The sequence below is a fragment of the Microbacterium sp. PI-SA-G genome (genome assembly GCF_057215335.1).
Genome location: NZ_CM170103.1, coordinates 1,071,094 through 1,126,869 on the forward strand (window position 1 = coordinate 1,071,094; position 55,776 = coordinate 1,126,869).

Genomic DNA, 55,776 nt, shown 5'->3' on the forward strand with positions numbered 1-55,776 from the left:
GATCTCCACCTCCTCTGGTCCAGCATCGGTCCACACGAAGCAGATCCGCCACTGGTCATTGATTCTGATGCTGTATTGACCCGCTCTGTCGCCTTTGAGCGCCTCGAGCCTATTGCCGGGCGGGACTCGTAGATCGTCCAAGGACTCCGCAGCTCCCACCTGGCGCAGCTTCCGAAGTGCGATACGAAGGATCCGCGGATCAATCGAGGGCACGCGCTCACGTCGCCAGAGTCGCTCGGTATTCCTGCTGCCGAACGATCTGATCACACCCCAACCGTATAACGCGTCACGTTATTAACGCAAACCGGTATACCGCAGCGCGGGCGGCCCCGGATCACGGCCAGGGAACGAAGTTCGTCCGGCCCTCCCAGGAGCCGTGTTCGGACAGCGCGCGGAAGCGCAGCGTCGTGAACTCATGATGGAAGTCGCGGCGGTCCCGCTCCCCCATCGCATCGGTGTGTCGCCGTGCGGCAGCGCCGTCGTCACGCCCGAACACCATCCCGGTCATCGCGGAGGTATTGGTCCAGATCGAGAACGTCGACACCGTGCGCGGCATCCGGATGGCCGCCATCGCGAGCGTCGTCGCGGGGTGGTCGCGCACCTGACTCTCCACCGGGCGCCCCCAGTGGATGAAGCGCGGAATCTCGGGCAGTCGCATGCGGGCGAGGGTCACGGCCACGACCGGCTCGTCGCGTTCCAGGCGTCCGGCGGTGTCGGGCAACGACGCGAATTCGCGCACCGATCCCCATCGCCGCACGAACTCGAGCCGCACGTGCCAGCCCGCCTCGAGCTTCCGCCCGAACGGATGCTGCGTCAGGAAGCCCTGCAACGCCGCCTCGTCGTCCCATTCCGCGAACACCGCCACGCGATGCAGCTGCATGCGGTGCAGCGACACCACCGGCGCGCCGAGACGCATCCCGGCGAGGACCTCCATGTGCCGCAGGCCGGGGGCTTTCGGCGCCCGGAAGAGCGCCGTGACGGTGCGCAGGACCGGCAGGGGCGCGAGGTGGAACGAGAAGACACTCACGCGGCGACGTCAGAACGGCGCCAAAGATACGGCGTCGTCGTCGAGACCTTGATCAGGCCGGACTGCTCGAGGATCGGGCGTGAGAATTCCGTGGAGTCGCTGTGCATGAGCGACTTTCCGCGCGCCAACGCAGAACGCGCTCTCGCCGATGTCAGCGCACGATAGATGCCCTTGCCCCGCCACTCGTCCAGCGTCGCGCCGCCCCAGATTCCCGCGAAATCGGTCCCCGCGACCGGCTCGAGACGTCCTGCAGCGACGAAGACGCCATCGGCTTCGGCAACCCACAGCTCCATTCCGTCGTCGCGCGCGAGCCGGCGCAGGATCGCCTCGGCATAGTGCTCTGAGGCATCATCGCCGAACGCCCGGTCCTGCATCGCGCACATCGCGCGGACATCGTGCTCGTCGTGCACCTGCCGGATCGTCACACCATCGGGCAGCGGAATATCAGCGACGAGCGATCCAGCCTCGCCGATCATGATGGATTCCGGTTCCCCCGGTACGAAGCCGAAGGCGACAAGCGCGTCATGAAGCCCCGGAGCGTCATCGTGCCCGCGCGTCTTCCACTCGACCCGGGTGATCGAGGGATCCGCCTCGAAGAAGCCCCGCGTCGCACCGACGAGACGACGGACCTGCTCGGCATCGGCGCCTCCAAGGTCGCGATAGGTCACGAAGCCGCGCCCGCCCGCGAAGTCCACAAGTCGAAGCGGACCGAGAGAGGTTTCGGTGATCGCGCTCGGCGTCTCGGCATCGGTTCGCAGCTGTTCGTCGTAGGCACGCAGCAGTGCGGTCGCATCAATCGTCGTCACATGTGCTCTTCCAGGTCGGGTTTCGCGCGGAGGACGTCGGCGATCTCCTCCTCCGGGCGAGGCGCGATGGTCTCATCGAGTTCGAGTTCCGGGACCGACGGCTCGTCCTGGGCGGGTATGTGTTCGTTGTGGTCAGACACGGCGGATCCTTCGGTCGGCAACACGCACAGCGTACGCCGCTGTCGTGGCCACCGGGGGCCGAGACGGTGCTCGGACGCTGGGCGGCGCGTTATATGTCCCGTTTCAGCCCGACGTGGGCAGTCTGATATCCAAGCCGGGCATAGAAGGCGCGAGTCCGATCCCGTGCTTCGTCCGTGGCCACCTGTGCCAGTCGCGCCCCCCGCGCACGACCGAATTCGTGTGCCCACTCGAGCATCGCCGTGCCCAGACCCTGTGAGCGTTCCACGGTCGAAACTCGCAGTCCCTCGATCTGCAGTCGGGTGGAACCACCGCGCGAGAGGCCCGGGATGACGGTCAGTTGCATCGTGGCGACCACATGGTCCGCGTCGTCGCGGACGACCCCCAGATAGTGGGAACTGTCGCGAGCGACCGCACTGAACGCCGCCTCGTATCGCTCGAGTTCGGCGTTCTCGCGGTCCGAGCCGAATGGATCATCGAACAGCAGCGCTGCGATGGCCTCGATGTCATCTCGGTTCGCGCGCTCGAGCCGAAAGGTCCGGCCCGCCACCTGCAGGCGTCCCCGCACAGAAGACCGCGCGTCCGCCTGCAATCTGGCGACGAGCAGGTCAAGCCATCCACCGACGTTGGTTCGAGCCTCAGCCGTGTCGGGATAGCGGCATCTCAGGTGCAGACCCGACTCGTCCAGGATGAACCAGAGCATGACGCCGTCGGTGTCGGTCGCCGCGCTGACGTATTGGGCGTCGAGTCCGACGGAGTCGATTCGCACAGGCAGCCTGCGCAGATCCAGCCACGAGATCGCGAACATCCCGGGGGCTACCGGCATGCCGCCCCACGGGGCGAGCACATCCGCGAGCGGCCAGGCGCCGAGTTGCACCGCCTCTTTGACCGCCGCCGCCGCCGCGTGCGGTTCGGCGACGTCCGACTCGAGGACGGAGTTGGTGATGAACCAGCCGACGGAGTCATGCCAGTGGTCCTCGAAGCGGCTGTGCACGGGAAACACGGCTCGTAGCGGGCTACCCGCCAGCTCGCGGGTCACGGCGGTCATCGCCACCACTGCGCGGGCGAGAGTCGAGACCCCGTCGTCTCGGGCCTGCGCAGCGAATGCGGCGGCATCATCGACATCGAACACATCGCGCACTTCCACGCGCTCGTGATGCGGCTCGGGCGTGCCCAGGGGCAACGGAAACTGGGGCAGCACGCCACCGCTGCCTTCGATGATGTCTTCCCATCGCTGACGCACGCGGTCGGGCGCAGCATCCCGATCCAGCAGCGCTCGCGTGTGTTCGACGAACGCCGGCGCCGGCGCCGGAAGCGGTGTCGCGCCTGCCCTCCCCGCGTCGAGCGCAGACAGCAGATCGCGCGCGATCACCAACATCGACCACATGTCGACGTGCGCGTGGTCCGCTGCGATCACGACGGTGAGCCCTGCAGCAGTCTCCAACACACACAGCCGGTGCGAAGGATTCCGGTACGGCGAACACGCCTCATCGAGAATGCTCCGCAACGCGTCGTTGACCGCCTGTCCCGGGGCCACCTCATGCTCGACCCAGCTTCCTGGACCGATCTCGATCTCGTGAAGCACGGGATCGCCATCTGCACCGGGCGCGAATGCCGTCCGCAGCGTGCCGTGGCGCGCGACGACAGCCAGCCAGGCATCGGCGATCGACTCACGACGCGTCGGTGCAGGCAGGCGGAAGGACAGCGCCATCCAGGAGCCGGGGCGATCGCCAGCACCGACATGGAGTCGCTGATCGAACGACACGGGGAGGCGGCGTCCGAGCGCAGACGCACTGACGTCGTAACCCCAGAGCCGTCCGAACGGGAGGCGGAGGTGCGTGACGTTGGTCAGTCGCATGGGCAGTACCTTATCGCCCCGATAATCTGAAGACTCGACACGACTGCCGAGCCGATGCGATCAGTCACCGATCGAGGAGCCTGATGCCCACTTTCGAGGTAGCCGGAGCCGGGCTGGCTGTCGCCCTGAGCGATGAAGGCGGACACCCGGTCGTCCAGTTGCATGGCCTCACATCGAGCCGAGCCCGCGATCGGGTGCTCAATCTCGACCTCGGTCGATGGCTCAGCGGAACTCGGCTGCTGCGGTACGACGCGCGGGGCCATGGCCTGTCGACCGGACGGCAGGTCCCCGAGGACTACCGCTGGCAGAACCTCGCCGACGACCTTCTGCGACTGGTCGATCACTGGTTCCCGGGCGAACGCGTTCACGGGGTCGGCCCCTCCATGGGTGCGGCGACTCTCCTGCACGCTGCGTCGATCGAACCCGACCGCTTCACCGGGCTCACACTCATGGTGCCGCCCACCGCGTGGAAGACCAGACCCGATCAAGCCGAGATCTACCGATCAGCGGCTGCGCTCATCGAATCCGACGGCGTGGGAGCATTCCTCGCCGCTTCGCGCGGGTCGACACCGCCCCCGGCCACCGTCGGTACGCCCGAGACCTGGCCCGACGTCGCCGATGCTCTCCTGCCGTCGTTGCTTCGCGGCGCGGCGCTCAGCGACCTACCTGCCCCGGAGACCGTCGCGCGAATCGATGTGCCGACGACGATCCTGGCGTGGGTGGGTGATCCCGGACACCCGCTCTCGACCGCCGAATCCCTCGCCGCGCTTCTCCCGCACGCGACCCTGACGGTCGCCCACACGCCGGAAGATGTCGAAGCCTGGCCCGAGATCTTGAGCCAGGACGTCGACCGTCGGGGATAGACGTCACACCGCCCACGGGTTGATCAGGGCGACTCCGGTGTGCAGGAAGTCGCTGGTGTTGCGAGTGGCGCACGTCGCTTCATGCGCGAGGCAGATGGCAGCGATCTGCGCGTCCGATGCACTGATCGGAAGCCCCGCGGATTCTCGCGCGAGCAGAACTTCTGCATAGTGAGAAGCGGCATCGTCGTCGAAGGCCACAATCGAACGACTGCCGCGGAAGGGCTCGATCGCCTCTGCGATGCGAGCGGCCAACTCGTCCTTTCGTCGACCATCAGGGAGTCGGGCCACGCCTGCCAGCAGCTCCGCCAGCGTCACCGCGGTGATTGCGACGTCGCCGACCAGTGCTTCGAGCCACGCCATGACCCGGCCGTTCGGGGTCGACCGAAAGACCTCGGAGATGACGTTCGTATCGAGGACGATCACTCGAAGACCACCGCTCGCGCGCTATCGCTGCGCTCCGAGATCGTGAGATCATCGGCGCCACCCGCCTGTCGAGCAGCCCGCGCGAGTGCCAAGCCGATGTGCGGTCCGGTCGCTGCCTTGGTGAGAATGTCACGAACCTCCGCCTCCATAGAACGCCCGTGGCTCCGTGCCTGCGCAGCGAGTCGTTCCTTGACCGAGTCGTCGAGTCCGCGGACGATGATGGACGCCATGCGCTGATCACCTCCTCGCTTGATATCAAGCACGATATCACGCGATCGTCGATGCATCAGGGTCAGCCGATCATGTAGACGAAGCCCCGATGAGACGCCGCCAGCCCAGTGACGAACTCCACCGCGCGCTTCACGAAGTCGACCGCCTGCCGCGCGGGAAGCACCCCGACACTCCAAACGTCCACCTTTGTGGAAGCGGCTCCGAAAACCCGGGCAGTGCAGATTGAGTGCGGACGGAGTCTCCCGCGCGAGCTCAGTTGTTGAAGCGGAACTCCACCCAGGTACGTTGTCGAACAACATATGATCGAGGTATGGCCACGAGACGAGCAGCCCTCTACCTGAGACAGTCCAAGACCGACGACCTGGGTATCGACCGGCAGATCGAGCGCACTACCGCCCTGGCTACGGCTCGCGGCTGGGTGGTCGCCGGGACGTTCATTGACGATGACGTGACGGCATCGAAGCCTCGCGGGGCGAAGACGGCATGGGGTCAGATGCTCGCCAGCTCCGACGAGATCGACGTGGTCATCGGCGTGGATCTGGACCGCGTGGTTCGATCAACTCGGGACCTGAACACGCTCATCGACCACGGCATGATGCTGGTCACCCTGGATGGCGAGATCGATCTCGCCACGGCGGACGGCGAGTTCCGAGCCACGATGCTCGCATCCATTGCTCGCTTCGAGGTGCGCCGGAAGGGCGAGCGTCAGTCCCGAGCAAACATCCAGCGCGCAACCAACGGCGGAGTCCCGAAGGGCACGCGGCTGACCGGCTACGACACCAATGGCAAGATCCAGAAGCACGAGGCCAAGATCGTCCGTCGCCTCTTCGATGAGTTCCACCGCGGCAAGGCTCTGACGCACATCGCCGACCGCCTGAACGCCGACGCCATCGACACCCGCACTGGTAGCCCGTGGCACCCATCCAGCGTCCGTACGATTCTCCTCAACCCTCGCTATGCCGGACGTCGGGTGTACAAGGGTGCCGTCGTCGCTGGCCCCGAGGAGACCTCGTGGAAGCCCTTGGTGACCGAGCCGATCTTCGACGCCGTGCAGGCTCGACTGACCGACGACCGACGCAAGACGAATCGCACCGGCACCGCGCGTAAGTACCTGGGCTCCGGCCTCTACCTGTGCTTCGAGTGCAAGGTCCACGTGACCTCTAACGGCAAGCGATACTCGTGCCCGAAGTGCAAGCGCATCCGCACGATGGAGCCCATCGACAATGTAGTGATCGACTCGATCACCCAGCGGCTCCGTCAGCCCGACGTCGAGAATCTCCTGGCCAAGCCCGCCGATCCCTCCGAGGCCGAGCGGCTGGAGCAGGAGATCAAAGACGCCCGAGCCCGCATCGTCGTCGTGGAGCACGACTATGACAACGAACTGATCGACGGGGCCAGGTACCAGATCGCGAGGACCAAGGCCCAGGATCGGCTCACGAGCGCTCTACGGGATCGTGCTGCACTGGCAGGCCCCGATCACCTCACGCCCATTCTGATCTCCCCTGACCCGGCCCAGGCCTTCCTGGATGCCGACTTCGACACCAAGCGCTCCGTCATCGACGCATGCATGTGGGTGCAGATCCGCCCAGGGAAGCAGGGCCAGCGAGGCTTCGATCCAGACAGTGTGGTCCGAGCTTGGCGGCGCACCATCGTGGGTGAGCACCTGTCCCCTGTGGTGCCCGAAGCAGTTCGCGAAGCACTGGTGTAATTCCACACCCTGTGGATGGATCGGTGGAAAGTCATTTCTCGAATCGAGAATGCGTTAGAGAATGACGCGAACTAATTCCGCATCGACATTGGTAGTCCGCGTTCTATGGGTCCACGTCGTACAATGGTGACGAGCACTCCACACTCGAATCGAAGGCCCTCAGACGTCCAGGTCTGAGGGCCTTCACCTTGTCCTGACAGGGAAGGCAGCCCGCGTTGTAGGAATCGCTAATTAATTCGCATTCGCACTAAGGTCAACCTTGGACTTTGCTGGGAATTGCTTGTAGATATGCATCCATGGGTGCCCCGAAGGGGTACGTTAAACATGTTCGAGGTAGTTCATGAAGTTATTCGTTTCATGGTTATCTCGTACAGGCTTGGTTCCGTTGGATTCGGAACCGCTCGGTTCGCCGAGAGGGTCGTCATCAGGTCAGCTCTGATGAGGGTAGCTACACGCTGGAGGCCTGTGGAGGCTCCCGATGGCTACCGCCAAGCAAGTTGCACTCATCGTCAATCTCGCCATCAAGACGGGGAAGCTCCGACCTGATCAGGCCGTGGAAGCTTCCCGTTCCTACCTGAACTCGACGCCGGAAGAGGCTCGGCAGGCCATCGACAAGCTGAACGCTCTCTTGGGTTTCGACCGTGGGCGCTCTCCTGCGACGACTCGGCAGCGGTCGTTCATCCTCGACCTGGAGCAGCGAGTCCTGGGCAAGTCGGAGACCACGCACTCGATCAAGCTGAGCTACTCCGACGCCGACGAGCGCATCCAGTACTTGAAGAAGCTGGAGGCCGCTCAGAATGCCCGCCCTGCCGTTTCCGGCGAGGTCATCGACATCTTCAGTCGGAGGTTGGGCTGAGATGTCTCCCGCGCCGCAGAGCAACGTCACCTTGTACGGCAGATCGTGCACCGTGTGCAGCCACCAGCACGTCGGAGACATCGACGCTGGTCTCGTGGCGCACCTGCCAATTGCGCAATTGGCGCGACAGTTCGAGGTCTCGCGCGATTCGATCTATCGGCATCTGAAATGGCATCTTCGGCCTGCGTTGCAGGAGGTCCTTGCCTCAACTCCGGAGACTAGGCCGGTCGCCCTCGTGGAGCGACTCGCAGAGATCGCTAACGATGCTCGTGCCGCCCGAGCGACGGCGTACGCCGCTGGCAACCCCCAGTTGGGAGCCCGACTCGGCGAAGCCGAACGGCGTGCCCTCGATTCGCTGGCCGACCGATTCCACATCAACCACGACAGCGTCGCAGCCGACCGCACCAAAATCTCGCAGCTCGCGAGAGCCCTCGACACCTCGCTCGATGAGTCTCCGGAGCTGGCCTCTCTCGTTGCTGATGCCCTCGAAGCTGAGGGCCTCCGCGAGATGGCAGAGGACATGCGCGCCGACCTTCCCTCAAACCCAGAAACGAAAGGGCTCCCCTCATGACCAACAACATCGACAAGGCTGCACGACTGGCCGAGCTGACCGACGAGCTGGATGGAGCAGCCGCGCCTGAGCCGGTGGGGGTTCGCCGTCTCCGCGAAGCGCGAGAAGCCGCAGCGGCGCGCGAGGTATCCCAGATCCCCGAAGTGGAGGGCGTGCCCCTGGTGAAGGCCGGTGACGTCGTGCACGCCACGGCGACCGGCATGCACCTCCCGCGCACGACATCGCTGTGGGGTGGAGCTCCGGCCCTGGCTCTCACCAAAGGCGACCGCATCGTCGTGACCGAGGACATGGTTGCCGCCGACGTGGACCGCAATGGCAACCCCGGCTGGACGGCGCTGGTGCACGATCCGGATCGACAGATTGCGCGGTGGGGTCGAGTGCACATCGCCCCGGGCGAACCTCCTGCGGGAATGCAGCCCTGGGATCGCGGGGACTCGGAGTGGTCAGAACAGAGGGAGATCGCCCGGAAGGCGGCGTGGGCAGAGACTGACCCGCAGCGTCGAGCCGCCGCCCTCCAGCGCGTCAACGACGTCTACGGGCCGCCGCCGACCACGAGCACGATCACGGCCACGTACAAGATGGATCGGGCCTACGAAGAACAGGAGGCGCGCATCGCGGGGAACGCCGCAGCGGGCACTCCGAACCTCGGGCCAAGCCAGGGTGCATGATGACCGGCAGAAATCGAAATCTGACGGACGCGCTCCGGTTCCGCGCGGCCACGGCGCTTTACCTCGCGATCAATGGTCATGACGATGCCGAGGCCCGACCGATGCATCGGCGGATCTCGGATGGCATTGGGGAAAGCGCTTCTGACGTACGCGGCATCTCGGGCTGGCACCTCTCGACCTCCAGCAGGCCAACCTTTCGGATCGGCGGCGACCTCGACAGCGCGCACGCCAAGGCAGATGACGATCAGCTCGTCGCTCTCGTGCAGCACCGCCGCGAGCGCCCTCTCGGCGAGAGCTTGGTGTGCATGACCCTTTCCGCCTTTGCCGCGATCACGGCTTCACCGACACCGTGACTACCGCGCGCCGGTAGGTCACCTCACGGAGATCTTGGCGCACGGTACCGTCCCTCATCGCCCTCTTGGAGCAGACATGAAATCGTCACACGCTCGCATCATCCACCCCTTCCGAAGCTCCGGCCTCAACCCCAGACCGCAGCCTCGGGAGGCCCTTCAGCCACCCTCGGACGGCTGGGACGCGCCACAGGTACGAACGATGTCCTTTCCGCCGCGGAAGCCGACCCCGCGGATGCAGGCGCATCTGTCCAACATGCAAGGCGTAACTCTGGGAGAGCCTCCGCGTGTACCGGCATCCACCACCACGATCTCCGTGTTCATCGACGGTACGCGAGTGCGCCTCCCCTCGGACTGGATTATCGCCTTCAGCTCGTCGAAGGGGAAGGACACACTGTACGTGGTTGACTCCGAGAAGCGTTTGCACGTCCTGACGCTCAGCGCTGACGGAGAGCTTCGTGAGCTACACGGGGTCTCCGCCGACCTCGTCTCGGACATCGTGACGTGGCGGTTCCCAGGGAGCCGACGATGAGCGCCTTCGCGGAGCCCTCGGTCAACGGCATCCGTATCGTCGGCGTTGGAGAGCTGATGACGCATGGCGTGCCTCTCGATGCCAACGTGTTGGTGCTGGAGGATCACACCTTGGTGTTGACGAGGCAGGGCACCGTCCATCGACTGATCGAGAACGACGGTCGTGTCGTAGAGGCTCCGATGACGAGCATGCAGCGCTCACACGCAATCGCCCTCTTCGGGATCGACGAATGACTACCGCACGCGGCCCCGGCAAGCCTCGGACGCTGACTCCAGAGCGGGAGAGCATGGTGGCGACCCTTCGTCAGGCGGGCTACGGGGTCGCCGCAATCGCTGCCGTCTTCGGTGTCTCTCCTCGCACCCTGCACGCGATCCTCAGACGCGAGGGAGTCGAGACGTCTCGTGGTCGCCGCCGTCTCACCGTCGGACAGGAAACGGAGTTGATCGAGATGTGGCGAGCCGGTTGGACTCATCACGCCATCGCAGAGCATTTCTCGATCTCGCGCAGCACGGTCCATGAGGAGATCCGGGCGGCGATCCGTGCGGCGGCGACGACGTGAGCATCACGCCCCTGAGCTGTCCATCAACGGTACCGGCCGACTCGGAGCGGGCCGCAGCACGGTGTCTACAATCCAAGCTCGGTTTGCCACGACCACGGAATACAGCGACCGGACGCGACCTTCAACTCCCGCGTGCTTGCCCGCGCGATGTTGACTCGTTCGCAGCCGCTGTTGCACGCAAGACATCGAACAGCGCTGGGCAGATGGGCCAGCCTCATACCTGAATCCGGCGGAGCATGTTGCTCAGGAGAATGATGGCGTCAGCGGCCAATCCGGCTTCCAGCCTCGTCACGGTCTCACGTCGATGTTTGACTGCCTGGGCGAGTTCAACCGAAGCGCGCGCAAGTTTGCGGAGTTCCGCATTTGTCCTACCGGGTAAGGCCACCTCGATGTAGCGATCTAAGCGGGTCTTCGTATTGGCGACGGGCGGCTCTGGCTCGTCGGCGTTCCCGTGAAGCGCATGATCGTAGACCGTGGCGCTGAGAGCCTCCAGGACGGCGACGACGTCGTTGCCGACGTTCGAGTAGTCCTGTCTGGTGGACGCTGCCTCGAAGTGTCTGCGCAGTTCGGACAGCTCCTCGTCTACCCGTGGCCAGCCAGTCACCTTGTGCGGCGAGATCGCAGTGGCGAGGTTTGATTCGATGGACCCCGCCTCGCGTTCGTCCAGCAGTTTGTGTAGCGGCTCGAAGTCGGCGTCCAGGAGATCGCGGCGGGCCTGCCAGCTTCCGCTTGCGCCCTGAGTTTTCCAGTATTTGGTGAACGAGTTGAAGTCGCGGTAGGGAGGATCGAAGGTGCCGACGCCCAGTCGGCGAAGCACGCTCTTCAGGGCGCGAAAAACTAGCACAGACCCGTCCTGGGAAAGGTCTTGGTTCCCGTGAGTTCCGCAGCCTTCGAACTCCTCGTGAGCGAACCGAGCGAGCGCCACGGCAACCTCGATGTCTGAATGGCCCGGGATTGGTCCAGCGAGGATGGATTCCAGCAACTCCTCGTTCAGGGAGGTGAGCGTGGTGGTGGATTCGACTCCCCAGGCGTCGTGGACCTCTTCTTCAACCCAAAAATCCCAGCTTCGCATGGCTCAACCGAGGTAGGAGGAGATCAGTTCGGAGAGCTGCGTCGCCGCCACATCTGCGGTCATTCCGGTGCCGATGGCGAAGGCCCCGTCTCCCACCTTCGTCAAGAAGGTTTTGACTCTGCTCGGGCGGCTCGCCTCGTCGGAGAGGACTGTTCGAGCTAGTTCATCCCGCCCTTCTGTATCGAGGCCAGCTTCCTCAGCCGCTCGAAGCAGCCCAGCAAGGTCTCCCTTGACGATCTTGGACCGCTGGCGGATGTTCTCTCCGTGGGCAAGCTGCGCTCCGTCGCCGTAGATGTTGTTCGTGACATGCCAGACCGCTTGCGCGACGGGAGCATCAGAGATGGTTGGGCCGTTGACGGAGCCCGCGTCGGGATTCGCGGTTTGTAGCACGAGGGCAAAGTCGAGGGCGGTGTTCCTGACCCCGTCGATCACGCCTAGCAGCACCCCTCTCGTCAGGATCTGATGCGCGTTCACCAGACTCGCATCTTCGTAGGTCGTAACTAGCCCTCGCTTTGCGGCCTGCATATAGGCGACCACGAGGTGACCGGGCCACGGGATCATCGCATCATTGTCGCCGCCTGAAAGTTGCTCTAGTTCGGCAAGGCTCTGCCGAAGGTCAGCCCTGAAACCGAGGTCCCGAAAGTCGTCCGGCAGGTCCCCGACACTGAGGTGTTCCTTCACCTGCCATGACAGGGTCATCCATTGTCCGAGAACTGACGTCCTGATCGACGACCGGTACTCGGGCAACACATCCTTGTGGTCGTAGCCACGAAGCTCCCGAGCGGCCCACGCTTTGATCTCATCGGCCCCGAGATGATGCGCGACGATCTGTACTCGACGGAGCAGATTAGAGGTCGTCACGGAATCGTCCGTCGCGCCGATGATGATCTCGTCAAGTTGCCCCATGCGCTCAGATTACTAGCGCCTATCGACGTCACCGCGGATGCTGGAACGGGATGCGCGACGCCGTCTCAAAGCCAAGGATTCGAGACGATTCGAACCACGGCCATGGAATGCCTCAGACCAGCTCAGAAAACTGACCGAAAACTGTCTCTGCTACTTGTCTCAGATACCCCGTGCGGTTTACAGTTGAGACATGACAATCTCGAAGAGCTTCGGATACGCCCGCGTCTCGACGACCTCGCAGACGAACGACCGTCAACTCGACCGCCTGACCGAAGCGGGCATCGACGGTGCCGACATCTTCCAGGACAAGATCAGCGGCGCACGTCAGTCTCGCCCGGGCCTGGATGACCTCCTCTCCCGAGTCCGGCCCGGCGACACAATCACTGTCGCGAGCATGGATCGGCTGGGCCGATCCGCGCTCCATGTGTTATCCACCCTGGCCGACCTAGAAGAGCGCGACATCGTCGTCAAGAGCCTGAAGCCGGGTGAAGATTTCACCGGCCCGACCGGCAAGCTCGTGCGGGCTGTGATGACGCACGTAGCCGAGTGGGAGCGCTCGATGAACGCCGAGCGCGTTGCGGAGGCTCGTGTAGCTCGTGCGGCTCGCGCGAAGGACGGCGAGCAGATCGCGGGCAGACCGATCACCGCCATGACCGCCGAGAACATCAAGAAGGTCCGTCAGCACAAAGCCAAGGGCCGCACGGTTGCCGAGATCGTAAAGCTCACCGGCATCAGCCGCGCATCGGTGTACCGAGCCCTCGCGGACTAGCGGTCCCACTAGCGCGTCACCATAGCGCCAACGATCACGGTGCAGGCTGCGTAGTGCGGGTGGATCGTCGATCACCTTCTGCGCGACGGGGCTCTCAGAAAGGAGGTCTCTGTGTCCCCGTTCGTCGCGAGCGAAACGGTCAAGACGCCGCGCCCCGGGCTATGTAGCCGGGAGTAGATCGTCAAGACCTCGTGCTCGGGATACCTCTCGTGCAAGGTCAGCGTTCGCCTCAAAGCCGGGCTGTGCCACTGCGAGCTTGAACACCAGCTCGGCATACCTCCCGGTGTCGCCGTCGCGGATTCCTCCGCTCGCGTTGTAGACCTGGTCGTTATCCCGAATTGCCGTAAGCAGCCCTGCCACTTCTGCCGCACCCAGATCGGTTGCAGCGTGCAGGCGCTCCCACACGCGATCAGTGCGATTGAAGCTCCACGAGGACTTCAGAGCGTCCACCAACGAGGCGTTCAACCGCGAGGTTAACACGGGCTTCGTGGCAAGCCAATCGAGGATTGCATCTCCCACCTGCTCAGCAGTCATCCCATCCCTAACGGTGTATGCCTGCTTCTTACCCAGGGGGCCGTAGGGGTCCTCCCCCTGAAACTTCAAGGCGTAACAGGGCACCTCGCGACCAAGCAGCCAGCCGACCTCCTGATCGCACCAACGACTGTTGATGAAATTGGGGAAGAGGAACACGACACCCGCGTCAGCGGTGCGCAGCGCCCGCTCAATCTCGGAGTGCCACTCCTGGTCGGGCTCGATGGAATCGTGTGCGACGAATAGCTTGATTCCCCAGCCGTCAAGGTGCTCTCTGACGTCACCAACAAGAGCTTTCTGAGACACAAGATGGGAAGCGAAGAGGAAGAGAGGCGCGACCTCCTCCTCTGCTTGAACCTCTATCGACACTTCGAAGAGTTGTCGAACAGCGAGCGCAAGTTCATCCACTTGTTCGCGCGGTAAATCTCGAATCAGAGCGAGCACGGCTCTGGCGCGATCTGCGTTCGTCACCTCGTAGTGGTCGTCGTCCCACGCGCCCCAGAGCACCTCCTCGATGCCCGCTTCGTGGAGCAGCAGATTCACCTCGCCAAACTCTCTCTCAGAAAGGGCATCGGCAATCGAGCGCAGGAGTCCGAGCTTTTCTACATCGATGGGCATGAGGTTCCTAGAGAGCCGTTTCGGGGTCGTCGTCTTGTGCAGTGTCGCCCTCGGAGTACAGAGGCGGTTCCGAGTTCGCGCCTTCGTCTGCGCGCTCGCCACCGCTCGCGGCCTCGGTCTTCGCCTCGGCATCCGAGACCTTCAGCACGTCGGGCAAGTACTCCGCGTGCTTGACCTTCAGATACTCCAGGCCCGCCTCCGTCGAGGGGTCGTATCCGAGAGTCTCGCGGACAAACTGAAGTCGATGCTTCGCGTCGCGGATGACCTGAGCCCAAGTGACTGCCCGCACAACGAGACGAGGCGAGTCGCTCTGGAGGGTCACGCCCGGTTCTCGGTTCGTCTGACGCGTTCGGAGTTTAGCGTTGGGGGCGATCTGATCCCCCACAATCCAGAACTGCCAGCTCGTGTCGGTCTCCGCGAATCGGCCATCAGCAGCGACGGTCTCGGCGTAGTTCTCGATCTGCTGGATCTCCTTCTGCCCGATGTGCTGGCTCGGCCTTTTGAGCTCGATCACGATGTGCTCTCGCTCCTTCTGGCGTGACTGGATCACCGCGCTCAGCATCAGGTCGATCACTCGGACATGCCCATCCGGATCAGTAATCTCCGTCGCATCAACACTCTCGACCGTGGCCACCTCGCTGCCGAGGACGTCGAGGTTGTTCCGCAGTACTGTCCGAAGCGTCTGATCGTCCCCCACTAGTGCGTACTCCTCGCGGAAGACCCAGGTCTCGTTCGCGAGGATTCGGTGGAGTTGCGAGCGCTCCTTGACCACCTTCTTCAGGTCGGGCTCATTGATGATCGCTTCAAGAGAGGAAAGAAACTCCAGGCGGTCCGAGATGGTCTTGGCGGACGAGATCACTCCAGTGAGGGACGTCTTCTCGATTAGCGCTTTCAGGTCCGCGGCATCTTGGTGGGAGAGGTTGACGACCTCTTCGAGAAGGGCGGTCACCGTGTCTGGGCTGTTCTCAACTGCCTCTTTGAGGAGTCGAAGAGAGAGCTTCCTGGAGGCGAGGTCAGTCTTCTCCACTGCGGGCGCTGCCGCGATGGCGACGATGTCAAACAGCTCTCGAGTGGCCGTGTCTACGACGCCAGCGTCACCATCAGAGAACGGGTACGACTTCTCCGCCTTCCAAGATTCGATCATCCTGCTGTAGCGCTCGTCGCGCCGCGTCTTGAAATGCTTCCGCAGTGCCTCTTGGGCCGCATCGATGATGGATGACACCGGCTCTCCAGTCGAGCCCTCCAGCAACAGGTCATGAGCCCGCTCCGAGAAACCGGCCCACTTCACGTACGCAGAGAAATGGTGTCCCGGCGCTTGGATGCCCGGCTTCATCTCATGGAGCGCCACACCCCGTTCATCGCACAGGTACAGTCCGCGGTCGTAGTTCACCGACCATTCGATGATCGACATCGGTATCGACACCTTCGATCCGTCGATCTCCACTTCGATTGCGAGCGGGGTCTGCGACTCGATCAGGTCTTCTGGGCGAATCTCGCGGTCGTGGATGAAGACCTTCGGCTGGTACTGCGTGATGTACACAGCGAGAGCCTTGGTGAGATCTTCGAGCGGGCGATCAGAGTCAAGATACTTCACTGCGGCGTCGGTCAGGGAGGCGACGGTGACGACCGTCCCAGTGTCGGTCGCGTCTGAATCTTCGCTCGCCACATCGAACTCGTGGGCAGTACCACGGGATCCCCGAATGGTGACCTTCTTGCGTCCAGCGGTCGCATCATTCACCGACTCCCACTTGACGTCTTCACCGATGCCGTACGCAGCGAACCTGCCTCCGCCAAGGCGACCGTGGAGAGCCCGCCCCTTCTCCGTGGTCTGCGTCAGCCGCTTCCACGAACCGCCGAGCGCGCCAAACTCATGTTCGGCGCGGTCCGCGCTTACACCCACACCAGTGTCGGAGATGGTCAGTGCGGCGATGCCGCCGATGCCGCCTTCTGTCTTCTCGATGTGTACCTCGTCGGCATCCGCGTCAAGCGCATTCCACACGAGTTCGAGCAGCCCTGCTCGGGGTGATGTGATGAACCGATCAAGGTGGTCCGCCGCTGCCTTTACTTCAATCCGCCCCATACGCGAATTGTGTCACAGGCCACCCTTACCGCGTCCGCACTGACAGTCTTCGTTGGCCTCTTCAGCGCAAAGACGCTCACGCGTCACGTCCGCGAGCCGCATCGCCGCTTGTAGTGGTGGTTCAGATCGATCCCGTTGTCGAGGACACCCTGCGCCGCGGCGTTCGATCCGCGCCGTGGCGACGGTCAGGTTGCGGGATTAGGCCAGTCAGTAGTCACCGGCCAGATCCGACTCGTAGAGCGCTTTGGCGCTCTGGGCATCGAAGATCGCTTCACGCACGCGAGGAGTGGTCAGGTCGAGCACGCGCAGTACACCACCTGTCTCGGCCACAGACTCGATCCGGCGGAAGTCGTTCGCAAAGCGCTCGGCGAAGTGGGCGAGGCCACGCAATTTCGGCAATGCATCCGAAAGGTGATGGCGGTGCGGGTCTACGAGGTCCACGACAGTGCTGCCGTCGTGGTTGGTGCCGAAGAAGAGGAAATCTGGGCGCAACGCCTCCCAGTCCCCCACCTCATCCTTGAAGGCCACGGCGAGGGACTCCTTCGCGGCGCGGTCGGGGTTGCGGTACCACCCCTGGAAGCCGGGTTGCGCGGCTTCAGAGTCGAGGACCTTGCGTTCCCACTCATTCAGCGTGATCGGGACCGTCCCGTCCTCCGATGCCAGCAGGTGCATCTCGCGGGTCGGCAGGGACTTCTCGGTGCCGTGCGGGTGGCGCACTTTGGTATCGGCCTGGCCGTTCCTCGGGACTGTGAGGTCGATCGGTTCGGGGGTGGTGGACATCGACTCCAGCCCGTCATACTCGGCCTGGCGTTCATCGCTCAGTCCCTTACGAGCGACGCGCGAGCGCGTGAGCCATTCACGGGACTGAGCATCGGCCTCCTGCTCCACGGCCTGAGCGATCTCCGGCACGCGCCCAAGCGCGGCAACGGCGATGTTCGCTTCGAGGAGGTCATCCTCGTCTTCATCCGGCCCGACTAGATGATCAACGTAAGAAGCACACAGCGCCGGGCTCAGCACGCGAGCGGCTGCACGGTAGTAGTCCTCGATGGCGCGCGGATCAGCGCTGACCGAGAACGCGCGGTAGGAGAATCCTCCACCGATCACCTCACGAGAGCTTCGCCCCACCGGGCAACTGAACCTCATTATCCCTGCGTGGACCACATTGCGAGGCTGGAAGGATGTGAGCCGCCTGAGCGATTGCCCGTGGCCGCCCCTTCTCGGCGAGGAAACCGGTGACCCGCAAGCATGCGGGATTCGAGCAGACGTACATCGCCTTCCGTGCCACGTTCTTCCGGACGTCATCGACGAGTTCAACACGTTGGCTGGGCGCTTTACGTTCGCCGCTCATGGCTTCACGTCCGCCCCGTGGAATCCAACATTCGTAGCGGCTTGATCAAGCATCGTTGCTACCTTCACTTCCAAGCAAAGTCTCGCTGTGGAGAGTCTCAAGCTCATCTTCGATTTCCCAGAACTCTTGGGCGAGCCAACGAAGAGCACCCGCGGTGAACGCTTTCACCTCTCGTTCCGGTGCGTCAGTGCGCCAGCTTCGCTTCATTGATACGAAGTCGTAGGTCTTGCCGGAAGTCGGATGCTTCACGAAACTTCCGTCAACGAAGAACCCATGCACCACGAAATGGCGTAGCTTCAGCGCAGTGTCCAGACGCTCGATCAACTCCTTCGAGACAACTGTCTTGAGTGCCCTCAAGAGGCTTGAACTCGTGTCGTCGTAGCCTGTTGCCCGGACCTCCCAGCTGCCAGCCAAGGCTTGTAGCAAGGTTCCGGCAGCGTCCTCCGCCCAAGCCGCAGCAATGACCACCTCGCCAATGAGTTGCGGCAGCTCCGGGGAAACGGTCTTACGATCCAACTTTCCCCGCGCCGGATCGGGTCTTGTCGTTTGCTCAGCCACCGCCGCCTCGAGCCGGTTCAACAGAGACTTAGCTTGTGCGATCTGCTGCGAACTGGAGAGGTCTGAGAAGTTCTCCGGGATCAAGTAGGAAAGTATCTCTTCAGAGAGCTCACCGTTCTGCTCAGCCATCTACTTCGATCCGCCAGGTGCGTTTCCGATACGGATCTCCACCGCGTCGCCGTCCAGCGCCTCGTATGCACGCCTCATCTCCTGCGCCACATCAACACCCAACTTCTCGACTTGTCGCAACGTCGGTTGTCGCCCGTTGGTGTGTGCACTATATCCAGACACGACTTCGACGTCGTTCGCCGTGACCTCCCGGGCGAGCACGAGGTCGAAAGTGCACGCCTCAAAAACCAAGAACACGGCTGCGTCGAAGTCAAAACTTCGGAACGAGCTGAACTTCGCTGATCGTCCGACCGCCCTGCCTCCCATCGCCTTTACTTGAAGTCGGCGGCCCGCTGGATCGACGACATCATGGGACTTCGCGGAGTTTGGTTCGAGGTATCCGCCCCGAGCCTTCAAAACGACTTGTTCGGCGATGTCACCCAGCGGTTTGTTGTTAGTACGCACCAGGCCACGATGGCGAAGCTCAGCTACAACCGCGGCATCCAGCTGGAGCAAGTCCTTCACCTTCAGATCCGACAGGCCATGTCTGCTCATCGAGGACTACTTCGACCCGCCAGATGTGTTTCCGATACGGAACTCCACCACGCGCCGTCCTTCCCGCCCTCACAGGTACGCCTCACGGCGATGCCACCCATCCAAGTTCAGTTGCATAGGACTTGAGCTTGGTCAGGATGTACTGCGCGATGGCGGAACGGTTCGCTGACACCAAGTACTCCCCCGACCGCCAGTGGAACTCGACGCATGTGACGTGCTCGTCCGTACCGAGGCTAACGTCGGGAATGAGCGGAATCCCATCAGCCTTTTTTCTCGACGACGACATCCCCCAACGACGACTGAGCTTGCGTCAAGAAGTCTCCGAAGGCACGATTCAGCTTCTTGTCTTGGCCCGAGCCAAACCCAACATCTGCGGCTAGCTGACGAAAGGCTACGGCGGCATCGGCAGCAGGGTTGCCCCGAATCTCAGAAGTCGCAGATGATGTCCCATGGAGCAGTCGCCCAAGGTCTGACCGTTCGAAGTAGGTCGAGATCTCACTAGGTGGCTTCGGAGCGATACCGAGGTCTTTGAATACCTCCTTCGCCTCATCCGTCCCGAACCGGTTCACCACGGGGACAGACAGGGATGGGCCCACGAAGGTTACGCGTGCATCTAGACGAACGATGGATTGCACGAGCAAGCCCATGCGAGCCGCCCACCACTTGCCGATCACGCTTCCGGGTGTGGCGGCAACCAGCTTGTCCGCATCCACCAGTCCGTACCGGTAACCGCTTGACAACTCGCTGAGAACTCCAGCTTTACCGCTGGCGCTTGCGAACACTACTACGAGCCGAACCGGCTTACGAGTGGACTCCAGGAGCTTGTCAAGCAAGTCAACGAAGTCGTTGCTGATCTCGTCGAGGAAGTCACCCACCGTCGGGAAGGCATCTTTGTCGTATGCGTCTGGATCGACACCTAGTGCCTCAAGATGATCAACCGAGTTGACTAGCTTCAGAGTAGCTAAGGCCAAGCCAGCCCAAGTTTCCCGGGCGGGGCCAGCTACTTCCGCCGGGATAGTGACTGGTGATTTTCCCGCCCGCTGCACGTACGCCGCCGACATCGCTTCGGCGTTCACGCGGGAGGTTTCGGGCCAGACGACTAGCGTGCGCGCTCCAAGGCCCGCCTCGCCCTGGCCAGCCTCACGCACGAACGACTTGATCTGTGAGAGTTCCTTATCGGTGGGAGGATCGCTTTCACGGTCATCGACGTTAACGACCAGGACCCTCTTGTCGTTCGCGGCTAGATGATGCTCTTGCACCACCGACGCGACGGCCTGTCGAAGACGGGCGGCGGAGACCTCTCCACCCGCGAGTCTCGCCGTGGGGCAGTACTCGCCAGGAATCCAGCCCGACAAGTTGCTCACCAGTGTTGTCTTGCCGGTTCCAGACTCCGCGTAGACCGGTAGAAACAAACCGCGACCGCGACTGCCAATGTGCAAAGCCGCCCGGCGGAAGATCGCCAGGGTCTCATCGCTGGGCTCGACGAGGAGCCGAGCAACGTCACTTCCTACAACTGCTACAAGCGACTCGTACCTCGACGGCAGCTTGAGTTGCTTCAGCAGGTGCGTCGGCGATTCGCTTTGCGCTCCCCGCTTGACTGCCGTATCCGGCTCACCGTTCGTCCTCATTGACATGGTCCCCCTTGTACGCGGCGTCGCCGTGTTACTTCGATCCGCCAGATGTGTTTCCGATACGAAACTCCACCACGTCGCCATCCTGCATGACGTAGTCCTTGCCCTCGAGACGCGCCTTGCCCTTCGCGCGGGCCTCGACGACCGAGCCGGTCTCGACGAGGTCATCGAACGAGACGATCTCCGCCTTGATGAAGCCCTTCTCGAAGTCCGTGTGTATGACCCCGGCGGCCTGCGGCGCCTTCGACCCCTGAGGGATCGTCCACGCACGCGCTTCCTTCGGTCCCGCGGTCAGGTACGTCTGCAGTCCGAGCGTGGCGAAGCCGATGCGCGCCAGCTGGTCGAGACCCGACTCGTCCTGCCCCGTGGAGGCCAGCAGCTCCGCCGCATCCTCCGGGTCGAGGTCGATGAGCTCGGACTCGATCTTCGCGTCGAGGAAGATGGCCTTCGCGGGTGCGACGAGAGCGGCGAGCTCCGCCTTGCGTGCGTCATCGGTCAGCACAGCCTCGTCGACGTTGAAGACGAAGATGACCGGCTTGGCGGTGAGCAGCCCGAGCTCGCGGATCGGTGTCAGGTCGATACCTGCGACCGAGAGCAGCACGCCGCGCTCGAGCGCATCCTTCGCCTCTTTCGCGGTCTCGAGGACGACGGGCTCGATCTTCTTGCCGCGTACTTCCTTCTCGTAGCGCGTGATCGCCTTGTCGACGGTCTCGAGATCAGCGAGCATGAGCTCGGCGTTGATCGTCTCCATGTCGGATGCCGGGTTCACCGCACCGTCCACGTGCACGACGTCGTCATCGGCGAATCCGCGGACGACCTGGGCGATAGCGTCGGCCTCGCGGATGTTGGCGAGGAACTTGTTGCCGAGCCCCTCCCCCTCGCTCGCGCCACGCACGATGCCGGCGATGTCGACGAACGACACCGCAGCGGGCAGGATGCGCTCGCTGCCGAAGATCTCGGCGAGCGTGTCGAGCCGAGGATCGGGCAGGTTCACCACGCCGACGTTCGGCTCGATCGTCGCGAACGGATAGTTCGCCGCGAGCACGTCGTTCTTTGTGAGTGCGTTGAAGAGGGTGGACTTGCCGACGTTGGGCAGGCCGACGATGCCGATAGTGAGAGCCACGGGGCACGAGTCTACCGGTCGCCGCCACCGCCGACGCGGAGAGGGCTCTCAGTCGCGTACGGTGCGGAAGGCCCGCGTCACGTACGGCAGGTCGATCGCTGCATCTCCCTCGAGCCCGAGCTCATCGAACAGGGCGTCCATCTCGCGACGGATCCGTGCTCTCTCGTCCCCGGATGCCGTGATCACGAAGCTCCGCGACGCCGCCATGCTGTGCAACTGCGCACGGGTGATCGGGCGCACCCATTCCCACAGCTCCTGCTCGAGCACTCCGAACGGCGCGAACACCTGCGGATCCCCTGCCGCCAGCATCTCCTCCGCCGCGCTGCCGTGCATGATCTCGGTCAGCCGGCGCACCCACTCCTGTCGCTCGTCTCGGATATTCCAGATCAGTCCGAGCACTCCCCCGGACCGCACGACGCGACCGATCTCGGCCGAGGCCGCCGACGGATCGACCCAGTGCCATGCCTGACCGAGCACGACGGCGTCGACGCTCGCATCGGGCAGCGGCATCCGCTCTGCCGTGCCGACGAATGTCGGGACACCGGGTACTGCGTCGCGCAGGGCGGCGAGCATCTCGCGATCCGGGTCGATCGCCACGACCTCCGCGCCGGGCGCGGCCTGTAGCGCACGAGTGAGTTTGCCCGTGCCGGCTCCAACGTCGGCGATCCGGCGGGAGCCCGCGGGCATCGACTCCAGCATCCAGGCGACCGCCGCGAACGGATATTCCGGTCGGCCCTGCTCGTAGCTTCCAGCCTGTGCACCGAAGGACGTCGCCCGCTCATCTGCCATGTCGCCAGCCTACGGCGAGTCCTCCGCGCCGCGCAGAGGCGTCGGGAGAGAGTGGTTGACGTGCCCCTGGACTTCACCGCTATCGACTTCGAGACGGCGAATTCCAGCCCCGCCTCGGCCTGCTCCGTCGGACTCGTCCGCGTCCGCGACGGCGAGGTCGTCGCGATGAACGGCTGGCTGATCCAGCCTCCGGCGGGTCACGACGAGTTCCAGGAGTGGAACGTGCGGATCCATGGGATCCAGGCGGCGGATGTGCGTTCGGCGGCGACGTGGACCGAGCAGTTCTCGCTGCTGTGCGAGTTCGTGGGAGACGATGTGCTCGTCGCCCACAACGCCGGTTTCGACCTCAACGTGCTGCGTCGCGCCTCGGAGGCCACCGGCGGCGACTGCCCGCCGTTCCGTTCGCTGTGCAGCCTGCAGGTCGCGCGCAAGACGTACCAGCTCGATTCGTACCGGCTGCCGATGGCGGCCGCAGCGGCGGGATTCGCCGAGTTCTCCCACCACGACGCCCTCGCGGATGCTCGCGCCTGCGCCCAGATCGTGATCGACGCGGCGCGACGCGTGGGCGCCGGTGACGTGCATGAGCTCGCGTCCGCACTCGGGCTGCGGGTCACTCCGGCACCCGTCCGCCAGCCGGAACGCGCCGTCGCCTGATCGCCGCTCCGCGCGGTCTCCGCGCGATGTCGGACCCCTGCGGCACCATGAGGACATGGATGCCCCACTGATCGTTCTTCTCGTGCTCGCCGCGCTCGTCTCCGGCGGTGTGCTGGGCTGGCTGCTGCAGGCCGGGCGAGGCGCGGCGGCTCTCGCTCGCGCCGAGGCGGAGCTTGCGGCTGCCCGCGACGACCGCGATCGGCAGTACGACCTGTACCGCGATGCCGTGGAGCACTCACGCACCGAGCAGCGGGCCGAGGCACTGCGAGTGCAGCAGCAGAACGCGGTGCTGACCGCTCTGGCACCGGTCCGCGAGAGTCTGCAGCAGATGCAGTCCAAGGTCGCCGCGATCGAGCAGGAGCGGCAGGAGCAGTTCGGCAGTCTCACCGAGCAACTGCGGCGCGCGCAGGAGTCGGACGAGGCCCTGCGCGCGACGACCGAGTCGCTCGCAGGCGCGCTGCGATCTACGGCCACCCGCGGAGTGTGGGGCGAGACGCAACTGCGTCGTGTGGTCGAGGCCGCCGGGCTGACGCGGCATGTCGACTTCGATCTGCAGACCACGATCGCCTCGGACCGCGGTCAGGGGCGTCCTGACATGGTCATCCGTCTCGCGGGCGGAGCCTCGATCCCGGTCGACGCCAAGGTGCCGCTCGACGCCTATCTCGAGGCGTCCGCGCTTCCCACCGGCGGTGCACACGAGGCGCAGCGACGCACCCTCATGCAGCGTCACGTAAAGGCGGTCAGAGCGCACGTCGACGCCCTGTCGAAGAAGGCGTACTGGACCGGCCTCGACGCGAGCCCGGAGTTCGTCATCTGCTTCCTGCCGAGCGAGTCCCTGCTGGCGGCCGCGATCGACGAGGACCCGACGCTGCTCGACTACTCCTTCAGCCGCCGGGTCGCCCTCGCCTCGCCCGTCAACCTGTGGGCGGTGCTGAAGACGGTGGCCTACACGTGGACCCAGCAGGAGGTCTCGACCGAGGCCCGCGCGCTGCTGGCGCTCGGCACGCAGCTCTACGACCGGCTGGGCACATTGGCCGGTCATGCAGACGACCTGCGCCGCGCACTCGAGCGCACCGTCGACAGCTACAACAAGTTCGCCGGGTCGCTCGAGAATCGCGTGCTCGTGACGGCACGCCAGTTCCCGGGGATCGATTCCTCGACGCTCGACGCCGCCCCGCGCACGCTGTTGACGCCTGCGCGACGATTCACCGCCCCCGAACTCGTCGACGCGGGCTCAGACACCGTGTCGGACGCGGAGTGGAGCCATGCAGAGCAGATCGGCGAGCATGATGACGCGCCGGTCCTGCGGGCCGATGTCGGAGACATCCGGTCACGACTGCGCGATTCCTCACACCACGAAGAAGGCCGCCGAAACGCCGCGCTCTCCCCTACGGACTGATCCGCAGCCGGAGGGGGGTCAGGCCGCGCCGGGGACGCCGCTCAGCAGCAGGATGACGAGGCCGCTGGTCGCGACGAAAGCGCCGACCATCCACCACGCGCTGACCTCGTGCCCCTCGTCGCGGCGCACGCGAAAGAGAACGTCGGTCCGGCGAGCCGGATCCATGGTCGTCGGCGCGGGAGCCGCGGAAACGGGGGGTACGGCGGCGTCGGGTTCGGCGTCTGCGCTCACGCGCAGGATTCGTCCGGTGTTGGTCGTGACGATCTTGGTCGGGGCGGCCTTGGAGCCACTCGTCTGCTGCGTTGTCATCTGTTCGTCCTCCTCTGCCCGCGGTGCCTTGGGGAACCCCGCGACGGCGACAAACCCAGTCACAATTGTCACACGAGGCCGGACGAAAGAGTGGATCCGGGCGACGGAGAGCCATACCGGGTCGGTAACGATGGCTCCCCGGAGCCGGATCAAACGCCGCGCAGGATCAGACTCGGTACAGGATCAGAGCCACTTCGAGACGAGGTGCTCCGAGGCGATCCGCCGCAGCGTGCCCGAGGCACCGCGCAGCACGACGCTCTCGGTGTACACGTAGCCACGCTCGCGACGAACGCCGGCGACGAGCTGGCCGTCGGTCACGCCCGTGGCCACGAAGATCGTGTTGTTGCCCTGCACCAGGTCATCGGCCTCATACACGCGGTCCATGTCGAGACCTGCGTCGATGCCACGCTGACGCTCGTCGTCGTCACGGGGCCAGAGTCGCCCCTGGATGTGGCCGCCGAGAGCCTTGATCGCGCAGGCGGTGACGATGCCCTCCGGGCTGCCGCCGACGCCGACGCACATGTCGGTGCGGGCATCGTGGCGCGCGGCGTTGATGCCACCCGCGACGTCGCCGTCGCTCATGAGACGCGTGCCGGCACCGGCGTCGCGGATCTCCTGAATCAGCTGCTCGTGACGCGGACGGTTCAGCACCGAGACCACGATCTCGTCGACCGGCTTGTCGAGCGCGCCGGCCAGCTTGCGGATGTTCTCACCGATCGGGAGGCGGATGTCGACGACGCCGACGCCCGCGGGGCCGGTGACCAGCTTGTCCATGTAGAAGACCGTCGAGGCGTCGAGCATAGTGCCGCGATCCGACACCGCGATGACAGAGAGAGCGTTCTGGCGTCCGGCGGCCGTCAGAGACGTTCCGTCGATGGGATCGACCGCGATGTCGCACAGCGGACCGCGACCGGTTCCGACGACCTCGCCGTTGAACAGCATGGGAGCGTTGTCTTTCTCGCCCTCGCCGATCACCACGCGCCCCTGGAAGTCGACCGTTCCGAGGAACGCGCGCATGGCGTCGACGGCAGCACCGTCGGCAGCCTCTTTCGCTCCTCGTCCGATGAAGGGGACGGCGCGGATCGCGGCGGCTTCGGTGGCGCGCACCAGCTCCATCGCGAGGTTGCGGTCGGGACGAAGGGGGCTCAGATCTGCTGTCAGACTCACCATGTCGCCAGCCTAGCCAGGTGCTGATGCCAGAATCCGATATTTCCCCTCCGCGAGCATGTAGGAATCGCCGTTCTTAACATTTCCGTAGGAGAGCATCGGGGCGGGCACCGCTGGCGCCGCGGCATCCGCACGCGCTCCCCGATAGAGTGACAGCTGTCCCGGCTCACCTATACGCAGGAGTTCTCATGCCCGTCGCCACCCCGGATCAGTACGCCGAAATGCTCGACCGCGCGAAGGCCGGCGGCTTCGCGTACCCCGCATTCAACGTCTCGAGCTCGCAGACCATCAACTCCGTCCTCCAGGGCCTCACCGAAGCCGGCTCCGACGGCATCATCCAGGTCACGACCGGAGGCGCCGACTACTTCGCCGGCCACACCGTCAAGGCCCGCGCGACCGGCGCTCTCGCCTTCGCCCGCTATGCCACCGAGGTCGCCAAGAACTACCCGGTCACCGTCGCCCTGCACACGGATCACTGCCCGAAGGACGCTCTCGCCGGCTTCGTCGAGCCGCTGATCGCCGCCTCCGAAGAAGAGGTCAAGGCGGGCCGCAACCCGATCTTCCAGTCGCACATGTGGGATGGCTCGGCAGTCCCGCTCGCCGAGAACATCGAGATCGCCCAGGACCTCCTCCCCCGCATGAAGGCGATCAACGCGATCCTCGAGGTCGAGATCGGCGTCGTCGGCGGCGAGGAAGACGGCGTCGCCCACGAGGGCTCGAACGAGGCGCTCTACACGACCTTCGCCGACGTCGACCAGGCCGTCCAGGCTCTCGGTCTCGGCGAGCAGGGCCGCTACATCGCCGCACTCACCTTCGGCAACGTGCACGGTGTCTACAAGCCCGGCGGCGTCAAGCTGCGTCCCGAACTCCTCGGCGACATCCAGCAGCAGGTCGCGGCGAAGTACAACACGGGCGCCAAGCCTCTCGACCTCGTCTTCCACGGCGGCTCCGGCTCGACCGATGACGAGATCGCCCTGGCCGTCGCGAACGGCGTCATCAAGATGAACATCGACACCGACACGCAGTACGCCTACACGCGCGCGATCGCCGACTACATGTTCAAGAACTACGACAGCGTGCTCAAGGTCGACGGCGAGGTCGGCAACAAGAAGTTGTACGACCCCCGCGCCTGGGGCAAGGTCGCCGAGACGGCCATGGCCGCTCGCGTCGTCGAGTCCACGCGTCAGCTCGGCTCGCACGGTCAGTCGCAGAGCTGACCTGAGAGAGATACGAGAAGGGGCACCCGGCTGATCAGCCGGGTGCCCCTTCTCGTGCGTCTGAGCGGTGTCAGCCGCCGGTCGCCATCTGATTCAGGTAGGCGACGAACGCGGGATCGTTGAACATCGGGACGGCGATGCAGGCCGAGACGACGCCGATCGTCACGACGGCACCCACGAGCGGCAGCCACCAGGTGATCCTGCCGCGGCGCAGCCGACGGAACGAGAAGAAGGCGGTGATCGCCCATCCGGCCACGAGCAGGATCGCCGCGATCATGCCCCACAGCCGGCCCTGAGCGAAGTTCGTGAACTCCCCGTCGATCCCGAGGAGCTTCATGCTCTCGTTCATCACGCGCGGGAGGTCCAGGTAGGAGAACCCGGTGATGAGGACGTTCACGAGCCCGTAGGCGAGGAGGGCGATCGTGATGAGCCGGTCGACGGGATGCGGACGACGCGGGGCTTCTGCTGACGCGGGAAGGAACTGCGGCGGAGCGGGAGGCTGCGGCGTCACCACCGGTGCGTTCTCATCGACGAGTGGCGGAAGGCCCGCGGCTCTGCGCTGCTCTTCGGGAGTCGCGAGTTCGCCGTACTGGGGCCGGTGATCGGTCATCACGCCATGCTAACCGCACGCGCTCGGTGCGATTCCCAGACGACGATGCCGGAAAACGAAAGGCGGCCCCGGCGGAGTGGGGACTCCTCGGGGCCGCGGATTCGGTGCGCTGGGGACGCTCCTCATCCAAGTAGCCACGGACAGCTGGGGACCATCCGTCAACCAGTAGAGCCGTTTGCACAGGCCTCTACTCTTCTGATCATAGGAAACGCAAGGGTGCTGCACCAGAGGCGTTTCTTCAGATGGTGAACTCACCCGGGCGCGGGGGCCCGTCCAACGACTGGGCGCCGAGCTGCAGCGAGAGGCGGCGAGCGGCACGCTGCAACTGTCCGACGAGAGCCCGGTCGACCACAGCCTGATCAGACGGCAGAGAGATCGCCAGCGACGCCGTGATGTTCGGGGCGATCACCGGCACCGCCACGCACGTGGCGCCGATCGCGTACTCCTCCTGATCCACGACCCAGCCGGGGGCGTGCTCGAGCTGAGACAGAAGCGTGCGCCGATCGCTGATCGTGCTGGGCGTGAGCTCCTCGAGGCGGTGCCGCGAGAGATGGTCCAGGCGGTCCTCTCCCGGCAGCGCGGCGAGGATCTGCTTGCCGAGCGCGGTCGCGTGCGCACTCGACTGCAGACCCACCCACAACTCGACACGCGGATTGCGAACGGCATCGACGATGTCGACGAGGTGCATCTCCCCGTCTGCGAACCGTGACAGGTAGGCGGTCGCTCCGACGGCATCGGTCACGTCGCGAAGAGCGGAGCGGACCCGAGCGAGGAACACCCCGCGTGAGTCGGTCTCCTCCTGGAACGCCGGGAACCTCGAACCCAGCACCAGGCCATCCGGCTCGGCCGTCAGGTACCCCTCGTGGATGAGGGTTCGCACGAGGTTGTATGTCGTGCCCGGCGTGAGACCCGTGGTCGCGGCCAACATCTTGACCGGAAGCGGTCGTGGCGAGTTCGCGACGATGTCGACCAGACGCAGCGCCCGTTGCACTGAGCCGATGAGGGTCGGTTCCGCTTCCGCGGGGCTCAACGTTACGCGCCTCCTCCGGAGAGCCGTCCGCCGAGTGCCCGGTCGTCGCGCTTGCCCGAGGGGTCCTGGCGCAGTTCCTTCGGGAGGGAGAACATGAGGTCCTCCTCCGCCGTCTTGACCTCTTCGACGTCGCGGTAGCCCGCGTCGTCGAGAGCCGCGAGAACCTCGCGCACCAGCACCTCAGGAACTGATGCGCCGCTGGTGACGCCGACCGTCTCGACGCCGTCGAGCCACTCCTGCTGCACCTCTTCGGCGTAGTCGACCCGATAGGCGGCCTTGGCGCCGTACTCCAGTGCCACCTCGACGAGGCGCACGCTGTTCGAGGAGTTCGACGAGCCGACCACGATGACCAGATCAGCCGCGGCCGCGACCTTCTTGATCGCCACCTGGCGGTTCTGCGTGGCGTAGCAGATGTCATCCGACGGCGGGTTCTGCAGATCGGGGAAGCGCGTGCGCAGACGGTTGACCGTCTCCATCGTCTCGTCGACCGAGAGCGTGGTCTGCGAGAGCCAGACGACCTTCGACGGGTCCTTGACCTGCACCAGGTCGGCCTCATCGGGCGAATTGACGATCGTGACGTGCTCGGGAGCCTCGCCGGCGGTGCCTTCGACCTCTTCATGGCCCTCGTGGCCGATGAGAAGGATCTCGTAGTCGTCGCGCGCGAACCGCACGGCCTCGCGGTGCACCTTGGTGACCAGGGGGCAGGTCGCATCGATCGCGTGGAGCCCGCGGTCCGATGCCGCGCTCACGACGGCCGGCGAGACGCCGTGGGCACTGAACACCACGTGAGCTCCCTCGGGAACCTCATCGACCTCTTCGACGAAGATCGCGCCCTTGTCCTCGAGCTCGGTGACGACGTGGATGTTGTGCACGATCTGCTTGCGCACATAGACGGGAGCGCCGTAGCGCTCGAGCGCCTTCTCGACGGCCACCACGGCCCGGTCGACGCCGGCGCAATATCCGCGCGGGGCGGCGAGCAGAACACGCTTCTGTCCGACGACGGGGTTATCCTGAAGCCGCCCTGACGCCGCACGGACTCGTGGGATGCGTGGGGCGGGGAGATGAACGACAGTCGAGGTCACTCCTCGATTCTACCGTCGGTTCGCAGAGAAAGGCCTGGGCACGGGCGGCGATCGCCGGCGCGGCCGCACGACCACCAGGCAGGATGACACGCAGCACATGACAGCCTTCGAAGCCACCACCGTCCCCGGCGAGGCCCCTCCCGCCGATGCGGTCGCCCCGCGGGACTCCACCGCCGACGCGCCCACCTCGGTGGCACGTCTGAACGGCACGATCCGCGACTTCATCGCGCGCTGGAACACCGTCTGGGTCGAGGGCGAGATCACCTCGTGGAACGTGCGCGGCGGCAACGTCTTCGCGCGCCTGAAGGACACCCAGTCGGACGCCCAGATCTCGATCCGCGTGTGGTCGAGCGTGCGCGGTCGCATTCCTTCGGACCTGGGCATCGGCGATCACGTGGTGGCCGCGGTCAAGGCCGACTACTTCGTGAAGTCGGGCGACTTCAGCTTCGCCGTCTCGGCCATGAAGCACGTCGGACTTGGCGACCAGCTCGAGCGGCTCGAGAAGCTGCGCGCGCAGCTGCGCCGCGAGGGACTGTTCGATCCGGCGCGCAAACAGCGCCTGCCGTTCCTGCCCCACGTCATTGGACTCATCACCGGCGAGCGGTCGGATGCCGAGAAGGACGTGCACCGCAATGCCGAGCTGCGCTGGCCGCAGGTGCGCTTCCGCACCGAGTACGCGGCGGTGCAGGGCGATCGATGCGTGCCCGACACTCTGGCCGCGCTGGCTCGACTGGACGCCGACCCCGAGGTCGACGTGATCATCATCGCGCGCGGCGGCGGAGATCCGCAGACCCTCCTGGGCTTCAGCGATGAGCGTCTCGTGCGGGCCGTCGCCGCGGCATCCACTCCTGTCGTGAGTGCGATCGGTCACGAGAACGACCACCCTCTGCTCGACGACGTCGCGGATCTGCGCGCGTCCACCCCGACCGATGCGGCCAAGCGCGTGGTGCCGGATGTCGGAGAGCAGCGCGCGCTGATCGCACAGCTGCGCTCGCGCTCGACGTCTCGCCTGACGCAGCGGCTGTCGCATGACATCACGCAGCTGGAGCAGCTGCGGTCGCGCCCCGTGCTGCGCTCGCCCGCCCCGATCATCGACGCGCGGGCGCATGAGCTCTGGCTGCTGCTCGCCCGCGGTCGCGACACCATCACGCGCCAGGTCGACGTCGCCGGTCGCCGCACGAGCGAGCTCCGGGCCTCGCTGCGGGCGCTCTCCCCCGCCGCCACGCTGGCGCGGGGATACGCGATCGCGCATCTCGACGGAGGCGTCATCCTGCGCGATGCGGCTGATGCCCCGGCCGGCAGCGCGCTGACCATCACGGTCGACCGGGGATCGCTGGCCGCACGGTCGGAGGGCGAGATCGCCGAGCAGGCGTGAGTCCCCTCGCACGACCCGAAGACAGCCGTCGACGTCTGACGCACGCCGTAGGATGAAGGGGTGAGTGCGCTGAACGACATCCCTGTGGACACGCTGTCGTTCGAGGCCGCCCGCGACGAGCTGGTGAAGGTCGTGGCGGAGCTCGAACAGGGCTCCCCGACCCTCGAGCACTCGCTCGCCCTGTGGGAGCGAGGAGAGGCGCTGGCCGCCCGCTGCGAGGAATGGCTCGTGGGCGCGAAGCGTCGTCTCGACGCCGCTCGTGCCACGGCATCCGACGGGGCCGAGTCGTGAACAAGCCCGCCCCGATCGTCGCCGAGCTCGGTCGCCCCGAGACGCCTGAGGAGACCGCCGCACGCAAGGCGGCGTCGAGCAAGGCGTATCGCTCGAGCCAGACCATGCGCAGTCTCTTCGCCGCGCTTCTGGTCACCCTCGTGGTCGTGGCCGTGATCGTCTTCGCGGTTCCCCGCGGCGAGCCGACCGCGGTCGAGGAGATCGACGTCGCCCGCATCGCCGCTGACGTGGAATCGACCATGGAGAGCCCCGTGATCGTGCCCGAGCTGAGCGACTTCTGGCGCGTGAACGCCGCCGGACTCGAGAGCGGCGCGACCGTGGTGTGGGACGTGACGATGGCGCCGGCCGACGAGGACGAGCGCGGCTTCATCCGCCTCGCCCAGGCTTTCGACGCCGACGCCGGGTGGGCGCCGCAGCGCCTGAACGGCATCGCCCCCACCGACACGGTCAGCATCGGCGGTCTCGACTGGGACGTGTACAAGACCGGCAGCGCCGGCAATGAGCAGAACGTCACCTACGCGATCGGCACGCAGGCCGGCGACGACTACGTGCTGCTGTACGGTTCGCGCACCGCCGCATCGACGGCAGACCTCGCCGAGTCCATCATCCCTCAGATCCGCTCACTCTCGGAGGTCTCATGACGCACGCACTCACCCCGGCGGCCGCCTGGGCGCAGATGCAGGACGGTAACCGGCGCTTCGTCGCCGATGAGCCGCGGCACCCGAACCAGGACGTCGCGCGACGTCGAGATCTCGAGGCCGCGCAGAATCCCGTCGCGACACTCTTCGGCTGCTCGGACTCGCGCCTGGCCGCCGAGATCATCTTCGACCTCGGCCTCGGCGACCTCTTCGTCGTGCGCAACGCCGGCCAGGTCATTGGCGAGTCGATCGTCGCGAGCCTGGAGTACGCGGTCGCGGTGCTCGAGGTGCCGCTGATCGTGGTGCTCGCGCACGACTCCTGCGGCGCCGTGCGCGCGGCCATCGACGGCACCGCGATCGACGCCGCTCCCCTGCCGCCGCACATCTGGAAGCTCATCGCTCCGATCGTTCCTGCCGCACGCAAGGTGCTGTCCGAGAGCGGCGGCTCCACGGTCGCCGAGATCGACGCCGAGCAGGTCGGCATCGAGCACCTGCGCAACACCGTCGCCGACCTGCTCCACTCGTCGGAACTGATCAGCAAGGCCGTCGACGAGGGCCGGCTCGGCATCGTCGGCGCCAACTACCGTCTCGCCGAGGGCACGGCCGTGCCCGTCATCACCGTGGGCATCGACCCCGAATCTCAGGAGGCATCGGAATGACCGACACCGACCAGCGCAGCGGCGAAAGCTCGCAGGGCTACCGCATCGAGCACGACACCATGGGTGAAGTGCGCGTGCCGGTGAATGCGCTCTACGGGGCGCAGACGCAGCGCGCCGTGGAGAACTTCCCGATCTCAGGCAAGGGGCTGGAGTCGACGCAGATTGCCGCCCTCGCACGAATCAAGAAGGCCGCCGCGCTCGCGAACAAGGAGCTCGGCACTCTCGACGGCGCGATCGCCGACGCCATCGCCCAGGCCGCCGACCAGGTCGCCTCCGGCGCACACGACGGCGAGTTCCCGGTCGACACGTACCAGACCGGCTCGGGCACCTCGTCGAACATGAACATGAACGAGGTGCTCGCCACTCTCGCCACCGGCATCCTGGGTGCGACGGTGCACCCGAACGATCACGTGAACGCCTCGCAGTCGTCGAACGACGTGTTCCCGACCTCGGTCCACATCGCCGTGACCCAGGCACTGATCGACACGCTGATCCCCTCGCTCGACCACCTGGCCGTCGCCCTCGAGGCGAAGGCCGAGCTGTGGAAGACCGCGGTCAAGTCCGGCCGCACGCACCTGATGGACGCCACGCCGGTCACCCTCGGCCAGGAGTTCGGCGGCTACGCCCGCCAGGTACGCCTGGGCATCGAGCGCGTGCAGTCCGCTCTCCCTCGCGTCGCCGAGGTGCCGCTCGGAGGCACCGCCGTGGGCACCGGCATCAACACGCCGCTCGGGTTCCCGCAGAAGGTCATCGCGCTGCTCGCGGCCGAGACCGAGCTGCCGATCACCGAGGCGAAGGACCACTTCGAGGCACAGGCGAACCGGGACGGACTCGTCGAGGCCTCGGGCGCGCTGCGCACCATCGCGGTGTCGATGACGAAGATCAACAACGATCTGCGCTGGATGGGCTCCGGCCCGAACACCGGACTCGGTGAGCTCCACATCCCCGACCTTCAGCCCGGTTCGTCGATCATGCCCGGCAAGGTCAACCCGGTCGTTCCCGAGGCCGTGCTGATGGTATGCGCCCGCGTGATCGGCAACGACGCGACCGTGGCCTGGGCCGGTGCCTCCGGGTCGTTCGAGCTCAACGTCGCGATCCCCGTGATGGGAACCGCGCTGCTCGAGTCGATCCGCCTGCTGGCGAACGCCTCGCGCGTGCTCGCCGACAAGACGATCGACGGCCTGCAGGCCAACCTCGACCGTGCCGCCGCGTTCGCCGGCATGAGCCCCTCGATCGTGACGCCGCTGAACAAGCTGATCGGCTACGAGGCGGCAGCCAAGATCGCCAAGCACTCGGTGGCGCAGGGCATCACCGTGCGTGACGCCGTGATCGACCTCGGTTACGTCGAGCGCGGAGACCTCACGCTCGAGCAGCTCGACGAGAAGCTCGACCTGCTCTCGATGACGCACCCCGGTTGATCATCGGGTGACGACATGCGGATGCCGCGGGGCCCTGGCCCCGCGGCATCCGTCGTCTCGCCCGATGTCAGCTGAGTTCTGCACTCTCCAGCAGCTCGGTGACGAGGGCGGCGATCGCCGAACGCTCAGAGCGCATCAGCGTCACGTGACCGAACAGGTCATGCCCCTTGAGCGTCTCGATGACGCTGGCGATCCCGTCGTGGCGACCCACACGCAGGTTGTCGCGCTGGCCGACATCGTGCGTCAGAATCACCCGCGAGTTCTGCCCCATGCGGCTGAGAACCGTCAGGAGCACATTGCGCTCGAGAGACTGCGCCTCGTCGACGATGACGAACGCGTCATGCAGCGAGCGCCCGCGGATGTGCGTGAGCGGCAGCACCTCGAGCAGTCCGCGCTCGATGATCTCCTCGACGACGTTGCCCGAGACCACGGATCCGAGCGTATCGAACACCGCCTGACCCCACGGCCCCATCTTCTCGCCCTGGTCACCGGGCAGGAAGCCCAACTCCTGGCCGCCGACGGCGAACAGCGGGCGGAAGACGATGATCTTCTTCTGCTGCTGCCGTTCGAGCACGGCCTCGAGACCGGCGCACAACGCGAGCGCCGATTTGCCGGTGCCGGCGCGCCCGCCGAGTGACACGATCCCGACCTCCTGATCGAGCAGCAGATCGATCGCGATGCGCTGCTCGGCGGACCGGCCGTGCATGCCGAAGATGTCGCGGTCCCCGCGTACCAGTCGGTATTCGCCGTCGCCGGTGACCCGGCCCAGGGCGGATCCGCGCTCGGAGTGGATGATCAGTCCGGTGTTCACCGGCAGACCCCGCGCGTCCTCGCTGATGCCGACCTCACTCTCGTACAGGTCGCTGATGTCATCGCCCGAGAGGTCGAGGGTGGTGATCCCTGTCCAGCCGGAGTCCACCGCCTGCTCGGCCAGGTACTCCTCGGCCCGCAGACCGAGCGAGGCGGCCTTGACGCGCATCGGCAGGTCCTTCGAGACGATCGTCACGTCCTGACCGTCCTGCGAGAGGTGCATGGCGACCGAGAGGATGCGGGTGTCGTTGTCGCTCAGGCGGATGCCGGCGGGCAGCACCGAGGAGTCGGTGTTGGCGAGCTCGACGCGGAGCGTGCCGCCCTCGCCGACCTCGACCGGGAAGTCGAGACGCCCGTGCTCGATGCGCAGATCGTCGAGGTGGCGCAGCGCCTGGCGGGCGAAGTAGCCGATCTCGGGGTCGTGGCGCTTGCCCTCGAGTTCGGAGATGACCACCACCGGAAGCACGACCGAGTGCTCGGCGAAGCGGAAGAACGCCTGCGGATCACTCAGCAGCACTGAGGTGTCGAGGACGTAGGTACGCAGATCCTGATCGGAGTCTGCGGATGACGCCCGCCGCGTCGTCTTGCGTGTGGACTGCTGCGCGGTGCCGACCGGCTGCTGCGCTGTACGTGAGGTCACGACCCACTCCCGACTCGGGGATGATCCCCGCCATGCGAACGAGTCGACCTGGGGCCACGAGTCGCGTACCTGAAGGCCGACTCGACCGGGCTCCTTGCCCGATGCCTAGAAGCTACGACCACCGACCGACGTTGACGTGACTCGACACGCCCACCGATTGTTAAGCCGCGGTGAACGTCGGGTTTCCGAAGGCCGCGAGCGCTTCGTCGAGGAGCCGGAGAGTGCCGTCGTCGGTGCCCGCGTGCGGGGCGAGGCGCACCGCGGCGCCGCGGGCGGTGGCCACCACGCCGGCATTCGCGAGGGCCGCGGCGAGACGTGCCGGCTCGTCGGGTGTCAGAGCGACGATCCCCGCGCGCTGCCCGCGTTCCCGCGGGGAGTGCACCGCGATGCCGTGCCGATCGGCGATCTCGAGAATCGCATCGACGTGCTCCGCGATCCGGCTCTCGATCGCAGGCACCCCGGCGTCGCGCATGTCTCGTGCTCCGATGGCGAGGCGTCCCGCCGCGAGCGTGTCGGGTCCGCTGACGGAGTACGCACGCGCAGACGTGGCCGCAGCGGGGCGCTCGTCGATCGCGAGCCCGTCGACGGCCGTTCCGGTGATGCCGCTGAGCACCGGCATGATCCGCTCCCGGGCTCGCGCCGAGAAGCGTGCGAACCCGGTCCCCCGACCGGCGCGCAGCCACTTGTACCCGTGCCCGACCACGACGTCCGCCACCGAGTAGTCGGCATCGATCACGCCGAAGGACTGCACGGCGTCGACGATCAGCAGACGATCGGGGCCGATCAGCTCGCGCAGCGCGGCGAGGTCGGCGCGGTACCCGGTGCGGAAGTCGACGTGGCTCACCGCGAGCGCGGTGACGTCGGCGTCGAGAGCGTCGCGCACGGCATCCGTGGTGACCCGGCCGTCCTCGGGTGCGATCCAGCGCGGGTGCAGCGCGCCATGCGACGCGGCCGCCGCACGCTCGAGGGTGAGGCTCACGCTCGGGAACTCGGCGGTCGAGGCGATGACCGACCCCGAAAGCCCGTACAGCGCGTGCATGAGACCGTGCGTGGACGACGGCTGCAGGGTGACGTCGTCGGCATCGGCGCCCAGCATCTCGGCGACGAGTTCACGCGCCTGCCCGATCCGCTCGCCCACGAGCGCGAGGGAGGACGGACGGCCGCTTCCGAGCAGATCAGCGTCGGCGAAGATCTCCTCGCGGACCGAGGGCGAGAGCGGGCCGAACGCGGCCCAGTTCAGGTACCCCGGCTCGCTGTCGAAGGTGGCGAGGTAGTCGTCGATCGCAGCCACGCGTCAGCGCCCGAAGCGACGGTCGCGGTCGGAGTAGTCGCGGATCGCACGCAGGAAGTCGACCTCGCGCAGGTCCGGCCCGAGGGCCTCGACGAAGTAGAACTCGCTGTGCGCGCTCTGCCACAGCAGGAAGTCGCTGAGCCGCTGCTCGCCGCTGGTGCGGATGACCAGGTCGGGATCGGGCTGACCGCCCGTGTAGAGGTGCTCGCCGATCATCTCGGGAGTCAGATGCGCCGCGAGGTCCTCCATCGTGCCACCGGACGCTTCATGCTTGACGAGGATGCTGCGGACGGCGTCGACGATCTCGTGGCGCCCGCCGTACCCGACCGCGAGGTTGACGTGCAGCCCGGTGTGGTCCTTGGTGCGATCCTCGGCATCGGCGAGCACCCGCGCGAGCTCCGTGGGGAGGATGTCGGCTCGCCCGACGTGCTTGACCCGCCAATTGCCCTCCTGCGAGAGCCCCTCGGCGAGCTCGGCGATGATCTCGATCAGGTCGGCGAGTTCGGCGGAATCACGCTTCCGGAGGTTGTCACTCGAGAGCAGGTAGAGCGAGACGACGCGAACGCCGAGTTCATCGCACCATCCGAGGAACTCGCGCATCTTCAGCGCCCCGGCACGGTGGCCGTGGGCGGGCGTGCTGTATCCGAGCTGTCGGGCCCAGCGTCGATTGCCATCGATCATCATCGCCACGTGGTGCGGCACGGTCGCCGCAGCGAGCTGCCTGCGCAGCCGATTGCTGTAGAGCCGATAGAGCGGACCACGGCCCTCGCTCTCCCGAGAAGTCACTTCCCTACGGTACCGCGCCGCGGCTGTCAACGACGGAGCGGATGCTCCACGCGCATGTGCGTCATGCGACACGCGCGGCTTAGAGTGGCCAGGTGAGCACTCCGCAGTCTTCGGACCCCGAGGTCCCCCAGCTTCCGCTTCTGGAGGCGGCTGCCGTCGATGCGGCCGTCGAGATCCGACCCACCTGGCGAGGCTGGGTGCACGCGGTGACATTCCCTGTCGCCCTGGTCGCCGGCATCGTGCTGATCTTCGTCGCCGAGAGCGGCGCGGCCAAGTGGTCGGCCGCCGTGTTCATGGCGACGTCTCTGCTGCTGTTCGGCAACTCGGCGCTGTACCACCGCTTCGACTGGAGCCCGCCCGTCAAGCTGCTCCTGAAGCGGATCGACCACGCCAACATCTTCCTGCTGATCGCCGGGACCTACACGCCCCTCGGCGTCTTGGCGCTTCCGCCCGAGAAGGGCACGCTTCTGCTGAGCCTCGTGTGGGGCGGGACCGTGGTCGGCATCCTCTTCCGCGTGTTCTGGATCCACGCGCCGCGCTGGCTCTACGTCGCCCTGTACCTGCTGATGGGGTGGGCGGCGGTCATGTTCATGGCCGACCTGTTCGCCGCGAACGTCACCATGATGGTGCTCGTGATCGTGGGCGGCCTGCTCTACACCGGCGGAGCGATCGTCTACGCGCTCAAGAAGCCCAACCCGTGGCCGGGGCACTTCGGCTTCCACGAGATCTTCCACGTGTGCACCGTGATCGCGTTCCTCTGCCACTGGACCGCGTGTCTGATCATCGCGCTCGAGCCGCTCTCGCCCTCGCTGGGCGCCTGACGCATCAGCACCTGCTGCGTCAGCGCGCCTTCTGCGGCGCGGGTCAGGTGCGGCGCGGGTCGTCCTCGGCGGCGTCGTCTCCGTCGCGCACGATCGGAAGGTCGGCGTCGGTCTCGGTGGCCTCGTCGGCTTCGCGGGCGGCCGCTTCTTCGGCGTCGAGCTCGTCGCGCACCTCTTCGCGGTAGCGCACGCGGCGGATGCGGCGGTTCATGTCCCAGATGAGCAGGATGACCGCGATCAGCACGATCACGATGGCCGCGAACCCGACGAAGCCGGGCGTGACCGACTCCGGCGCGACAGTCATGGTCGGCGTCGGCATCGGGGTCTCGGTCAGAGCGAACATGTGTCGGCCTTTCGTGCGCAGGTCGCATAACCTGGAACCACCAGCCTAACGACCGGAAGACCTCCCCCGTGACGACAGCAGCCCAGCTCGACGAACGCTACGGACGCACGCGCCGTCGCCGGACGCCATGGATCATCGGCATCGCGATCGCGGCCCTGCTGGTCGGCGCATTCGGGTGGATGACGGTCGCGCAGTCGATGAGCTCGGTCGACGCCGACGACCTCGGTTTCGAGCTCGTGGACGAGCACACGGTCGACGTCCGCTTCCAGGTCACCGGCGTGCAGGGCAAGGACGTCGTGTGCATCGTGGAGGCGCTCGACGAGGAGTTCGGCGTGGTCGGCTGGAAGCTCGTGGAGATCGTCGCGGACAGCCATTCGGAGGCCGTCTCGACCACGATTCCCACCGTCAGCGCGGCCACCACAGGTTTGGTGAACACCTGCTGGGTCGCTTAGACTCGATCGCAGACAGACGACGCCCTGGCACCGTGCCAGGGCGTCTTGGCATATCCCCCGCGGACAGCGGCAGGGATCCGGATAGAAGGAGCTTCGTCATGTCGACTGATGCTCAGGTTCCCTTCCTCACGCAGGAAGCGTACGACCGGCTCGTCGCCGAGCTGGAACACCTCTCCACCACGGGCCGCGACGAGATCGCCAAGCGCATCGAGGCCGCCCGTGAAGAAGGCGACCTCAAGGAGAACGGCGGCTACCACGCCGCCAAGGACGAGCAGGGCAAGCAGGAAGCCCGCATCCGCACGCTCGAGAACCTGCTCAAGACCGCCAAGGTCGGTGAGGCGCCCGCCAGCCGCGGCATCGTCGAGCCGGGCACGGTCGTGACCGCGATCGTCGCCGGTGGCGAAGAGGTGTTCCTGCTGGGCAGCCGCGAGATCGCGGCCGGCAGCGACCACGACGTGTACAGCGAGGCCAGCCCGCTCGGCCAGGCCATCCTCGGCCTCAAGGTCGGCGAGAAGTCGTCGTACGAGGCCCCGAACGGCCGCTCGATCTCGGTCGAGATCGTCAACGTTGAGACCTACACCGGCTGACCCATCCGCCGGCAGAAACGCCCCTCCGACCACGGTCGGAGGGGCGTTCTGTGTTCGGCCTGTTTCTGGACCTGAGGCCCGGTCGGCCGATCAGTCCGGGACGATGAGCGGCTCGAAGCCCGCGAGACGAAGCGTGTCGAGCGTGTGCTGCGAGTGCTCGGGGCCGCGCGTCTCGACGCTGAGCTCGAGGATGACCTCGCTGATCTGCAGACCGTGGCCGTGCCGCGTGTGCATGGCCTCGATGACGTTGGCGCCCGCCGTGGCGATGAGTTCGGAGACGCGGGCGAGCTGGCCGGGCCGGTCGGGCAGCGGGACGCGGATCGTGAGATACCGCCCCGACGCCGCGAGTCCGTGCGAGACGACGCGCTGCAGCAGCAGCGGGTCGATGTTCCCGCCCGACAGCACGGCCATGGTGAGTCCGGTCGGGGTGACCTTGCCCGCGAGGATCGCCGCGGCCCCGGCGGCGCCGGCGGGTTCGACCACCACTTTCGACTGCTCCAGCAGCACCAGGATCGCTCGGGCGAGGTCGTCGTCCGACACGGTGACGATCTCGTCGACGTACTCCTTGATGATGTCGAAGGGAATCGCTCCCGGACGGGAGACCAGGATGCCGTCGGCGATGGTCGGGCGGGTGACGATGTCGACCGGGTAGCCGGCCTCGAGCGACGGAGCCATGGCTGCGGCGTTCTCGGCCTGTACGCCGATGATGCGCACCGTGCGCCCCAGCTCGGCCGCGCGCGCCTTGACCGCCGCGGCGACACCGGCGATGAGTCCGCCGCCGCCGATGCTGAGCACGATGGTGTCGACGTCGGGGGCGTCTTCCAGAAGCTCGAGTCCGAGCGTGCCCTGGCCGATCACGACGTCGCGGTTGTCGAACGGAGGGATCAGCACCGCTCCGGTGCGCTCGGAGAACTCGGCCGCGAGGCGCAGCGAGGTGGCCACCGTCTCACCCTCGAGGACGACCTCGGCCCCATACCCGCGGGTGGCGAGGAGCTTGGGCACGGGAACGCCGATCGGCATGAAGATGGTGGCCGCGATGCCGAGGGACTGGGCCGCGAGTGCCACGCCCTGGGCGTGGTTGCCGGCGGATGCCGCCACCACGCCGCGCTCGCGCTCCTCGGCGCTCAGGCGGGAAAGGCGGTACGCGGCTCCGCGGATCTTGAACGAGCCCGTCCGCTGCAGGTTCTCCATCTTGAGCACGACGGGCGCCCCGAGTGCGTCCGAGAGTGCTCGTGACGGCAGCGTCGGCGTGTGCGAGATCACCTCAGCCAGACTCTGAGCGGCGTGCTCGAACTCGGTCAGGCTGGGAACTTCGCTCATCGATTCCTCCGTGGCCGCTCGCGCGGCACTGTGCTCCAGATCAGGTCTCCACTGGGTCCGACGCCGGTGCGCCACGACCCCGAACTCACGGTCACGGCCGCGACGTTGACGAACGCGGCCAGCGGCACGGCGAACAGTGCGCCGGGGATGCCGCCGATCATCGCTCCCCCGGCGACCACGAGGACGACGGCGAGCGGATGCACCTTCACCGCTGAGCCCATCATGATCGGCTGCAGGATGTGTCCCTCGATCTGCTGCACGGCCAGCACGACGAGCAGCATCCACAGGGCGATCCACGGCCCGTTATAGATCAGGGCGAGGAACACCGCGACAGCGCCCGTCACGACGGCACCCACGATCGGGATGAACGAGCCGAGGAACACCAGCACGGCCACCGGGAGGGCGAGCGGAACCTGCAGCAGGAAGGCTCCCAGGCCGATGCCGATCGCGTCGATCGTCGCGACGAACATCTGCGTCCGCGCGTAGTTGACGATGGTCGCCCAGCCGTTGCGGGCCGCCCCGTCGACGGCCGGGCGGGCCGTGCGCGGGAAGATCCTCAGCGTCCAGCGCCAGATGCTGGCACCGTCGGCGAGCAGGCAGATGAGGATGAAGAGCGACAGCACCGCGCCGGTGACGACGTGCCCCAGAGTCGTGCCGATCGCGAGGGCGCCGGTCCAGACGGCCTGCGCCTGCTCGTTGAGGAACGCGAGTCCCTGGTCGAGGTAGTCGGCGATCTGTGTGTCGGAGAGGTTGAGCGGGCCCTCGTGCAGCCACACCTGGAAGTTCTGGAAGGCGTCGGCCGAGCTGGCCTGCACCTTCGGCAGCTCCAGCCTGACCTGCCAGACCACGAGCCAGACGAGCCCTGCGACGATCGCAGCGGTGCCGAGCAGCGAGATGATGATCGCCAGCACGCGGGGGAAGCGGTGTCGCAGCATCCAGCCGAACGCGGGCCACAGCAGCGCCGTGATCAGGATGCCCACCATCAGCGGGATGACCAGGAGCTTGAGGAGCATCACCAGCCAGATGAACACCCCGATCGCCGCAGCGATCAGGAGCAGACGCCACGCGTACCCGGCGGTGATGCGCAGCGGGAGCGGCACGGCCTCGTCGGCCTCGGTCGTCACGGTGCGATCGGTGTCCACAGGAGGAACCGGGCGCGGACGGAAGAGATCTGTCAGCCAGGATCGCCGCTCGTCGCTCATCGTCCGATTCTACGGCGATCCCCGAGACGCCCGATGCCGCTGACCCGATGTCGGGGCCCGGCGATACGCTGACGGGGTGATCGACACTCTCAGCTCCGCCCAGGCCCGTCGCATGGCCCTGGCGGCGCAGGGTTTCACCCGGTCCCGCCCGGCTGCCGTGTCGAGTCGACACGTGCACCGGCTGATGGAGCGGCTGGGCGTGCTGCAGATCGACTCGGTCAACGTGTTCGCACGGTCGCACTACCTGCCGCTGTTCTCTCGACTGGGCGCGTATGACCCGGCTCTGCTCGACCGGGTCTTCCTCGCGCGCACCACCCACTACGTCGAGTACCTCGCGCACGAGGCGACCTTCATCCCGGTCGACGACTGGCCGCTCTGGCGGTTCCGCATGGACGACTTCCGCCGCCGCTGGGCGGGCGAGGACTCGTGGATGAGCAGCAACGCCCGCACGGTGGAGTGGGTGCGGGACGAGCTGCGCACGCGGGGACCCCTGCGCCCCGCCGACCTCCGCGCCGACGCACCCCGCGAGCGCGGCACGTGGTGGGACTGGGACGAGGCGAAACTCGCGCTCGAGCATCTGTGGCGCACCGGCGACGTGGCCATCAGCGGGCGCAAGGGTTTCGAGCGCACGTATGCCCTGGCCGAGCACGTGATCCCCGACGGCATCCGCAGCCGCGAGGTGCCGCGGGCCGAGGCGATCCGCACGCTCATCGCCCGCGCGGCGCGCTCCTCGGGCGTCGCGACCCAGGCCGACCTCGCCGACTACTACCGCATCCGGGATCGGGCGGCCGTCACTCAGGCGCTCACCGATCTGACCGATGCCGGCGAGCTGGTCCCCGTGCAGGTGCGAGGGTGGGAGCGCGGCGGGCGCCCGCTCCCCGCCTGGCGCCATCGCGACGCCGTGCTTCCTCGCGCGGTGAGCGGCGCGGCACTGCTGACCCCGTTCGATCCGGTCGTGTGGTTCCGCGACCGCGCGCTGCGCGCCTTCGCGCTCGACTACCGCATCGAGATCTACGTGCCGGCCGACAAACGGCGTTACGGCTACTACTCGCTGCCGGTGCTCGTGGGCGACCGCATCGTGGCCCGCGTCGACCTCAAGGCCGATCGCCTGACCTCCACCCTGCAGGTGCAGTCCGCGTGGTGGGAGCCACAGGCGCACGTCGACGATGCAGAACCGGTCGCGCGTGAGCTCGCCCTCGCCGCATCGTGGCAGGGCTTGGAGCACGTGTCGGTGTCGGGATGGGGTGACGCGGCCGATGCGCTGCACCCCGCACTCGCGGCGACGACCGGTGGTCTCGTGCGACGCCACGTCCACCCGCGGGAGGACTCGCCGTGACGCGCCGCCGGGGATGGCTCCTCGGCGTCGGCATCGGCGTCGGGGCGCTGCTGCTGATCGCCGCCGGGATAGGGATATGGCAGTCGTCGATCCGGCCGGCCACGGCGGAAGACACGGCGACCGCCTACCTGCATGCACTCGAATCCGGTTCCGCAGATGATGTCTCATCGGCGGGGGTCGATGTCTCCCCCGAGGCGCTGAGTGCCTTCGCGAGCGCATCGGCGTTCATCGAGGACGCGTCGGTGCTCGAGGTGGATGAGCAGGGGATGACGGCGACCGTCGAGGTCACCTTCCGGCTCGACGGCGACGACCATCGAGCGACGCTCGACCTGACGCGGGATGACGACGTCTGGCGGGTGGGGACGTCTGCCCTCGGTCAGATGCAGGTCACCTCTACCGTGGGTGCGTTCGTCGCGGTCGGTGAAGCGGTTTTCGCGGTTGAAGACCGCATCGCCCTGCTGCCTGCCACGTACGACGTGGTGGCGGCGCCGCAGGAGTTCCTCGACGGCACCGCCGCCGTGCGGGTGCTTCCCGGCGAATCCGCGGTCGTCGAGCTCGAGCCGTCAGTGCGACCGGAAGCATCGATCGCGGCGCAGGCGGCACTCGACGATCACCTCGAGCAGTGCACGTCCGCGGGCGGCGTGCAGCCCGCGGGCTGCGGCATCCGCATCCCCTGGGGTGTGGAGTTCCGTGAGGTGAGCGACGTGGCGTACCGCGTCGAGACCCTGCCGACGATCGCGCTGCGGTTCCCGATGTTCACGGCCGGCGACGGCGTGCTCGTCGCCACCGTCACCGGCACGGGGCAGGACGGCTCGGCCCGCACCGAGACCTATCGCACCGAGCGCTGGTCAGTGCGCGGAGATGTCTCGTTCACGGAGAAGGGCGTCGCCGTCACCGTGTGGTGACCGCGACGCCCTGGCTCAGCGGTGTCGTCCGGTGAGTGACGCCTGCGTCAGAACTGCACGCGAGGCGGCTCGGAGATCGCGCCGCTGTCGGCGACCTCGAAGAACTCGCGCTCGGTGAATCCGAGTCCCTTGGCGAACAGATTGTTCGGGAAGACCTTGATCTTGGTGTTCAGCTCGCGCACGCCGCCGTTGTAGAAACGACGCGCCGCCTGGATCTTGTCCTCGGTGTCGACGAGAGCCTGCTGCACCTGGAGGAAGTTCTGGCTCGCCTGCAACTGCGGATACGCCTCCGCGACCGCGAACAGGCTCCGCAGCGCCTGCTGCAGGTGACCCTCGGCGATCCCGGCGTCACCGGGGCCGCTGGCGTTGAGCGTCTCGGCTCGAGCCCGCGTGACGTTCTCGAACACCGCCTTCTCGTGCGAGGCATAGCCCTTCACGGTCTCGATGAGGTTCGGGATGAGATCGGCCCGGCGCTTGAGCTGCACCGTGATGCCACTCCACGCTTCGTCCACGCGCACATTCAGCTGGACGAGCGAGTTGTACGTCGCCCACAGGTAGATCCCGACCAGCAGAATCACACCCACGACGATCAGTACCGGCACTAGCCATTCCATCAGAGGCCCCACCCTTCCTCGTTTTGTCCCATCCTATCCGCGCACCCTGCACGTGCACTGGGCGTGAACCCAGCTCCGAACAGCCCTGTCAGGTGCCGAGCACGCGCTCCAGATGCCGGTTGCCGAAACGGCGCTCCGGGTCCAGCCGATCCCGCAGCGCACGGAAGTCGTCGAAGCGGGGGTAGCGCGCGCTCAGCTGCTCGGCGTCGAGCGTGTGCAGCTTGCCCCAGTGCGGTCTGCCGCCGTGCTCGAGCAGGATCTCCTCGACCGCGGCGAAGTACGCGGTCGGGTCGGCACGCCAGTACCGGTGCACCGCGATGTAGCCGGTGGCGCGCCCGTATGCCGTCGACAGCCACCGGTCGTCGGCCGCGGCGAAGCGAACCTCGACCGGGAACTCGATCCGCCAGCCGCGGTCGGCGATCAGAGCCTGCACGGCACGGAACGCGGGCTCGACATGCTCGGCGGGCAGGGCGTACTCCATCTCGCGGAACCGCACGGTGCGCGGCTGTGTGAGGACGCGATGCGAGTGATCCGTGTACTCGCGGTTCCCGGTGAGCTTCACCGCGAGCCGGTTGAACGGCGGTGTGATCGCGGGGGCGAGCCGACCGGCTGCGCACACTGCGCGGTAGACGCCGTTCGAGAGCAGCGTCTCGTCGACCCACCTGCCGACGACGGGCAACGGCTGCCGCCGGGTCGACTCCGGCAGCCGCGTCTGCCTCTTGGTGAGAGCCACGTCGGTGTGCGGGAACCAGTAGAATTCGAAATGGTCGTACTGCGCGGCACGCGCCTGCAGCGTGCTCAGAACGTCCTCGAGCGGTGCGGGCTCGTCGACGGCATGCATCACGAACGCGGGAACGCACTGCAGGGTCACCTCGACGATGACCCCGAGCGCACCGAGTCCGAGTGCCACGGCGGGGAGCATCTCACTGTTGCGCTCCTCGTCGATGTGCAGGAACTCCCCCGTCGCGGTGACGAGCGTCACTCCGACGACCTGCGTCGCCAAGCCGCCGAACCCCCAGCCGGTGCCGTGTGTGCCGGTGGAGATCGCTCCCGAGATCGACTGCCGGTCGATGTCGCCGAGATTCTCCATCGCGAGTCCGTGTGCGGCGAGCAGCCGCGGGATGCGGTGCAGACGCGTGCCGGCCAGCAGCGTGACCCGAGAGCGCTCGCTGTCGACCGACACGAGACCCTGCAGGTCGTCGAGCTCGAGCAGCACGCCCGGAGCGATCGCGATGCCGGTGAAGCTGTGCCCGGCTCCGACGGCCTTGATCGGCAGGTTCTGCGCGACCGCGGCGATCACCGCGCGCTGCACCCCTTCCGGACTCCGCGGCCGCTCGACACGCACGGGGCGCACGGATGCCGAGCGCGCCCAGTTCTGCCAGGTTCCGTTGATCCGGGTCACAGGAAGGCCTTCCCCTCGCCGCGGTACGTCGGCAGCTCGTCGACCACCTCGTCGCCGGCGACCAGGTGATAGCGGTCGATGCGTTCCGCGGGCTCGCCGCTTTTGGCGTGGCGGAACCAGACCCGGTCGCCCACGCCGAGTGTGGAGGCCGCGCCGCCCTGCAGGGGCGTCTGCACCTCACCGGCGGCCTCTCGCGAGAGGGTGCGCAGACCCTGCGGCCAGACCGCGCGCGGCTGCCGCGATGCGAGAGTCGGTCCCGACGCGATCCAGCCGCCTCCGAGCACGGTGGCGATGTCGTGCGCGGGACGGCGGACCACGTCGAAGGCGAAGGCCGCCGCGGGGGCCGGCCGGAAGGAGCGGTAGCCGTCGAACAGGTGCCCGCCCAGCAGACCGCTGCCCGCGCTGGCCTCGGTCAGAGACTCGTCGCTCCCCGAGAATTCCAGCGAGCCGGTGCCGCCGCCGTTGATGAACTCGAGCGGAGTGACGGCTCCCACCGCCTCGGCGACGGCCGCGCGGCGCTCGCGGAGCTCAGTGCGAGAACGCGCCTGCACGATCCGGATCACCGGTGCGTCGGCGCCTGCGTCATCGCCCTGCCCGGCGATCTGCGCGTCATACATCTGCAGCCCGACCAGACGGAAGCCCGGACGCGCGACGACGCGACGCGCGAACGCTGCGACCTCTCCCGCGCTGAACAGTGCGGAGCGGCGCACGCCGATGTGCCCGAGCAGCGGTGACCGCCACGACGCGTCGACATCGATCGCGACGCGGATCTCGGGTCGCGCACCCGGGGCGGCCACGCTGTCGATCAGGTCGAGATGCGCCGGGTCGTCGACCATCAGCGTGATGCGTGCCGCGGCCTGTTCGTCCTGGACGAGCTCTGCCAGCCCGGCGCGATCGACCGTCGGGTAGCCGAGCACGATGTCGCCGTGATCGCGGGCGAGCCTCAGGGCCTCGGCGAGGGTGAACGCGAGGATGCCACGGTATCCGGGCAGCGCGAGCACCGCGTCGAGGACGGCACGGACGCGCACCGACTTCGACGCCACACGGATGGGGAGTCCGCCGGCGCGCACGAGCATGTCGAGTGCGTTGTAGCGCAGCGCGTCACGATCGATCACCGCGACGGGGGCGGGCAGGTGTGCGGTGGCGGCCGTGAGGCGTGGCCAGTACCGGGCGGGGTCCTCCCACTCCGGGGCGACGACAGGGGCACCCTCGGCAGGGCTCAGTTCGGCGGTGAGGTCGAGCACTCCCCCACCCTACGACGTCGATGCACCGCGATTCATGCGTCACGACACCGAGTGCCGCCCCGGCTAGGCTGACCAGGACCGCCCCCGTAGCCCAATGGCAGAGGCAGGCGACTTAAAATCGCTTCAGTCTGGGTTCGAGTCCCAGCGGGGGCACCACCGCAGGTCCGGCGCTCAGTCCGCTGAGCCGTCGATGGTCGCGGCGTCGGATCGCGAGGACGCCGTGCGCGGGGTGGATCCCTCCCGCACGCGACGGATGACGAGCACGGTCAGCGCGATCGCCAGCGCGGCATAGACGACGTAGTCGACATAGCCGAGGTAGCTCTCGAGCTTCTCGTGCTGTGTGCCGAGGGCTGCACCGACGCCGATGAGCATGCCGTTCCACAGGCCGCTGCCGATGATCGTGTAGGCGCTGAACCGCACCAGATTCATCTTCGACGCCCCGGCGGGCAGAGAGATCAGACTGCGTACCCCGGGCACCATGCGGCCCACCAGCACCGTCCAGCCGCCGCTGCGCACGAACCAGCTCGATCCCCGGTCGAGGTCGGAGCGGCTGACCAGTCGGGTCGCGGCGAGGAACCGAACGGCGCGTTCCATGCCGATCGCGGCGCCGAGCCAGTAGAGCAGCAGCGCACCCAGCCACGACGCGAGAGTGCTCCAGAAGATCAGCCAGCCGAGGTGCAGGTCTCCGCTCTGACTCAGGTATCCCGCGAACGGCAGGATCACCTCGCTCGGGATCGGCGGGATCAGCACCTCGACGAACACCAGCAGCCCCACGCCCACGTCGCCGAGGGCGGTGAGGACATCGGCGGCGAAGCCGGTGAGGCCGGAGAATCCGTGGTCGGCAGTCATCGCGACGGCAGTGGCGGGGCTCATCGAAGGGCTCGTCTCTGTCAGGGGGCTGTCGTGGGCCAGGATAGCCAGCGCACTCGACTACTTGCTGAACAGGTCCCCGATGCCCGGGATTCCGAGGTCGCCGAGGCGCTCTCCCCAGCCGCTGGCGGTCTCACCGAACCCCGAGACCGTCTCGCCCGCCGATCCGAGCACTCCCTCAGCAGCACCCGAGATGCCCTCGGCGTCGATGCCGCCCGCGAGGGATTCGAGGTCGACACCCTGCACCAGCGATTCGACGTCGAGACCCTGTGCCAGGGCGTCGAAGTCGACCAGGCCCGATGCCTGCTCCAGCAGGGGCGCGGCGACCGTGCTGAGCACGGCTCCGCCGGCCACGGCACCGAGCACGCCGACCGCCGCTCCCCCGGCGAGACCCGCCGCTCCGCCACCACGCACCCGCGACAGCAGCGAGCGCATGCGGCCCGGTCGGGCAGCCTCGGTGCGGCCGGCCGCGCGTGCGAGGTCATCGGGCGATGACGACGCCGGGCGCTCCCCGGGGGCGAGCTCCGCCTGCATCCGCGCCTGCACCTCGGTGCGCTGGGCGGGTGTCAGGCGCGCGAACGCCTCACGGTGCATCTGCTCGACGCGGTGCGGGCCGGCCGTCTGCATCAGGTAGTCGTAGCGCGCGATCGCGGCACGGTCAGCGTCGGATACCGACCCCGCGCGCCCTGAGCCCGCGACAGGAGGTGCGTAAGCGCCGCCGGCGTTGCCTCGAGCGGGCGGAGGCGTGTATCCGCCGCCGTGCGACGAGGTCTGGGTGGGAGGCGTATACGAGCGCTGGCCGGCGTCATCGCGGCGGGGCGCCGAGTCGCGCTGCGATGCCGTGTGCTTCTCGAGGGCCTGTGCGGCGAGGCCGAGGAGCTTGGAGAGCTTTGCCATGGTGGTGATTCCTTCGAGCGGGTGGACCGCCACAGAATCTCCGCGAGATGAGAACGAGAGGATGCCGTGGCCGTCCGTGAACACGGACGCCAGGTCTCCTCCACCCCGAGGGGCCGGTGGGCCGGGACACGACTTCGTGTCCGTAATGACGACACACCGCAGACGGGAGTACTCCCCTTGCTGTGCTCAACGATAGGGGCCGCTCCTATGAATACCGTGCACGCGTCGTCGTCGGCACGGTCGGGTGGGAAATGCCGAACGGCCCCGGCGCATCGGATGCGCGGGGCCGTTCGTTCGTGCGGAGACTACTTGGCCGCTGCGGACGACGCCGCTGCCTGCTCGGCGGGGTCGGTCGTCGCCGGAGCGGGAGCCTTCTTGGCCGCAGCCTTCTTCGCGGGAGCCTTCTTGGCGGCGGGCTTGATGTCGCCCGGCTTCTCGGCCGGAGCGGTGTCGGCCTTGGCCGGAGCCTTGGTCGCAGCCGGTGCCGCGGCGGGGGCGTCTGCCGCCGGACGCGGGCGTGCGGCGAACTCCTCGAAGACATAGCGCGGGTTCTGCACGGTCTGGAGGTTCACCAGGTCACGGCCGAGCCACAGGTTGTTCCACCAGCCACCGACGACGCGGAGCTTGCGCTCCCACGTCGGCATCGCGAGACCGTGATAGCCGCGGTGCGCCACCCAGGCGATGAAGCCCTTGAGCGCGATGTTGCCGGACTGGAAGACACCGTTGTACAGCCCGAGGCCCGCGACGGCGCCGAGGTTCTTGTGGAAGTACTCCTTGGGGTCTTCCCCACGCAGCACGGCGACGATGTTCTTCGCGAGCAGCTTGGCCTGACGCACCGCATGCTGTGCGTTCGGCACGCAGAAGCCGCCGACGCCGCCACCGGAGAGATCGGGGACGGCCGAGACGTCACCGGCGGCCCAGGCGCCCTCGACGAACGCCTCGGGGGTGCCGACGCGCAGGTCGGCGCGGGTCTGGATGCGACCGCGCTCTTCGACGGGGAGGTCTCCGCCGCGCACGACGGTCGGGTTCGCCATGACGCCGGCGGTCCAGACGATCAGGTCGGTCGGGATGATCTCGCCCGTGGAGAGCTCGACGTTGCCGTCGACCGCGCTCGTGAGCTGGGTGTCGAGGTGCACGTTCGCGCCGCGCTTGGCGAGATCGCGGAGGACCCATTCGCTGGTGGGCAGCGAGACCTCGGGCATGATGCGGCCCATGGCCTCGATCAGGTGGAAGTGGGTGTCCTCGAAGCGCAGCTGCGGGTACTTGCTCACCAGCGACGAGGCCAGCGAGCGGAGCTCGGCGAAGACCTCGATGCCGGCGAATCCGCCGCCGACGACGACGACCGAGAGCAGACGGTCACGGGCCGGGCCCGCGGGCAGCGAGGCGGCCTTGTCGAAGTTCGACATCAGGCGGTCGCGGATCGCCACGGCCTCTTCGATGGTCTTGAGCCCGATCGCGTTGTCGGCGATGCCGGGGATCGGGAAGGTGCGCGAGACGGCACCGGCGGTGACGACGATCTGGTCGTACGCGAACTCGTACGCGTCGCCCGACGGCGGCGTGATGGTGGCCACCTTCTGCGCGTGGTTGATGTTCGTGATCTTCGCGGTGACCACGTTGGTGCGCTTGAGGTGACGACGGTGCGCCACGACCGAGTGCCGCGCCTCGATGCCGCCGGCGGCGACCTCGGGAAGGAACGGCTGGTAGGTCATGTACGGCAGCGGGTCGACCATGGTGACCTCGGCCTCACCCTTGCGGAGGTGCTTCTCGAGCTTCCACGCGGTGTAGAAACCGGCGTAGCCGCCACCGACAATCAGAATCTTGGGCACAGGGGAACAACTCCTTGGAGTCAAGGTTGTGGCGTGCGATTCGCGCGCGCCGATCGGATGCGCCGGGCAGCTGCGGTGACGCCAAGCGCTACAAGGATACCAGGGACTGTGACCGCGATCAGCGGGAGGGTACCGTAGCGCAGTGAATCAGCGCTGGGAAGGAGCGGTGAACCCGCCTCGGTCGGTGCATCGGCGTCCGGCAGCGGAGGAATCTGCACCGGTTCCACGGTCGGCTCGGGCTGCGGTTCGCTCGCCGCGCGTCGGTACAGACGGATCCACTCGGCGAGATCCCCCATCGGGTTCTTCTCGACCGTCGGCAGGTTCGTGCTGATGGCGGCCGCGGCATCCACCAGTCCGAATCCGTAGAGCGGGTCGCGTGGCTTGACCGCGCCGTCGACCGGGATGGCGGTCTTGATGATGCGGTTGATGACGTCGATCGCCTTCATGTCAGGATGCGCGGAGCGGATGAGGGCGGCGATGCCGGCCACGATCGGGGCTGCGCCGCTGGTTCCGCGCCACGAGGCCAGCTTGCCGTCGGCGGACACCCCGAGGAGCCCTTCGCTGGGTGCCGAGATGCCGATGGTGATGCCCTGCGTCGACGCCTCGATGCTGGCGGTGCCGGTCTGATCGACGCCGGCCACGGTGAGCACGCCGGGGATGGTGGCCGGGGCTCCGATGATGCTCGTGCCGCTCCCCCGGTTGCCTGCCGCGACGACGACCACGACGTCGTGCTCGAAGGCGTAGAGGAAGGCGTCGTCCCAGCTCTGGTCCCAGTCGAGGGTGTTCGTGGTGAAGGACAGGTTGATCACGTCGGCACCGTTGTCGACGGCCCAGCGCATGCCCTTGGCCACCTGCTCGGTGAACGGGACGGCGGCGGCCGCACCGAAGCCGACGGAGATGGACAGCAGGTTCGCCTCGGGGGCGACCCCGATCATGCCGGTGCCGTCCGGAGAGCCGCGTCCGGCAGCGAGTGACGCCACCCACGATCCGTGGTTGCCGTCGAGTGCGCCGAGCGGTGTGCGCCCGTCGGCGGAGCCTGTGCCCGACACGTCGGTGCCCCCGACGACGGCGTCGCCGAAGGTGGCCGGGACCCGGCCGATGCCGGTGTCGATCACCGCGATCGTGACGCCCTTGCCGCGCGTGGTCTGCCAGGCCTCACGGATGCGTGCGCCGTCGAGCCAGTACTCCGACGCCCGCACCGGGTCGCTCGGGTCGTCGGGCACGGGGCCCGTGCTGGGTGGGACGGTGGCGCCGAGCAGCAGGACGGAGACCGCCACCACCGCGACGGCGGCGAGACCGCGCAGCGTGGGTCGGCGGCTCATGTCGTCGGCGCAGCCTCGTCGCGGAGCGCCGCTCCGGGCTCGTCGCAGCGGCAGACCGCGGGCGACCACGACGAACGGGCGAGCGCCTCGTCACCGATGGGGTTCACGCCGCTGCCGGCCGCGAGCGCGTGGCCCGCCAGCGCGTGCAGGCACTTGACGCGCGTCGGCATGCCGCCGGCCGAGATGCCCTCGATCTCCGACACCTCGCCGAACTGCGCGCGGTCGGCCAGGTACGCCTGATGCGCGGCCAGGTACGCCGCCGCGACGTCCTCGTCGTCGGCCAGCAGCGCCGCGAGCTCGGGCATCACCTGTGTGGCCTCGAGCGTCGACATGGCCGCCGTCGCCGCGGGGTGCGTGAGGTAGTAGAACGTGGGAAACGGCGTGCCGTCGGGCAGACGCGGTGTGGTCGCCACGACGGTCGGGTTGCCGCAGGTGCAGCGCGCCGCGATGCCGACGACTCCTCGCGCGGATCGTCCGAGCTGAGCCGACACGACGGCGAGTTCAGCGGGCGTCGGGGCGGGGAAAGGCGGCGTGGTCACCCCACCAGAGTACGGGAGCCGACCGGGAGGACGCTGCGACGACCGCGTCAGGGAGCGACCGCGGCCGTGTCGCTGAGCCCGGCGGAGATGAGCGTGCGCAGCAGCTGCGGCATCCAGTCCGACGGCTTCTCCTCGAGCGTGTCGCTCACCGGGTCCTGTGCGCGCGGAAGATCGGCGGCGTCGAGATCGTTGTCGACCAGGTAGACCACCTCGCCGGGCTTGACGTAGTAGAGCCGCTCGCGTGCCTGCGTCGTGATGTACGCGGGGTCCTGCCATCGCTCGCGCTCCTTCTCGAGCGCGGTGATCTCAGTCTCGCTCACCTGCACCGAGGCCTCGAGAGCTGCGATCTTCTGGCGCTGATCGATGAACGTGCCGAGCGTGGGCACGAGCACCCAGGCGCCGAGGACCACCAGCGAGAGCATGATCACCGAGAACGCCGAGAGCCGGATTCCGGAGGCCCATTCGCGCACGTCGACCGCGGGTGTCTCGGCGCGCTCTCCGCGACGGGACCGCGGCGCACGCGCTTTCGCGGAACCTGTCTTCGACGCGTTCGCGCCGGGTCGGGTCGACGACCCCGGAGACGCCGAAGGAGGAGCCGGTCGTCGTGCCACGGCTCCTCCTCCGTCAGCCGCTTCGTCAGCGGCCTCGTCGTGCCGCTACGGGTGCGGCGTGTTCTGTCTCAGCGTGCTCAGGCCTGCGAGCGGGGGAACGCGGAACGACCGGCGAAGACCGCGGCGTCGCCCAGTTCCTCCTCGATGCGCAGAAGCTGATTGTACTTCGCGACGCGCTCGCTGCGAGCAGGCGCACCCGCCTTGATCTGACCCGCGTTGGTGGCGACGGCCAGGTCGGCGATGGTGGTGTCCTCGGTCTCACCGGAGCGGTGCGAGAGCATGGCCGTGTAGCCGGAGCGCTGCGCCAGGCTGACCGCGTCGAACGTCTCGGTGAGCGTGCCGATCTGGTTGACCTTGACCAGGAGCGAGTTCGCGACGCCGCGCTTGATGCCGTCGGCGAGACGCTCCGGGTTGGTGACGAACAGGTCGTCGCCGACCAGCTGCACCTTCGAGCCGAGCGCGTCGGTGAGGTGCTTCCAGTTGTCCCAGTCGTCCTCGGCCAGGGCGTCCTCGATCGTGACGATCGGGAAGTCGTTGACCAGACCGACGTAGTACTCGGTGAGCGCCGCGGCGTCCCAGTCCTTGTTGTCGAGGCGGTAGACGCCGTCCTTGAAGAACTCGGTCGCGGCGACGTCGAGGCCCAGCGCGATGTCGGTGCCCGGCGTGAAGCCAGCCTTCTCGATCGCCTTGACCAGGAAGTCGAGGCCTTCGCGGTTGCTGGGCAGGTCGGGAGCGAAGCCGCCCTCGTCGCCCAGGCCGGTCGCGTAGCCGGCGGCCTTCAGCTCGGCGCGCAGCACGTGGTACGTCTCGACACCCCAGCGCAGGGCCTCGGAGTAGGTCTCGGCGCCGATCGGCGCGAGGAAGAACTCCTGCATGTCGATGCCGTTGTCGGCGTGCTCGCCGCCGTTGATGACGTTGAACAGCGGAACGGGCAGCACGTGCGCGTTCGGTCCGCCCAGGTAGCGGAACAGCGGCAGGTCGGCCGAGTCGGCCGCGGCCTTGGCCACCGCGAGGCTCACGCCGAGGATGGCGTTCGCGCCGACGCGCTTCTTGTTCTCGGTGCCGTCGACCTCGTTGAGGATCTCGTCGACGATGCGCTGCTCGCTCGCCTCGATGCCCTCGAGTGCCGGGCCGAGCTCGTCGATGACAGCCTCGACGGCCTTGCGCACGCCCTTGCCGCCGTAACGGCTCTTGTCGCCGTCACGCAGCTCGTACGCCTCGAACGCTCCCGTCGATGCCCCGGATGGGACGGCGGCACGCTGGACGATGCCGTCGTCGAGCAGGACCTCCACCTCCACGGTCGGGTTTCCGCGCGAGTCGAGAATCTCGCGTGCGCCTACAGCCTCGATCAGTGCCACTGATGTGCTCCTTGTTCAGGGGAAAGGTGTGTGTGGAGCGTCGTCGATCCGCGCTCAGTCTAGCCCGCCGCGT

General features: G+C 67.0%; 60 protein-coding genes and 1 tRNA gene (1 of these 61 only partly in view). 23 read left to right on the plus strand and 38 right to left on the minus strand.

Annotated elements, in window-relative coordinates; all coding sequences use genetic code 11:
* From AC2D10_RS05330 to AC2D10_RS05350, 5 genes are all read right to left on the minus strand, one after another.
* Positions 1-267, minus strand: the 5' portion of a protein-coding gene (locus tag AC2D10_RS05330; protein WP_484710937.1) for a type II toxin-antitoxin system RelE/ParE family toxin. The gene continues 15 nt to the left of window position 1, outside the view; only the first 267 of its 282 coding nucleotides appear in the window; it begins with the start codon at positions 265-267; its stop codon lies beyond the left edge, outside the window.
* Between the two features lie 67 nt (positions 268-334).
* Positions 335-1,027 (minus strand): hypothetical protein, encoded by a 693-nt coding sequence (locus AC2D10_RS05335; RefSeq protein ID WP_484710938.1) that lies wholly within the window; start codon positions 1,025-1,027, stop codon positions 335-337.
* Complete coding sequence (locus AC2D10_RS05340; RefSeq protein ID WP_484710939.1) at positions 1,024-1,833, minus strand: GNAT family N-acetyltransferase; 810 nt, start codon at positions 1,831-1,833, stop codon at positions 1,024-1,026. The genes AC2D10_RS05335 and AC2D10_RS05340 overlap by 4 nt, the downstream gene beginning before the upstream one ends.
* A complete protein-coding gene (locus AC2D10_RS05345) occupies positions 1,830-1,973 on the minus strand; it encodes a hypothetical protein (RefSeq protein ID WP_484710940.1) in 144 nt (47 codons plus the stop codon). The genes AC2D10_RS05340 and AC2D10_RS05345 overlap by 4 nt, the downstream gene beginning before the upstream one ends.
* A gap of 89 nt (positions 1,974-2,062) precedes the next feature.
* On the minus strand, positions 2,063-3,829 hold the full coding sequence (locus tag AC2D10_RS05350; RefSeq protein ID WP_484710942.1) for a GNAT family N-acetyltransferase: 1,767 nt from the start codon (positions 3,827-3,829) through the stop codon (positions 2,063-2,065).
* 83 nt (positions 3,830-3,912) lie between these two features.
* On the opposite strand from AC2D10_RS05350, the gene AC2D10_RS05355 reads away from it, so the two are divergent.
* Positions 3,913-4,692 carry an alpha/beta fold hydrolase gene (locus AC2D10_RS05355; RefSeq protein ID WP_484710943.1) on the plus strand — a complete coding sequence of 260 codons (780 nt, stop codon included), beginning with the start codon at positions 3,913-3,915 and terminating at the stop codon, positions 4,690-4,692.
* 3 nt (positions 4,693-4,695) lie between these two features.
* Here AC2D10_RS05355 and AC2D10_RS05360 read toward each other — a convergent pair whose 3' ends face one another.
* Positions 4,696-5,115 carry a PIN domain-containing protein gene (locus AC2D10_RS05360; protein WP_484710945.1) on the minus strand — a complete coding sequence of 140 codons (420 nt, stop codon included), beginning with the start codon at positions 5,113-5,115 and terminating at the stop codon, positions 4,696-4,698.
* Positions 5,112-5,345 carry a FitA-like ribbon-helix-helix domain-containing protein gene (locus AC2D10_RS05365; RefSeq protein WP_484710946.1) on the minus strand — a complete coding sequence of 78 codons (234 nt, stop codon included), beginning with the start codon at positions 5,343-5,345 and terminating at the stop codon, positions 5,112-5,114. Before AC2D10_RS05365 ends, AC2D10_RS05360 begins: the two co-directional genes overlap by 4 nt.
* 260 nt (positions 5,346-5,605) lie before the next feature.
* On the opposite strand from AC2D10_RS05365, the gene AC2D10_RS05370 reads away from it, so the two are divergent.
* The 7 genes from AC2D10_RS05370 (at position 5,606) to AC2D10_RS05400 (ending at position 10,590) form a co-directional block, all read left to right on the plus strand.
* Positions 5,606-7,054, plus strand: coding sequence for a recombinase family protein (locus AC2D10_RS05370; RefSeq protein ID WP_484710948.1), 1,449 nt, complete (start codon positions 5,606-5,608; stop codon positions 7,052-7,054).
* 478 nt (positions 7,055-7,532) lie between these two features.
* Positions 7,533-7,910 carry a hypothetical protein gene (locus AC2D10_RS05375; RefSeq protein WP_484710951.1) on the plus strand — a complete coding sequence of 126 codons (378 nt, stop codon included), beginning with the start codon at positions 7,533-7,535 and terminating at the stop codon, positions 7,908-7,910.
* Between the two features lies 1 nt (position 7,911).
* A complete protein-coding gene (locus tag AC2D10_RS05380) occupies positions 7,912-8,481 on the plus strand; it encodes a hypothetical protein (protein WP_484710952.1) in 570 nt (189 codons plus the stop codon).
* Positions 8,478-9,149, plus strand: coding sequence for a hypothetical protein (locus AC2D10_RS05385; RefSeq protein ID WP_484710953.1), 672 nt, complete (start codon positions 8,478-8,480; stop codon positions 9,147-9,149). The genes AC2D10_RS05380 and AC2D10_RS05385 overlap by 4 nt, the downstream gene beginning before the upstream one ends.
* The gene (locus AC2D10_RS05390) at positions 9,146-9,502 is read left to right on the plus strand and encodes a hypothetical protein (protein WP_484710954.1); all 357 of its coding nucleotides are present in this window, start codon (positions 9,146-9,148) and stop codon (positions 9,500-9,502) included. The genes AC2D10_RS05385 and AC2D10_RS05390 overlap by 4 nt, the downstream gene beginning before the upstream one ends.
* A 525-nt stretch (positions 9,503-10,027) precedes the next feature.
* Positions 10,028-10,264, plus strand: coding sequence for a hypothetical protein (locus tag AC2D10_RS05395; RefSeq protein ID WP_484710955.1), 237 nt, complete (start codon positions 10,028-10,030; stop codon positions 10,262-10,264).
* Positions 10,261-10,590, plus strand: coding sequence for a helix-turn-helix domain-containing protein (locus AC2D10_RS05400; protein WP_484710956.1), 330 nt, complete (start codon positions 10,261-10,263; stop codon positions 10,588-10,590). The genes AC2D10_RS05395 and AC2D10_RS05400 overlap by 4 nt, the downstream gene beginning before the upstream one ends.
* A 214-nt stretch (positions 10,591-10,804) precedes the next feature.
* On the opposite strand, the gene AC2D10_RS05405 is transcribed toward AC2D10_RS05400, so the two are convergent.
* Together AC2D10_RS05405 and AC2D10_RS05410 are read right to left on the minus strand one after the other, a co-directional pair.
* Positions 10,805-11,662 (minus strand): hypothetical protein, encoded by an 858-nt coding sequence (locus tag AC2D10_RS05405; RefSeq protein WP_484710958.1) that lies wholly within the window; start codon positions 11,660-11,662, stop codon positions 10,805-10,807.
* Positions 11,663-11,665: 3 nt separating this feature from the next.
* Positions 11,666-12,568, minus strand: coding sequence for an AbiTii domain-containing protein (locus AC2D10_RS05410; protein WP_484710959.1), 903 nt, complete (start codon positions 12,566-12,568; stop codon positions 11,666-11,668).
* 190 nt (positions 12,569-12,758) lie between these two features.
* Between AC2D10_RS05410 and AC2D10_RS05415 the strand changes: the two genes are divergently transcribed.
* Positions 12,759-13,337, plus strand: coding sequence for a recombinase family protein (locus AC2D10_RS05415; protein ID WP_484710961.1), 579 nt, complete (start codon positions 12,759-12,761; stop codon positions 13,335-13,337).
* 159 nt (positions 13,338-13,496) lie between these two features.
* Here AC2D10_RS05415 and AC2D10_RS05420 read toward each other — a convergent pair whose 3' ends face one another.
* The 8 genes from AC2D10_RS05420 to AC2D10_RS05455 all read right to left on the minus strand — a co-directional run bounded on the left by AC2D10_RS05420 (position 13,497) and on the right by AC2D10_RS05455 (position 22,678).
* Positions 13,497-14,486, minus strand: a complete 990-nt coding sequence (locus AC2D10_RS05420) for a toll/interleukin-1 receptor domain-containing protein (RefSeq protein ID WP_484710962.1) — start codon at positions 14,484-14,486, stop codon at positions 13,497-13,499.
* A 7-nt stretch (positions 14,487-14,493) separates the two neighbouring features.
* Positions 14,494-16,566: an ATP-binding protein gene (locus AC2D10_RS05425; protein ID WP_484710963.1), complete on the minus strand. Its 2,073-nt coding sequence runs from the start codon at positions 16,564-16,566 to the stop codon at positions 14,494-14,496.
* Positions 16,567-16,773: 207 nt separating this feature from the next.
* Complete coding sequence (locus tag AC2D10_RS05430) at positions 16,774-17,670, minus strand: hypothetical protein (protein WP_484710964.1); 897 nt, start codon at positions 17,668-17,670, stop codon at positions 16,774-16,776.
* Between the two features lie 289 nt (positions 17,671-17,959).
* A complete protein-coding gene (locus AC2D10_RS05435) occupies positions 17,960-18,601 on the minus strand; it encodes a hypothetical protein (protein WP_484710965.1) in 642 nt (213 codons plus the stop codon).
* Positions 18,602-19,135: a hypothetical protein gene (locus AC2D10_RS05440; protein ID WP_484710966.1), complete on the minus strand. Its 534-nt coding sequence runs from the start codon at positions 19,133-19,135 to the stop codon at positions 18,602-18,604.
* Positions 19,136-19,395: 260 nt separating this feature from the next.
* Entirely contained in the window at positions 19,396-20,769 is a 1,374-nt protein-coding gene (locus tag AC2D10_RS05445; RefSeq protein ID WP_484710968.1) for a hypothetical protein, read from the minus strand.
* A 28-nt stretch (positions 20,770-20,797) separates the two neighbouring features.
* Complete coding sequence (ychF, locus tag AC2D10_RS05450) at positions 20,798-21,889, minus strand: redox-regulated ATPase YchF (RefSeq protein ID WP_484710970.1); 1,092 nt, start codon at positions 21,887-21,889, stop codon at positions 20,798-20,800.
* A gap of 48 nt (positions 21,890-21,937) precedes the next feature.
* Positions 21,938-22,678 carry a class I SAM-dependent methyltransferase gene (locus AC2D10_RS05455; RefSeq protein WP_484710973.1) on the minus strand — a complete coding sequence of 247 codons (741 nt, stop codon included), beginning with the start codon at positions 22,676-22,678 and terminating at the stop codon, positions 21,938-21,940.
* A gap of 60 nt (positions 22,679-22,738) precedes the next feature.
* Here AC2D10_RS05455 and AC2D10_RS05460 point away from each other — a divergent pair, with 60 nt between their 5' ends.
* Positions 22,739-23,332 (plus strand): 3'-5' exonuclease, encoded by a 594-nt coding sequence (locus AC2D10_RS05460; protein ID WP_484710975.1) that lies wholly within the window; start codon positions 22,739-22,741, stop codon positions 23,330-23,332.
* 55 nt (positions 23,333-23,387) lie between these two features.
* The gene (locus AC2D10_RS05465; protein WP_484710978.1) at positions 23,388-24,731 is read left to right on the plus strand and encodes a DNA recombination protein RmuC; all 1,344 of its coding nucleotides are present in this window, start codon (positions 23,388-23,390) and stop codon (positions 24,729-24,731) included.
* 18 nt (positions 24,732-24,749) lie between these two features.
* Here AC2D10_RS05465 and AC2D10_RS05470 read toward each other — a convergent pair whose 3' ends face one another.
* Together AC2D10_RS05470 and glpX are read right to left on the minus strand one after the other, a co-directional pair.
* Positions 24,750-25,040 (minus strand): hypothetical protein, encoded by a 291-nt coding sequence (locus AC2D10_RS05470; RefSeq protein WP_484710979.1) that lies wholly within the window; start codon positions 25,038-25,040, stop codon positions 24,750-24,752.
* A 183-nt stretch (positions 25,041-25,223) separates the two neighbouring features.
* Complete coding sequence (gene glpX / locus AC2D10_RS05475; RefSeq protein ID WP_029262953.1) at positions 25,224-26,210, minus strand: class II fructose-bisphosphatase; 987 nt, start codon at positions 26,208-26,210, stop codon at positions 25,224-25,226.
* Between the two features lie 185 nt (positions 26,211-26,395).
* On the opposite strand from glpX, the gene fbaA reads away from it, so the two are divergent.
* Positions 26,396-27,424: a class II fructose-bisphosphate aldolase gene (gene fbaA / locus AC2D10_RS05480; protein ID WP_484710982.1), complete on the plus strand. Its 1,029-nt coding sequence runs from the start codon at positions 26,396-26,398 to the stop codon at positions 27,422-27,424.
* Positions 27,425-27,494: 70 nt separating this feature from the next.
* On the opposite strand, the gene AC2D10_RS05485 is transcribed toward fbaA, so the two are convergent.
* From AC2D10_RS05485 to AC2D10_RS05495, 3 genes are all read right to left on the minus strand, one after another.
* Positions 27,495-28,034: a DUF6264 family protein gene (locus AC2D10_RS05485; protein ID WP_484710984.1), complete on the minus strand. Its 540-nt coding sequence runs from the start codon at positions 28,032-28,034 to the stop codon at positions 27,495-27,497.
* A gap of 238 nt (positions 28,035-28,272) precedes the next feature.
* Complete coding sequence (locus AC2D10_RS05490; RefSeq protein WP_484710987.1) at positions 28,273-29,064, minus strand: IclR family transcriptional regulator; 792 nt, start codon at positions 29,062-29,064, stop codon at positions 28,273-28,275.
* 2 nt (positions 29,065-29,066) lie between these two features.
* Entirely contained in the window at positions 29,067-30,110 is a 1,044-nt protein-coding gene (locus AC2D10_RS05495; protein WP_484711810.1) for a 4-hydroxy-3-methylbut-2-enyl diphosphate reductase, read from the minus strand.
* Between the two features lie 133 nt (positions 30,111-30,243).
* On the opposite strand from AC2D10_RS05495, the gene xseA reads away from it, so the two are divergent.
* From xseA to AC2D10_RS05520, 5 genes are read left to right on the plus strand one after another with little or no spacing between them, the layout of a single operon-like run.
* Positions 30,244-31,521, plus strand: coding sequence for an exodeoxyribonuclease VII large subunit (xseA, locus tag AC2D10_RS05500; RefSeq protein WP_484710989.1), 1,278 nt, complete (start codon positions 30,244-30,246; stop codon positions 31,519-31,521).
* A 60-nt stretch (positions 31,522-31,581) separates the two neighbouring features.
* Positions 31,582-31,812: an exodeoxyribonuclease VII small subunit gene (locus AC2D10_RS05505; RefSeq protein ID WP_484710990.1), complete on the plus strand. Its 231-nt coding sequence runs from the start codon at positions 31,582-31,584 to the stop codon at positions 31,810-31,812.
* A complete protein-coding gene (locus AC2D10_RS05510; protein ID WP_484710991.1) occupies positions 31,809-32,453 on the plus strand; it encodes a DUF4245 family protein in 645 nt (214 codons plus the stop codon). Before AC2D10_RS05505 ends, AC2D10_RS05510 begins: the two co-directional genes overlap by 4 nt.
* Positions 32,450-33,109, plus strand: coding sequence for a carbonic anhydrase (locus AC2D10_RS05515; RefSeq protein WP_484710993.1), 660 nt, complete (start codon positions 32,450-32,452; stop codon positions 33,107-33,109). Before AC2D10_RS05510 ends, AC2D10_RS05515 begins: the two co-directional genes overlap by 4 nt.
* Positions 33,106-34,527 (plus strand): class II fumarate hydratase, encoded by a 1,422-nt coding sequence (locus AC2D10_RS05520; RefSeq protein WP_484710994.1) that lies wholly within the window; start codon positions 33,106-33,108, stop codon positions 34,525-34,527. Before AC2D10_RS05515 ends, AC2D10_RS05520 begins: the two co-directional genes overlap by 4 nt.
* Before the next feature lie 67 nt (positions 34,528-34,594).
* Here the strand turns inward: AC2D10_RS05520 and phoH2 are convergent, their stop codons facing one another.
* The 3 genes from phoH2 to AC2D10_RS05535 form a co-directional block, all read right to left on the minus strand.
* Positions 34,595-35,977, minus strand: a complete 1,383-nt coding sequence (gene phoH2, locus AC2D10_RS05525; RefSeq protein ID WP_484710995.1) for an RNA 5'-3' helicase PhoH2 — start codon at positions 35,975-35,977, stop codon at positions 34,595-34,597.
* A gap of 160 nt (positions 35,978-36,137) precedes the next feature.
* Positions 36,138-37,268, minus strand: a complete 1,131-nt coding sequence (locus AC2D10_RS05530; RefSeq protein WP_484710996.1) for an aminotransferase class V-fold PLP-dependent enzyme — start codon at positions 37,266-37,268, stop codon at positions 36,138-36,140.
* A gap of 3 nt (positions 37,269-37,271) precedes the next feature.
* Positions 37,272-38,054, minus strand: coding sequence for an isoprenyl transferase (locus AC2D10_RS05535; protein WP_484710997.1), 783 nt, complete (start codon positions 38,052-38,054; stop codon positions 37,272-37,274).
* A 92-nt stretch (positions 38,055-38,146) separates the two neighbouring features.
* Here AC2D10_RS05535 and trhA point away from each other — a divergent pair, with 92 nt between their 5' ends.
* Complete coding sequence (gene trhA / locus AC2D10_RS05540) at positions 38,147-38,875, plus strand: PAQR family membrane homeostasis protein TrhA (protein ID WP_484710998.1); 729 nt, start codon at positions 38,147-38,149, stop codon at positions 38,873-38,875.
* A 43-nt stretch (positions 38,876-38,918) separates the two neighbouring features.
* On the opposite strand, the gene AC2D10_RS05545 is transcribed toward trhA, so the two are convergent.
* On the minus strand, positions 38,919-39,218 hold the full coding sequence (locus tag AC2D10_RS05545) for a hypothetical protein (protein ID WP_484710999.1): 300 nt from the start codon (positions 39,216-39,218) through the stop codon (positions 38,919-38,921).
* 68 nt (positions 39,219-39,286) lie between these two features.
* Between AC2D10_RS05545 and AC2D10_RS05550 the strand changes: the two genes are divergently transcribed.
* Together AC2D10_RS05550 and greA are read left to right on the plus strand one after the other, a co-directional pair.
* Positions 39,287-39,670, plus strand: a complete 384-nt coding sequence (locus AC2D10_RS05550; protein WP_484711000.1) for a DUF4307 domain-containing protein — start codon at positions 39,287-39,289, stop codon at positions 39,668-39,670.
* A gap of 98 nt (positions 39,671-39,768) precedes the next feature.
* On the plus strand, positions 39,769-40,257 hold the full coding sequence (gene greA, locus AC2D10_RS05555; RefSeq protein WP_484711001.1) for a transcription elongation factor GreA: 489 nt from the start codon (positions 39,769-39,771) through the stop codon (positions 40,255-40,257).
* A 90-nt stretch (positions 40,258-40,347) separates the two neighbouring features.
* Here greA and ilvA read toward each other — a convergent pair whose 3' ends face one another.
* Together ilvA and AC2D10_RS05565 are read right to left on the minus strand one after the other, a co-directional pair.
* Positions 40,348-41,577, minus strand: coding sequence for a threonine ammonia-lyase (gene ilvA / locus AC2D10_RS05560; RefSeq protein WP_484711002.1), 1,230 nt, complete (start codon positions 41,575-41,577; stop codon positions 40,348-40,350).
* Complete coding sequence (locus AC2D10_RS05565) at positions 41,574-42,779, minus strand: AI-2E family transporter (RefSeq protein ID WP_484711004.1); 1,206 nt, start codon at positions 42,777-42,779, stop codon at positions 41,574-41,576. The genes ilvA and AC2D10_RS05565 overlap by 4 nt, the downstream gene beginning before the upstream one ends.
* 76 nt (positions 42,780-42,855) lie before the next feature.
* On the opposite strand from AC2D10_RS05565, the gene AC2D10_RS05570 reads away from it, so the two are divergent.
* A complete protein-coding gene (locus AC2D10_RS05570; RefSeq protein WP_484711005.1) occupies positions 42,856-44,115 on the plus strand; it encodes a winged helix-turn-helix domain-containing protein in 1,260 nt (419 codons plus the stop codon).
* A complete protein-coding gene (locus AC2D10_RS05575; RefSeq protein WP_484711006.1) occupies positions 44,112-45,020 on the plus strand; it encodes a hypothetical protein in 909 nt (302 codons plus the stop codon). The genes AC2D10_RS05570 and AC2D10_RS05575 overlap by 4 nt, the downstream gene beginning before the upstream one ends.
* Positions 45,021-45,067: 47 nt before the next feature.
* Here AC2D10_RS05575 and AC2D10_RS05580 read toward each other — a convergent pair whose 3' ends face one another.
* The 3 genes from AC2D10_RS05580 to AC2D10_RS05590 all read right to left on the minus strand — a co-directional run bounded on the left by AC2D10_RS05580 (position 45,068) and on the right by AC2D10_RS05590 (position 48,280).
* Complete coding sequence (locus AC2D10_RS05580) at positions 45,068-45,634, minus strand: LemA family protein (protein ID WP_463796341.1); 567 nt, start codon at positions 45,632-45,634, stop codon at positions 45,068-45,070.
* 88 nt (positions 45,635-45,722) lie between these two features.
* Positions 45,723-47,036 carry a D-arabinono-1,4-lactone oxidase gene (locus AC2D10_RS05585; RefSeq protein WP_484711008.1) on the minus strand — a complete coding sequence of 438 codons (1,314 nt, stop codon included), beginning with the start codon at positions 47,034-47,036 and terminating at the stop codon, positions 45,723-45,725.
* The gene (locus AC2D10_RS05590; RefSeq protein WP_484711009.1) at positions 47,033-48,280 is read right to left on the minus strand and encodes an alanine racemase; all 1,248 of its coding nucleotides are present in this window, start codon (positions 48,278-48,280) and stop codon (positions 47,033-47,035) included. The genes AC2D10_RS05585 and AC2D10_RS05590 overlap by 4 nt, the downstream gene beginning before the upstream one ends.
* Positions 48,281-48,360: 80 nt before the next feature.
* On the opposite strand from AC2D10_RS05590, the gene AC2D10_RS05595 reads away from it, so the two are divergent.
* Positions 48,361-48,436, plus strand: a tRNA-Leu gene (locus tag AC2D10_RS05595).
* A gap of 15 nt (positions 48,437-48,451) precedes the next feature.
* Here the strand turns inward: AC2D10_RS05595 and AC2D10_RS05600 are convergent.
* From AC2D10_RS05600 to eno, 7 genes are all read right to left on the minus strand, one after another.
* On the minus strand, positions 48,452-49,153 hold the full coding sequence (locus tag AC2D10_RS05600) for a DedA family protein (protein ID WP_484711011.1): 702 nt from the start codon (positions 49,151-49,153) through the stop codon (positions 48,452-48,454).
* Between the two features lie 57 nt (positions 49,154-49,210).
* Entirely contained in the window at positions 49,211-50,047 is an 837-nt protein-coding gene (locus AC2D10_RS05605; RefSeq protein WP_484711013.1) for a cation-transporting ATPase, read from the minus strand.
* 305 nt (positions 50,048-50,352) lie between these two features.
* Positions 50,353-51,873, minus strand: a complete 1,521-nt coding sequence (locus AC2D10_RS05610; RefSeq protein WP_484711014.1) for an NAD(P)/FAD-dependent oxidoreductase — start codon at positions 51,871-51,873, stop codon at positions 50,353-50,355.
* A gap of 20 nt (positions 51,874-51,893) precedes the next feature.
* Complete coding sequence (locus AC2D10_RS05615) at positions 51,894-53,195, minus strand: S8 family serine peptidase (RefSeq protein WP_484711015.1); 1,302 nt, start codon at positions 53,193-53,195, stop codon at positions 51,894-51,896.
* Positions 53,192-53,734, minus strand: coding sequence for a DUF501 domain-containing protein (locus AC2D10_RS05620; RefSeq protein ID WP_484711017.1), 543 nt, complete (start codon positions 53,732-53,734; stop codon positions 53,192-53,194). The genes AC2D10_RS05615 and AC2D10_RS05620 overlap by 4 nt, the downstream gene beginning before the upstream one ends.
* Before the next feature lie 47 nt (positions 53,735-53,781).
* A complete protein-coding gene (locus AC2D10_RS05625) occupies positions 53,782-54,345 on the minus strand; it encodes an FtsB family cell division protein (RefSeq protein WP_484711018.1) in 564 nt (187 codons plus the stop codon).
* Positions 54,346-54,422: 77 nt separating this feature from the next.
* Entirely contained in the window at positions 54,423-55,703 is a 1,281-nt protein-coding gene (gene eno, locus AC2D10_RS05630; protein WP_484711019.1) for a phosphopyruvate hydratase, read from the minus strand.
* Between the last annotated feature and the right edge of the window lie 73 nt (positions 55,704-55,776).

Excerpts from the sequence above, each read along its gene's own strand:
- AC2D10_RS05350 (WP_484710942.1), bottom strand. The coding sequence starts at position 3,829 with ATGCGACTGACCAACGTCACGCACCTCCGCCTCCCGTTCGGACGGCTC.
- AC2D10_RS05355 (WP_484710943.1), top strand. The coding sequence starts at position 3,913 with ATGCCCACTTTCGAGGTAGCCGGAGCCGGGCTGGCTGTCGCCCTGAGC.
- AC2D10_RS05365 (WP_484710946.1), bottom strand. The coding sequence starts at position 5,345 with ATGGCGTCCATCATCGTCCGCGGACTCGACGACTCGGTCAAGGAACGA.
- AC2D10_RS05375 (WP_484710951.1), top strand. The coding sequence starts at position 7,533 with ATGGCTACCGCCAAGCAAGTTGCACTCATCGTCAATCTCGCCATCAAG.
- AC2D10_RS05380 (WP_484710952.1), top strand. The coding sequence starts at position 7,912 with ATGTCTCCCGCGCCGCAGAGCAACGTCACCTTGTACGGCAGATCGTGC.
- AC2D10_RS05385 (WP_484710953.1), top strand. The coding sequence starts at position 8,478 with ATGACCAACAACATCGACAAGGCTGCACGACTGGCCGAGCTGACCGAC.
- AC2D10_RS05390 (WP_484710954.1), top strand. The coding sequence starts at position 9,146 with ATGATGACCGGCAGAAATCGAAATCTGACGGACGCGCTCCGGTTCCGC.
- AC2D10_RS05395 (WP_484710955.1), top strand. The coding sequence starts at position 10,028 with ATGAGCGCCTTCGCGGAGCCCTCGGTCAACGGCATCCGTATCGTCGGC.
- AC2D10_RS05400 (WP_484710956.1), top strand. The coding sequence starts at position 10,261 with ATGACTACCGCACGCGGCCCCGGCAAGCCTCGGACGCTGACTCCAGAG.
- AC2D10_RS05405 (WP_484710958.1), bottom strand. The coding sequence starts at position 11,662 with ATGCGAAGCTGGGATTTTTGGGTTGAAGAAGAGGTCCACGACGCCTGG.
- AC2D10_RS05410 (WP_484710959.1), bottom strand. The coding sequence starts at position 12,568 with ATGGGGCAACTTGACGAGATCATCATCGGCGCGACGGACGATTCCGTG.
- AC2D10_RS05415 (WP_484710961.1), top strand. The coding sequence starts at position 12,759 with ATGACAATCTCGAAGAGCTTCGGATACGCCCGCGTCTCGACGACCTCG.
- AC2D10_RS05420 (WP_484710962.1), bottom strand. The coding sequence starts at position 14,486 with ATGCCCATCGATGTAGAAAAGCTCGGACTCCTGCGCTCGATTGCCGAT.
- AC2D10_RS05425 (WP_484710963.1), bottom strand. The coding sequence starts at position 16,566 with ATGGGGCGGATTGAAGTAAAGGCAGCGGCGGACCACCTTGATCGGTTC.
- AC2D10_RS05435 (WP_484710965.1), bottom strand. The coding sequence starts at position 18,601 with ATGGCTGAGCAGAACGGTGAGCTCTCTGAAGAGATACTTTCCTACTTG.
- AC2D10_RS05440 (WP_484710966.1), bottom strand. The coding sequence starts at position 19,135 with ATGAGCAGACATGGCCTGTCGGATCTGAAGGTGAAGGACTTGCTCCAG.
- AC2D10_RS05445 (WP_484710968.1), bottom strand. The coding sequence starts at position 20,769 with ATGTCAATGAGGACGAACGGTGAGCCGGATACGGCAGTCAAGCGGGGA.
- AC2D10_RS05455 (WP_484710973.1), bottom strand. The coding sequence starts at position 22,678 with ATGGCAGATGAGCGGGCGACGTCCTTCGGTGCACAGGCTGGAAGCTAC.
- AC2D10_RS05465 (WP_484710978.1), top strand. The coding sequence starts at position 23,388 with ATGGATGCCCCACTGATCGTTCTTCTCGTGCTCGCCGCGCTCGTCTCC.
- AC2D10_RS05470 (WP_484710979.1), bottom strand. The coding sequence starts at position 25,040 with ATGACAACGCAGCAGACGAGTGGCTCCAAGGCCGCCCCGACCAAGATC.
- glpX (WP_029262953.1), bottom strand. The coding sequence starts at position 26,210 with ATGGTGAGTCTGACAGCAGATCTGAGCCCCCTTCGTCCCGACCGCAAC.
- fbaA (WP_484710982.1), top strand. The coding sequence starts at position 26,396 with ATGCCCGTCGCCACCCCGGATCAGTACGCCGAAATGCTCGACCGCGCG.
- AC2D10_RS05485 (WP_484710984.1), bottom strand. The coding sequence starts at position 28,034 with ATGACCGATCACCGGCCCCAGTACGGCGAACTCGCGACTCCCGAAGAG.
- xseA (WP_484710989.1), top strand. The coding sequence starts at position 30,244 with ATGACAGCCTTCGAAGCCACCACCGTCCCCGGCGAGGCCCCTCCCGCC.
- AC2D10_RS05515 (WP_484710993.1), top strand. The coding sequence starts at position 32,450 with ATGACGCACGCACTCACCCCGGCGGCCGCCTGGGCGCAGATGCAGGAC.
- AC2D10_RS05520 (WP_484710994.1), top strand. The coding sequence starts at position 33,106 with ATGACCGACACCGACCAGCGCAGCGGCGAAAGCTCGCAGGGCTACCGC.
- AC2D10_RS05545 (WP_484710999.1), bottom strand. The coding sequence starts at position 39,218 with ATGTTCGCTCTGACCGAGACCCCGATGCCGACGCCGACCATGACTGTC.
- greA (WP_484711001.1), top strand. The coding sequence starts at position 39,769 with ATGTCGACTGATGCTCAGGTTCCCTTCCTCACGCAGGAAGCGTACGAC.
- ilvA (WP_484711002.1), bottom strand. The coding sequence starts at position 41,577 with ATGAGCGAAGTTCCCAGCCTGACCGAGTTCGAGCACGCCGCTCAGAGT.
- AC2D10_RS05565 (WP_484711004.1), bottom strand. The coding sequence starts at position 42,779 with ATGAGCGACGAGCGGCGATCCTGGCTGACAGATCTCTTCCGTCCGCGC.
- AC2D10_RS05580 (WP_463796341.1), bottom strand. The coding sequence starts at position 45,634 with ATGGAATGGCTAGTGCCGGTACTGATCGTCGTGGGTGTGATTCTGCTG.
- AC2D10_RS05600 (WP_484711011.1), bottom strand. The coding sequence starts at position 49,153 with ATGAGCCCCGCCACTGCCGTCGCGATGACTGCCGACCACGGATTCTCC.
- AC2D10_RS05605 (WP_484711013.1), bottom strand. The coding sequence starts at position 50,047 with ATGGCAAAGCTCTCCAAGCTCCTCGGCCTCGCCGCACAGGCCCTCGAG.
- AC2D10_RS05615 (WP_484711015.1), bottom strand. The coding sequence starts at position 53,195 with ATGAGCCGCCGACCCACGCTGCGCGGTCTCGCCGCCGTCGCGGTGGTG.